We start from the raw sequence: 55,920 nt of genomic DNA on the forward strand, positions 1-55,920 counted from the left end.
GTGGACCGTCCCCGGTGGGCCGTTCGCGGCGAGCCGTGCGCTCGACGGCGGGACGGCGGCGACGGCGGACGGTCCGAGTGCGGCGGTGGTCGCCGGCACGAACAGGGCGGCGGCGGCGCCCGTGAGCATGGCGCGTCGCGAGAACCCGCCCTCGGCGGGTCGGTGTGCGGTGTCAGTCATTGAGCTCCCCCGGCTTGGCAGACACCTCGGTCGCGCACCCCGTCGGTAGGTTCCCCCGACGACGACGTGCGATGGCGCGCGTCGCTGCGACTACCGAGGCTCTGAGGCATTCACCAAAACACCCCGACCGTAGAGCCACTTCTGATGAACGTCAAGCAAAAGCAGGTCATCGGATGTCAATGGTGGGTGTTCTGTTGTTCCGTCAAGTGGCGCTTCTGCGTACTCGGCGATCAAAGGGGGTTGCCGATTTTCGTATTTGGTTGTTGACTCTCCGTCGGGGGTGCCCCGACAGCGATGTCGTCAACGGGGCAGAAGTGCCGATGAGGTCAACAGTCACGCGCTCGAGGTGCGCTGCCGGTGAGGTACCGGCAGCGCCAGGCCCGTCTCCGCGGAGCCAGACGAGTCCACGGTGCCACTCCCACCGTCCACCGCCCAGCGCACCGGTCGCCGCTGCGTCCTGCCCGGGTATCTCGTCTCAGCACTAGGAGAAAACGATGCGAAAGAGACTGACCAGCGTCCTGATCGGAGGACTGGCGCTCGCGGGTTTCGGGGCGATCGGCCCCGCACAGGCCGCCCTGACCACCCACTGCGTGGGTGAGGCCGCCGGCGTGACCGTGCCCGGTGACCTCCTCGTCCCGGCAGGGAAGGCGTGCTCCCTGGACGACGTCGTCGTCACCGGCAACGTGCGCGTCGCCGCCGGAGCGGACCTCGTCGCGAGCGGGCTGACCGTCAACGGCAACGTCGCCGTCCAGAGCGAGGGCTACCTCGACCTCGTGGAGTCCACCGTCGCCGGGAACGTCGTCAACCGTGGCGCCTTCGGCGTCTACCTCGACTACACCGACGTCAACGCCTACACCGCCACTGCCGACGTCAACCCCGAGACGTTCCTGTGGACCGAGGGGGCGACGTTCAACGGGCGCGTCGCGGCAACCGGTGGCTCCGTGCTGTTCGACAGCACGGTCGCGCAGCGGTTCGTGCAGACGACCGACACGCTCTACACCGACGTCGTCGACTCGGTCGTCGCCGGGACCCTGACCGTCACCGGCGCCGAGTTCGGCGCGACGGTGTGCGGCAGCGAGGTCGACGGGCACGCGACCTTCGCGAGCAACGGCGTCGGCGTCCAGCTCGGGGCCGGCGGCGCGCTCTCGGAGTGCGAGTACGGCACGAGCGTCTGGGGCGGCAACGTCCTGATCTCCGGGACCACCGGCCTCGCCGAGGTGTCGGACAACATCATCCGCGGCAACCTCGCGGGGACCGGCAACGAGTCCGTCGCCGTCGGCGAGAACCGGGTGCGCGGCGAGCTCCAGGGGCAGTTCGCCGAGCAGGCCGAGCAGCGCATGATGCGGATGCTCGAGGCGCAGCCGGACGGTGAGGCGGACGCCGAGCGCGACGTGCTCGAGCAGCTGCGCACCGAGCGGCTCGGCAAGGCGGAGCAGTCCGCGGAGGTCGCGGGTCCCGCGAACCTCTGACCGCTGCTGCGTGGCTCGGGGCCGACCGGCTCCGTGCGCGAGTGATGGAACGGGGCTCTGCGCCTGGGTGCAGAGCCCCGTTCGGCCGCGGGCACCGTGAGAATCTTGCGGACCGCGCGAGGGTTTCGGGTGCTACGCGAGGGTTTCGGGTGCCGCGCGACGGTCGTGTGAACCGCGACGGTCTCGCGCGCCGCATGAGGGTCTCGGATGCCGCGGTGGAGCGAGCCTGCTCGCCGACGCTCAGCGGGCAGCCTCGGCTCGGGGCGGTAGCCGCCACCTCTGTGGTTCCAGGCGTCCGAACCCGGTGAGGAGCTCGACGACGACGAGGTCCTCGGCCGACTCGCGCGAGACGATGAGACTGGTGAGGAAGAGCGGGACGAGTGCTCCGGGGCTCGAGCCGAGGATGGCGTCGAACCCGTTCGCGAGCATGCCGGTGAGGTGCGGCGCTCCCTCGGCCAGTGTCCGGCGGCCCGCGTCGGCGGCCGCGGGCGTTGGCCCCGTCGCCGCAGCGGCCGCGGAGGTGATCGCCAGCGCCTGGCTCAACGGGTGCATCTCCGTCCGGTCGGCCGGCGGGGTGAAGGCCTCGAGGAGGTTCGCAACGAGCAGTCCGCCGTCCACCGAGTGCGACGGGGAGAGCAGCCGGGTGCTCAGCCGGAGGTCTGTCCATCTCACCAGGCCCGATGAGTCCGTGATGCACCGAAGCTGTGCGTCCCCCGTCCGGCCGGTGATCGTGAAGCCACGGAGGGTGGCGTCCTCGCGGAACGGTTCGGGTGGCAGCTCCGCCGTGGTCGTGCCGAACGCGCGCAGCGCGTCGGCCAGGCCGACGTGCTGCTCGATCCCGTTGGCTCTGGCCCATGCGAAGGACGGCACCATCGCGAACCGTGCCACCCGGAGGAACTCCTCCTCGGTGATGGTCCAGTACCCAGGATGCGTGATGTCGTGGTCCCGCGCCGCCTTGATCCCGAGGGTGTTGTTCTCCTCGCACAGCAGCGACCGACCGCCCCAGGGGTCGATGAAGCCGACGCGGCCGTCGTAGGAGAACAGAGCGCTGACGACGTGCCCGCCACGACCCGTGTCCACGCCCAGCGACAGGGCGGCCGGACGGCTCTTGCCGTCGATGAAACCTCCGCCGGCGCGAAGGACCGTCCGCACCGCCTCGAGCAGCTGCGGCGGGGCAAGGGACTGCCGGTAGGGGATGCGGGTGACGTCCTCCAGTGCGTCGGCGTTGAGCAGGCACATCCACGGCGTCATCGTCTGGTCGAAGAGCTGACGCCAGAGGACCTCGACCGGAAGTCCGGGCGGTGCCGCATACTCGAGGATTCTCGGGTCGTAGATGTTCCACGGCATCGCCTCCTGTGGCGCGCGTGGTTTCTCCCTGCCGTAGTCGTCGGGTGCGACCGCACGCGGGAGTACGGCGGCGACGAGAATCGTCGCCAGGTCGCCCAGCGTGGTCGACCGGCCGCGGCCGTCCGGCTCGGCGGACTCGGCGGAGTCGTCGAGGTCGATGCGACCGGTCGCGTCGTCCACGGCCACGTGCCTTGCCACCATCGGCCCAGTGTTCGCGCGAAGCAGGAGAAGGGGTCTGGCGGGATGCCTGCCGACATCGGTTCGCGTCAGCCACTGGAGGATCTGCACCGCGGTCCACAGCTCGACGGTGCGATCCCCCATGCGCGCGCGACCGGTGGCGTCGTCGGCGACGAGCACCGCGGCCGCGGCCCCCGTCTCGCGCTCCCACTCCATGACGAGGTCGGCCAGCGTGCGGCCGCCCGGGCCGCACGGTCCCGAGCCCAGGTCCACGATCACGTCCACAGGAGCACCCCCCACAGTGCGGTGCTGGCGGCCGTTGCGGCCAGCAGCAACCCGGTCGCCACGGTGACCCGACGTTGGGTGCGCAGCAGGTAGCTCCGGCGGGAGTCGGCGTAGCCCGCCTCGTCGGGGGAGTCGAGCGTCGGCCGCAGGCTCCAGACGTAGGCGGTTGCTGCCAGCACGAGCAGCAGTGGTGGCAGCAGAGCGATCCAGCGGAACTCCGGCGCGAGCCCTTCCGGGTCGAGGTACTCCAGGACGGTGTAGTACACCGCAATGCCACCGGTGCTGACGGTCAGCATCGTGGTGGAGAAGGTGCGGAGGGTGGCGATGGAGTTCTGACGGACGGTCGTGAGCTCCTCGACGAGCCACGAGCGATCCGCCGGTGGGCGGTCCGCAGGTGTTCGGTCCGCCGGTGGGCGATCTGCCGTGGGGCTGCCGGGCCCCTGGTCGACGTCCCTCACCTCCTGCGCTGACCCAAGTGCGCGGACAGTCGCGGTGAGCCCGACCAGGCGCTCGCCGGCCTCGACGGGGACGCGGAGGGCAACCTTCCCCTCTTCCCCCGTGTCCGGGCAGCGGAGTTGCGCGGACCAGAGCGCAGCGGACGATGCGCCGCTGCCGCCGAACAGGAGCGGCTGTGGCTCCACGGATATCGACGCGTCGGCCACGTGCCTGCCGCCGCACCGCGGGCACTCGAACTCGATGCTTAGGTCGCGCTGCCGGACGGCTTCGCCCACCGGCTCCACCTCCCCCACGGAGTCGCACCTGCGCTGCCGTGCGAGCCCACGACGGTGCGGGCGAGGCGAGCATGCGCTCGCGTGCAGTTTAGCGTCGCGGTCCTCGGCGTGGGAGGGGCGCTGACCCGTCGACGGACACAATCCCGCTGTCGGCGGTGGGGAGGTTGGCCCGTGGGCGGACACAAGTCCGCTGTCGGCGGTGGGGAGGTTGGCCCGTGGGCGGACACAAGTCCGCTGTCGGCGTTGGGTGGGGTGAGCCCGTGGGCGGACACAACTCCGCTGTCGGCGTTGGGTGGGGTGGGCCCGGGGTGGGGTGGGCGCGCGGTCGGTGGGCCCGTGGTCGGGGGAGTCACCGGCCGGCGGCGTAGCCCTGCATGCCTCGCGGGTTGGCGGCGGCACCGAGCAGGCCGGACGCGGGGTCCCGGGTGACGGCCGAGAGTCGCCCGAGCGACCAGTCCCCGGCGCGAGTGACACGGTGGCCACGGCGTTCGAGGTCGGTGATGACCTCCTCGCCCAACCGGTCCTCGACGACCGCCCGGGCGGGGTCCCAGGTGCGCGGCCAGAAGGAGTCGGGCATCGAGCGGGTGTGGAAGGTCGGGGCGTCGATCGCCTGCTGTGGCGTGTAGCCGCCGACGATGGTGCGGAGCAGGTAGAGCAGCTGCCACTGGTCCTGCTGGTCACCTCCCGGTGAGCCGAGCGCCGTCACGGCCTGGCCGTCGCGGAGCACGAGGGTGGGTGTCAGCGTGGTCCGTGGTCGCCGGCCCGGCTCGAGCGACGACGACGCCCCCTCTTCCAGCCACATCATCTGCAGCCGGGTGCCCAGGCAGAAGCCGAGCTCGGGGATGGTGGGGGAGGACTGCAGCCAGCCGCCCGAGGGCGTCGCCGAGATCATGTTGCCCCACCGGTCGACGACGTCGACGTGGCAGGTGTCCCCGCGCTGCGTCCCGGTGGGGGAGACGGTCGGCTCGCCGACACCCGCGGTGGCCGCAGCCGTGTAGGTCTCGCGCAGTGGAGGGGCGAAGGGCTGTCGTCCCGGGACGCGGCCGGGACGGAGCTCGGCGCTCGCGGTCTCGCCGATGAGGGCGCGCCGCTCCATCGCGTACCCCGGGGAGAGGAGATGGTCGAGCGCGGCCCGGGCTGCGTCGTCGTCGCCGTAGTAGGCGTCGCGGTCGGCGAGGGCGAGCTTGAGGACCTCGAGGACGGTGTGCGCGCCGACGGCGGTCGACGGGTCGAGGCGTGCGTCGTCGAGCCCGTCGAGAACGGTGAGCATCTGCAGCAGTGCCGGGCCCTGCCCCCACGGGCCGGTCTTGGCGACGGTGTAGCCGCGGAACTCGGCCGTGACGGCTGGCTCGTACCCGGCGGTGAAGGCGGCGAAGTCCCTGGCTGTGATGACGCCGGCGTAGGTGCCGCCGTCGGAGTGCCGGTGCGGCTGCGCGGCGAACGCTGCGGCAGCCTCGGCGACGAAACCCTCCCGCCAGGCGGTGCGGGCGGCCTCGATGCGGGTGACGCGGTCCCCGGAGCCGGCCTCGGCGAGCCGCTCCAGGGTGCGCGCATAGGACTCGTTGCGGACGAGCTCACCGGGCTGGGGCAGCCGCCCGTCCGGGAGCCACTGGGCGGCGGAGGTGGGCCAGTGCTCGGCGAAGAGGTCGCGGACCTGGCCGATCGTGCGACAGACGGCCGGGAGGATCGGGTGGCCGTCGCGGGCGTAGCCGATGGCGGGGGCGAGGACGTCGGTGAGGTCCCACGTGCCGTGGTCGCGCAGCAGGAGGAGCCAGGCGTCGACGGCGCCGGGTACCGCTGCGGCGAGTGCGCCGGCGCCGGGGACGAGGTCGAGCCCGAGCCTGCGGTAGTGCTCCCGGGTGGCGCCTGCAGGCGCGGGACCCTGGCCCATGAGCACGACCGGGTCGCCGGGGGCGTCGGCGGTCACGAAGATCGCCGGCATGTCACCGCCCGGGCCGTTGAGGTGCGGCTCGACGACGTGCAGCACGAAGCCCGCCGCCGTGGCGGCGTCGAACGCGTTGCCGCCGCGCTCGAGCACGGACTGGGCGGTGGCGGTCGCGATCCAGTGGGTCGAGGCGGACATCCCGAAGGTGCCCTGGAGCGTGGGCCGTGTGGTGAAGCTGGGCGGCGGGGTGAACGCGGTCGGCATCGCCTCAGGGTATCGAGGGCTTGGTGGGCAGACCTGTCCCCTGGTCGGTCTAGGCAGGTTCGTCGTCGTGCCGACCGGTGATGAGGTGCCCGTGGCGGTCGTAGAAGTACCATCGGCCCTTGCACCGGACGATCGTGATCGAGTTGGCGTGGATCCAGTCGTGGTGGTGCCAGCAGACGAGGAGCCCGTGCTCGACGCACGTCGGCCCGGTGTCGCGGTACCACTGGAGCGAGTGGTGGATCTCGCCGAAGCCCGGTGGTTCGTCGCAGTCGGGGACCTGGCAGTGCTTGTCCCGGGCGATGATGGCCTTGACCATGTGTGCCGGGAAGATCCGCTGCTCGCGTCCCACGTCCAGAACGGTGGAGTCGGGCCCGAACACCACTCGGGACAGTGCGGAGCCGCAGGCGAGGCGGGCCAGCAGGGCCGGAGGGATCGGGGTGCCGTCCTCGAGAGTGGCCGGCTCGACGCCGATCATGGCCCTGGGGTCGATCGCCGCCGAGATGACGTGGTCGTCGCCGGGCTTCCACTCCTCGAACCACCGCCGGGCCTCGGGCGAGAGCTCGAACAGGTCCTCCTGGCGTCCCGGGTCCCTGGGGCCGCCGACCTGGGTGAAGGTGGAGTCGGTGTAGAAGCCGAAGGCGGCTCCCGGGACGTGTGGGGCGCCGTCGGAGCGCTCCGGGACTACGGGCGAGCCGGTCGCCGCGGCGAGCGCGCGGAGCGTCTCGAGCGACGTCGTCACGGTGAGGTGCGGACGGATTCGCGAGTGTGCTCCCTGGTCTCCGGCGTCCAGGGACTGCCGGGCGAGGGACGTGAGGGCCGCCGCTCGCCGCTGAGCGGGGGTGCGCTGGTCGTCCTTGGCCTTGCGGCCCATGTGGGCACGAAGGGCGGTGGCGACCGTCTGCCCGGAGACCTCGTCGAGCCAGCCGGCCAGGTGGTAGCCGTCGAGCGTGCGGGAGAGCGTGAACTGCTCCTTGGTCCCGGCGTCCCGCCAGGCGCGGTCGGCGGCCTCCGGGTCGGCGGCGATCGCCCAGCTCCTCACCAGCTTCCCGAACGTGCCGGCGTCCATCGAGTGCGCCTGCTCCACGAGGAAGGCCTCGCCGAGGTCCTCGTCCGCGAGCTGCGCGCGGAGCCGGTCCGTGGCGAGCGCCTCACGGACGAGGATCGCCACGTGCTCGGCGCTGATCCTGCCTGCGTCGAGTGCCTCCCGGGCCAGCGGGAGGTGGTCGCGCAGCGCCCTCGCGTGCCTCACCTGGCGGGACGCGGCACCCGCGGTGGTGTCCGTCTGCACCCTCACCCACGCCTGGACCGTGCGCTGACCACCGAGTGCCCACAGTCCGTTGGCCTCGATGGTGCTCAGGACCGTCGAGCGCAGGCCGGACAGCCGCCGGTCCAGCTGCTCGAGCACGCCCAACGCCTCGTGGACCCGGTGGCCGTTGACCTCGTGCCAGCTCCTCCCTGACAGGCTCGCGACCGCCTCGAGGATCGCGTTGAGCTCGTCGACCGGGTCCGCGACAGTCAGGTGGTTGGGGGAGGACGCGCCCCCGTCGACGATCTCCGCGGCCACTGCCCTCACCCCCTTCGAAGCTCTGATGTGCTTCTGGTCACATCCTCTCAGTGACCACTGACATCGGGCAGATGACGGCGATTGACGCGGTTGAGTGCGGTTGTGGACCGTTGGTGTCGCGTACCGTGCCACCCGTGTCGGTCGACCGAGTCCGTGAGGCGTACTCCGCGCGTGCCGACGACTACCGGGACGCCGTCGGGAGCATCGAGCACGCTGCCCGGCACGACCGGGACCACCTGCTCGCGTGGGCGCGCGGTGTCGAGGGCCCGGTCCTCGACGTCGGCTGCGGCCCGGGCCAGTGGACGAGCTTCCTCCACCACGAGGGCATCGACGTCGAGGGCCTCGACCCCGTGGACGCCTTCATCGCGGACGCGCGCACCCGCTACCCGTCCGCCCGCTACCGCACCGGGTACGCGGAGGACCTCGGTGTGGCGGACGGAAGCGTCGGCGGGATCCTCGCCTGGTTCTCCCTCATCCACACCGAGCCGCGCCTCCTCGGTGTCCCGCTCGCGGAGTTCGCCCGTTGCCTGCGCGCGGGAGGGACACTCGTGCTCGGCTTCTTCGTCGGCCCCGACCACGAGCCCTTCGACCACGCCATCACGACGGCGTACACCTGGTCCGTCGACGGGCTCGGGCAGCGTGTGGGCGAGGTTGGGCTCACGGTCGTCGAGGTCCGGACGCGCACCGACCCGGGCGCGCGCCCCGTCGGAGTGCTCGTCGCCGAGCGTCGCGCTACCGCCAGCCCAGCGCCGGGGCGACGTGGGTGAGGACGCTCTCGATGACGTGGGCGTTGTAGTCGACGCCGAGCATGTTCGGGACGGTGAGGAGGACGGTGTCCGCGGCGGCGACGGCCTCGTCCCCTGCCAGCTCCTCGGCCAGCTTGTCCGGCTCACCCGCGTAGGACTTGCCGAAACGGGCCAGCCCTCCCTCGAGGTGACCCACCTGGTCGGTGGACTGGGTGTCGCGCCAGAAGAGTTGCCGGTCGAGGTCGGTGACGAGCGGGAAGATCGACCGGCTCACCGAGACCCGCGGCTCCCAGTCGTGCCCGGCGTCGCGCCACGCGTCGCGGTAGCGCTGGATCTGCTCGGCCTGGAGCTGATGGAAGGGGACGCCGGTGTCCTCGGTGAGCAGCGTGGAGCTCATGAGGTTCATGCCCTGCTGGGCCGTCCACTCGGCGGTGGCACGCGATCCGGCGCCCCACCAGATCCGACGGCGCAGGCCGGGGGAGTGGGGCTCGATGCGCAGCAGCCCGGGCGGGTTGGGGAACATCGGTCGCGGGTTGGGCTCGGCGAAGCCCTCACCCTCGAGCACCTCGAGGAGGCGCTGCGTGTGGTCGCGGGCCATGTCGGCGTCGGACTGGCCGTCGGCGGGGACGTGCCCGAAGTACTCGTACCCACGGATCACCTGCTCCGGTGAGCCGCGGCTGATCCCGAGCTGGAGCCGGCCGCCCGCGATGAGGTCCGCGGACCCCGCATCTTCCGCCATGTACAGCGGGTTCTCGTAGCGCATGTCGATGACGCCGGTGCCGATCTCGATGCGGCTCGTGCGCGCACCGACCGCTGCCAGCAGCGGGAACGGTGAGGCGAGCTGCCGGGCGAAGTGGTGGACGCGGAAGTACGCGCCGTCGGCTCCCAGCTCCTCCGCGGCGACGGCGAGGTCGATGGACTGGAGCAGCGCGTCCGACGCGGACTTCACCCGCGACTGCGGCGAGGCGGCCCAGTGGCCGAAGGACAGGAAGCCGATGTTCTTCATGGCCGGGTCAACGTCGGCCGCGCGCCGGTATTCCGCGCTCCTCAAGAGTGGCGGGGTCCTTCCGCGCGCCACCCGCAAGGAGCAGACTGGGGCGATGACCCCAGCGGGTGAGCGGACAGTTCTCCTCACGGGTGCCTCGACGGGGATCGGTCGTGCCACCGTCACACGCCTCGTGCGTGCGGGGTTCCGGGTCTGGGCGACGACGCGCCGGGACGGGGACGCCCAGCGGCTGCGGGAGGAGCACCCCGGGAAGGTCCGGACCGTGCACCTGGACCTCCTCGACGACGACTCCGTGCGTGCCATGGGCGCGGAGGTGTGCCGGGCCGGTGCGCTGCACGCCGTCGTCAACAACGCGGGAGTCGCGCTGCCCGGACCGCTCGAGCTGGTCCCCGTCGACGTGCTCAGACGCCAGCTCGACGTCAACCTCGTGGGGCAGCTCGCCGTGACGCAGGCGGTGATGCCCGCCCTCTGGCAGGCGCGCGACCAGGGCGACCGGCCGCGCATCGTCATGGTGGGCTCGATCGGTGGGCGCATCGCCGGGCCGGTGCTGGGGCCGTACCACGCGGCCAAGTTCGGCCTCGTGGGTCTCACGGGTGCGCTCCGGGCCGAGCTCGCGCCCTTCGGTGTCCGCGTCGTCCTCGTCGAGCCCGGCATCATCGCCACCCCGATCTGGGAGCGAGGGCTCACCTCGGGGGACGACCTCACGGCGGGCCTGCCCGACGGCGTCGGACGCTACGCCCGACAGGTCGAGCGCGCTCGCCTCTCGGCAGCTCGCAACGCCACGCACGGTGCGCCCGCTGATCTCGTGGCCCGGGCGATCACCGCAGCCGTGACGGCCCGCCGGCCCAGCGCCCGGGTGCTCGTGGGGCGCGACGCCAGGATCACGGCCGCGCTCACGCGGGTGCTGCCCGAGCGGGCGCTCTATTGGATCACCGCGGCCCGATCCTGACCCTGGCGCCACGCCGGCCCGGGACGGCCGGCCCGACGACCCCCCGGCCACTCACCGCCCGTACAGCTCGCCGAGCTCCGCCCCCAGACGCGCGAGCTCGGCACGTACCGCCTCGGGCTCCACCACCTCCACCCCCGCCCCGAAACCCGCCAGCTGCTCGGCCACCGACAGTGCCATGTGCGCCGACACGCGCGCCCGCACCCGACCGTCGTCGTCGGTCCCGACCACGCTGAAGTACCGCCCGAAGTGCCTGCTCAGGATCGGGACCAGACGCTCGGTGACCAGCACGGTGGCGGAGATGCCCGAGCGGCGCTGCTCCACGTCGTCGACCACGCGCTCCCACTCGCGAGAGAGGTCGAGGTCGGCGGGCCGGTCGGCGTCGAGGTCGGTGACGGTGACCTCGCTGATCCGGTCGACGCGGAAGGTCCGCCGTCCTGCGGTGGTCCCGGCGACGAGGTACCAGACGTCGTCCTTGTCGATGAGGCCCCACGGGTCGACGAGGCGTTCGGTGCGTTGACGCGCCCGGTTCTCGTACCGCAGCGAGACCTTCCGTCGACGGACGACGGCGCCTTGGAGCGTGTCCACGAGCACCGGGCGGGTCCGCTCCCGCTCGCCCCACCGCGCCGGATCGACGACGACGGCGTCCGCCGCGGCTTCGGCCTCGGCCCGGAAGGTGGCCGGGAGAGCGAGCATGAGCTTGCGCAGCGCGGACCTGACCGGCGGGGCGAGGGTCGCCGCGGGGCCGGCGAGGAGGAAGAGAGCACGGGCCTCGTCCGCGGTGAGGCCGGTGAGGTCGGTGCGGGCACCGCCGACGAGCGACCACCCGCCACCGCGACCCGGCCGGGAGTAGACCGGGACGCCCGCTGTCGAGAGCGCTTCGAGGTCACGGCGGGCGGTCGCAACGGACACCTCCAGCACAGCGGCCACCTCGGCGGCCGTCACCCGACCGCGCGCCTGCATGAGCAGGAGCGTGGACACCAACCGGTCCGCGCGCATGCCACGAAGACTGCCAGAAAAAGTGCTCAGAAGATGAGCACTTCACCCGCGCATCATGGTTCTGCCGCGGCGGAGATGCCGCCGCGGAGCCCGAAGGAGGAGCCATGTTCCGAGGATTCGCCACGATCAGCTACTACGCCGACGACCTCGCCGCTGCGCGCGAGTGGTACACCGAGCTGCTCGGCGTCGAGCCGTACTTCGCATTCCCCGAGCCGCCCGCGCCGCCGGCCTACCTGGAGTTCCGGATCGGCGACGACCAGGACGAGCTCGGCCTCATCGACCGCAGGTACGCACCGCCCGGAGCGTCGAACGCCGCCGGGGGCGCGGTGACGTTCTGGCACGTCGACGACCTCGCCGGCACCGTCGAGCGGCTGCTCGCCATGGGCGCCACCGAGTACGAGCCGGTGACCCCGCGGTCCGCAGGGTTCGTCACGGCGTCCGTCGTCGACCCCTTCGGCAACGTCATCGGGGTCATGCACAACCCGCACTATCTGGAGATGGTGGAGGCGCGCGCGACGACCTCGGCGTGACCCGTGCCCGATGACCTTTGCCGTCGGCGCTGGTCGACCCATGTACCGGACGTGAGGACCGCGCGCCCTCGCCGCGGCCCGACCGCGGCTCCGACACCAGGCAAGGAGAGTGCACACGTGAGTTCCGTGGTGGTGCAGGCGTTCACGACCCTCGACGGCGTCGTCCAGGCGGGCGGCGGCCCGGCCGAGGATCCCGAGGGCGACTTCGGGCACGCCGGCTGGGCTGCCGACTACGACGCCGAGCACGGTGCCGATGAGATCAACGCGGTCGTCGCAGAGTGGGAGACCCGGACCGAGGCGCTGCTCCTGGGCCGCAAGACCTACGACATCTGGGCGGGCGCCTGGGGCGTGTGGGACGAGGGCGCCGGCGGCCTGGACGGGGAGCTGACCAGGCGCTACAACCGGGTCCCGAAGTACGTCGCGTCGCGCACGCTCACCGAGCTCCCCTGGCGCAACTCCCACCTCCTCGGTCCCGACGTGCCCGCTGACGTGCGGAGGCTCCGGGCACAGCGGGGCGGGGAGATCCGGGTGTGGGGGAGCACCGTCCTGATCAGGACGCTGGCCGAGCACGACCTCGTCGACGAGTACCGGTTGGCGGTCTATCCGCTCGTGCTCGGCACGGGCAAGAAGCTCTTCTCCGACGGTTTCCAGCCCTCGAGGTTCGCACTGGTGCAGACGCGTGCGTTGACGTCCGGGGTGGTGGTCAGCAGCTACCGGCGCACCGGTCGGTGACCGGTGACAGCGCGGCACGAGCGCGCACGTCCGCGGCGGTGCGGGGAGGACTCGCTGGAGGCCGGCTCAGGCCTCCGCCATCGCCGCCTCGCTGGCGAGGAACTCGTTCATCGTCCGCAGCTTGTGCGCCCGCGCCGCCTGCTCGATCTGGTCGGCCGAACCACCGTCGTTCATCAGCGCGAGCAGCGCGTCGTGCTCGGCGATCGACGTCGCGGGCCGGGAGGGGAGCCGGTTGAAGCTCGTGCGCCGGATCATCGACATCCGCTGCCACTCGCGGTGGACGAGGTCGAGCAGGTGGTCGTTGGGGCACGCGCCGCACAGGATGCGGTGGAACCGTTCGTTGAGTGCGGTGAAACGCACCGGGTCGAAGTCGCCCTGGTGCAGGGCGCGCATCTCGTCGTTGGTCGCCGCGGCCTCGGCCAGGTCGTTCGCGGACAGGTGGGGGACGGCCAGCGCCGTCGCGGCACCCTCGAGGTAGGCGAGGGTCTGCATCGCGTTGGCGTAGTCGCGCGCGTTGACCCCGGTGACCTCCGCTCCGACGTTCCGGGTGAACGTCACCAGGCCCTCGGCCTCCAGCCGCCGCACGGCCTCGCGCACCGGCACCGGGCTGACGTCGAGGTCACGGGCGATCTTGTCGAGCACGAGCCGATAGCCGGCGCCGTACCGTCCGGTGATGATCTGCTCGTGCAGGCGCCGGTAGACCATCTCCGACTTCGAGATGCGCGTGGCCTCGGTCATGGTCTCTTCTTCCTGTTGCGGCTCCGCTGGCGCTGACACACGGCACAATCGATCACGCGGCACGTCCTGGCGTCATCATATATGATCATCGCGCAATGCGGCTCGAAGCTGGACCACGGCGAGCCGCCGGCTCGACACCGATGACGAGGTTGCCACCATGACGACAGCGCAGACCACCCACCCGGTCCTGCAGACCACCCCCACCCAGCTGCTCATCGGTGGGCAGTGGCGCGACGCGTCGGGTGGGGGTGTCTTCGACGTCCATGACCCGGCCACGGGTGGGGTCATCGCGCGGGTCGCCGATGCCACGGAGCGGGACGGTGCGGCCGCGATGGACGCCGCTGCCGGTGCGCAGGAGTCCTGGGGTGCCACCCCGGCTCGTGAGCGCGCGGAGATCTTGCGCCGGGCCTGGGAGCTGAGCATCGAGCGTGCCGAGGATCTCGCTGCGCTCATGAGCCTGGAGATGGGAAAGCCGCTGGCCGAGGCGCGCGGTGAGGTCACCTACGGCTCGGAGTTCCTCCGCTGGTTCTCCGAGGAGGCCGCCCATGTCAACGGCCGCTACCAGACGGCGCCCGAGGGCACGTTGCGGATCCTGGCCACCAAGCGCCCGGTGGGGCCGTGCCTGTTCATCACGCCGTGGAACTTCCCGCTGGCGATGGCCACCCGCAAGATCGCCCCGGCGCTGGCCGCCGGGTGCACGGTGATCCTCAAGCCGGCGACGCTCACCCCGCTCACCGCGCTGGCCTTCGGGCAGATCCTCATCGACGCCGGCGTGCCCGAGGGAGTCGTCAGCATCGTCCCGACGTCCAAGGCGCGCCCGGTCACCGGCCCGCTCATCCAGGACCGCCGCCTGCGCAAGCTCTCGTTCACCGGTTCCACCGAGGTGGGCCGCGCGCTGCTCAAGGAGGCCGCCGACAACGTGCTGCGCACGTCGATGGAGCTGGGCGGCTGCGCCCCGTTCATCGTCTTCGAGGACGCCGACCTCGACGCCGCACTCCTGGGTGCCCGCCAGGCCAAGCTGCGGAACATGGGGGAGGCGTGCACCGCCGCCAACAGCTTCCTCGTCCACGAGTCGGTCGCCGAGGAGTTCTCCCGCCGGCTGGCCGAGGAGTTCTCCGGCCTCCGGCTCGGCCACGGCCTGCAGGAGGGCACCGACATCGGCCCGCTCGTCTCCGCCGACCAGCGCGCCACCGTCCACGAGCTCGTCACCGCCGCGTGCGACCGCGGTGCGCGGGTCCTTACCGGCGGCCGGCCCGCGGAGGGCCCGGGCTTCTTCTACGCCCCCACCGTGCTGACGGACGTCGCGACCGACAGCCCGATCATGACGAACGAGATCTTCGGCCCCGTCGCGCCGGTCGCCACGTTCTCCACCGAGGAGGAGGCACTGGCCGCGGCCAACGCCAGCGAGGTCGGCCTGGCCGGGTACGTCTTCACCAGGGACATGTCCCGCATCCTGCGCCTCGCGGACAGGCTCGAGGTCGGCATGATCGGCGTCAACACCGGCCTGATCTCCAACGCCGCCGCCCCGTTCGGCGGGGTCAAGCACTCCGGCCTGGGCCGCGAGGGCGGCGTCGAGGGCATCGAGGAGTTCCTCGAGACGGTGTACGTGGGCATCCCGGTCGACTGACGGGGGAGAGGGGCTGCGCGTGCCGGGACGTCAGACTGACTCGCCAGGCGAGTCATCCTGACGTCCCGGCAACGCGATGTCCCCCGCAGCGCCGACGACGACGGCGGACCAGCCGGTCGCCGTCGTCGTCCGGTACCAGCCCGGTCGCCTCAGGAGACGAGGTCGGCGAGCTCCCGGAAGAACTGGCCGATGCCCGTCGCCCCGTTCCACGGCAGGTCACCGTCGCCGGCGACCTCCACGATCCGGCGCGGCAGCTCCATGGCCTGCGTGTCGGCCAGCGCGAGGAGCGTCGCCGCGCTCTGCTGCGCGGTCGGCCGGGCAGCGTCGTCGACGGCGGTGCCGGTCGACACGAGCCGCAGCAGCCGGAGGGTGACCGGCTCGCCGAGGATCCAGTAGCGCGGGTCGTACGGGGTGCGCACGTCGTGGTGAGCGAGGTGGTCGGCGAAGTCCGCCAGGTAGAACGCGAGCCCGCTGACCGTGTCCCCGGCGCGGTGGCGGCGAGGGCTCTGCGGGAGGATGCGGATGCACAGCGGGAAGTCCGCCAGCGCGCGCAAGGTCGTCGCGACCTGGCGAGGAGTGGGGGCGGCCTGGTCGCCCAGGAGGTGTCGGGCGACGTCGTCGTGGTGCAGCGCCGAGAGGAGGCGCTCGGCGTGGTCCTGGGTGGCGACGTGGGTCTCGTGGAGGATGGGCGCTGCGGTCACGGTGGGGCTCCGGGGAGAGTGGGGGTTACACCCCATATATACGCTCGCCGGGCCCGCCGGATAAGGGGTCCAAAGGCCCCGTTCCGTGCGATGTTGGACACACCTCCGTACGGCTACTAGACCAGCCCCGCGTCGTGCGCCAGAAGCGCGACCTGGGTGCGGTTCCCGACGTCGAGCGCGGCGAGCACGTGGGAGACCTGAGCCTTGACGGTGGCGACCGACACGTGGAGCTCCGCGGCGATCTCCGCGTTGGTCCGCCCGCGGCCGATGGCGGCGACGACGTCCCGTTCCCGGTTGGTCAACGAGGCGAGACGGGACCGGGCGCCGTCGGCCACGTCGGCGCGGTCGACGGCGTGCTCCACCAGGCGCCGGGTGACCGCCGAGGACAGCGTCGCCTCCCCGGCCGCGGCCCGGCGCACCGCCTCGGCGATCCGCGGTGGCGGGGTGTCCTTGAGGAGGTAGCCCGAGGCGCCGGCGCGCAGCGCCCCGAGGATCTCCTCGTCGGTGTCGAACGTCGTGAGAACCAGCACCTCGGGCGCGCCGGGGCGGGCGCGGAGCCGGGCGGTGGCCGTGACGCCGTCGACCCGCGGCATGCGCAGGTCCATGAGCACGACGTCGACGGGGTGGCGGTCCAGCACCGCGGGCACCTCCGCACCGTCCGCGGCCTCGGCGACGACGGCGATGCCCTCCGCGCCGTCGAGCATCATCACGAGGGCGGACCGGACCAGCGCGTCGTCGTCGACGACGAGGACCCGGATGCTCACGGCGGCCATGGTAGCCACGCGGACAGGCGGAACTCGGCGCCGTCGGGGCCGTGCTCGAGGCGACCGCCCACGATCCGCACCCGCTCCGTGAGCCCGACCAGCCCAGTGCCGGACCCGGGGATGCCGGTCCGCACCGGCCGCAGGGGGTTGGTCACGGTGACCTCGACGCCGGCCCCGGGCCGGCCGCCGACCCGCACCCGCACGGGCTCGGTCGGCGCGTGCTTGCGGGCGTTCGTCAGGCCTTCCTGGACGAGGCGGTAGACCGTGCGACCGACCATCCCGGGCGGGTCGCCGTCGAGCTCCACGACGACGTCGACGTCGCCACCCGCCGCTCGTGCCTCAGCGACGAGGCCGTCCAGCTGGCCGAGGTCCGGCGACGGAGGTGGCACGCCGTCCGCGGCCGGATCGTCGCGCAGCACGCCGACGACGTCGCGTACCTCCTCGAGTGCCTGGTGGACGCCTGCCCGCACCACCCCCGCGGCCTGCGCCAACCGCTCGGGCGACGCGTCCGGCCGGTACTCGAGCGCGCCCGCGTAGGTGGCGAGGAGGGAGAGCCGGTGCGCGAGGACGTCGTGCATCTCGCGCGCGATCCGCGTCCGCTCGGCCGCGACCGCCTCGGCGACCTGCCGGTCGCGGTCCGCCTCGGCGTTCCTGGCCCGCTCGGCCAGCCCGACGAGCAGCGCGCCACGGGCCTGGGCCAGTGCCCCCGCGGCGAGCAGCGCGGCGTGGGCCACGAGCACGAGCACCGTCCACCACCCGAACGACAGCCCGTGCACCGGACGCCACAGCCCACTCACCACGTGCGCCGCGAAACCGACGACGGCGACGACGGCGGCCGTGGGGAGGCGACGGGTGCGGCCGACGACGTAGGTCCCGGCAGTCGACGGCGGGGTGGCTGTCGGTGCGACGGCGGCCAGTGCGGCGAGGACGACGGCGGCGGCCACAGGGCGCCGGAACAGGAACGGGACGAGCGCCACGGCGGCCAGGCCGACCGCGACGTCGAGGGCAAGCGGCGGCGTCGTGGTGCCCGGTGAGTTGTGCTCACCGACCAGCGTCCACGCGCTCAGCACGGCCATCGCCCCCATGGTGGCGCCGACCGTCCAGCCCGAGAGACGCCACCTCCGCATGAGCACGGTGCGCGGGTCGGCCGACATCCCACCGAGCGTACGGAGGCCACGGTCGGGGCGGAACCGCCGAAGGTCGATCCGTCAGGTCCGGGTGGCTAGCACCCGTGGCCGGGCGGCCGATGACGGCGGGGCCGAGCCGACGGGAGCGTGGTGACACCCGACCAGGAGGAGGAACCATGACCACCACAGCCAGCACCGCACCGTCCACCGCCCCGCGCGTCCGTGCCCGTCCGCAACGGGCCGCAGCCGTCGGCGGCGCCGTCGCGGCCGGTCTCGCGACCTGGGTCGTCGCCGTCCCCGTGCTGGGCGTCGAGCTGACGGCCCGGAGCGGGGGCGGGGAGCTCGTCGTCGGGCCGCCGTCCGTCGTGCTCGCGGGACTCGTCGCCGGCCTCGGCGGCTGGGGTCTGCTGGCGCTGCTCGAACGGTTCGCCGGGCGGCCGCGCGTCGCGTGGACCGTCACCGCCGTCACCGTGCTCGTGCTCTCGCTCGCCGGGCCGCTCGCCCAGGCGACCACGGTCTCCGCGGCGGCCGTCCTCGTCGCCATGCACATCGCCGTCGGCACGGTCGTGGTCGTGGTGCTCGGCCGGACCGCACGGAAGGGGGCGGGGCGTATGGCCTAGCAGCACAGCGGTTCGCCGCGCCGCAGGACCGGGATGGCTACCCGTACCGGCGCCGCGGCCCGCGCGCACCCGAGGGAGGGGACGGAGGGGCCCCTCCCTCACGCGTGCCGTCGCGCAGGCGTGCAGCTACGTGCGTGAGGACGAACCGCTGTGCTCCACTATGGGGCGATGACCATCCCTTCTCCGCGAGACACCGCGCCCCGCGTCCTCGTCGTCGACGACGAGGCGCCGCTGGCACGGCTGGTCGCGAGCTACCTCGAGCGGGAGGGCTTCGCGGTCGAGGTGACGGGTGACGGCCAGGACGCGATCGAGCGGGCCAGGAGCTGGCGGCCCGGCGTCATCGTGCTCGACCTCGGTCTGCCGAACGTCGACGGCGTCGAGGTGTGCCGCACCGTGCGGACGTTCTCCGACTGCTACGTCATCATGCTCACCGCCCGCGTGGAGGAGGTCGACAAGATCGTCGGGCTCTCGGTGGGTGCGGACGACTACCTCACCAAGCCGTTCAGCCCGCGCGAGCTCGTGGCGCGGGTCCGCGCGATGCTGCGGCGCCCCCGCCAGGACCCCGATGGCAGCCATCAGCCCGGCGTGAGGTTCGGGCCGCTCACGGTCGACGTCGTCGGCCGGGACGTGACGCTCGACGGCGAGGCGGTCGAGCTCACCCGGACCGAGTTCGACGTGCTCGCCGCCCTGGCGGCCCGTCCGCACGTGGCGTTCTCGCGCCGCCAGCTCATCGAGGCGGTGTGGGGGCCCGGCTGGGTGGGGGACGAGCACCTCGTCGACGTCCACGTCGCGCACCTGCGCCGCAAGCTCGGCGACGACGCGTCCGCACCGCGGTTCATCCGAACGGTGCGCGGCGTGGGGTACCGGATGGGGCCGGGAAAGTGAGCGTCCGGGCCCGGCGCCGTCGAGGTCTCGGCGCCCGGCTGCTCGCGGCCATCGTCGCCGTGGTCCTCGTCGCCGGTGCGACCGCGTGGATCGTCGCCTCGGTGGTCGGACCGGCGATCTTCCACGACCACATCCTCATGGCCCAGCCCGCGACCTCGGACGTCGTCGCCCACGCCGAGGAGGCGTTCACCGCCGCGTGGACGCTGTCCCTGGCGCTCGCCCTGCTCGCCGGCCTGGCGACGTCGGTGGTCATGAGCGTCGTGCTCGCCCGACGCATCACGCGCCTGCTGCACCGGTTGCGGCAGGCGGCCACGAGGGTCGCGAGCGGGGACTACGCGGCCCGCGTCCCCGAGGTCCACATGGGCTCGGAGTTCGACGACCTCGCCGGCGCGTTCAACACCATGGCCGCCGAGCTCGGCGAGATCGAGGGGGCACGCACCCGCATGCTCGCTGACCTCGCCCACGAGATGCGCACCCCCGTGGCCACCCTGGACGGTTACCTCGAGGGCATGTCCGACGGCGTGGTGCGGGCGGACGAGCGGACCGTGGGGATGCTCCGGGAGCAGGTCGGTCGGCTGGCGCGCCTGGCGGAGGACATCGGGCTCGTGACCGCGGCCGGCGAGGGCCGGCTGAGCATGCACCTCCGGCCGGTACGGGTGGGGGAGGTCCTCGACGGCGCGCTCGCCGAGGCCGGCAGCAGGTTCGCCGACACGGGCGTCGACCTCCGGCTCGTCGCACCGGGCCAGGTGCGGCGAGCCGTGCTGACCGCGGACCGCGACCGTCTCGGGCAGGTGCTGACGAACCTCCTCGACAACGCGCTGCGGCACACCCCGCGCGGCGGTCGGGTGGAGGTGGGTGCGCACCTGGAGCAGGACAGGGTCTACCTGCGGGTCGAGGACACCGGTTCCGGGATCGCCCAGGAGCACCTCACGCACGTCTTCGAACGCTTCTACCGGGCCGACGCCGCGCGGGACCGTGCGCACGGCGGCTCCGGGATCGGTCTGGCCATCGTCCGGTCCATCGTCCACGCGCACGGCGGCACCGTCACGGCGGCGAGCCCCGGCGTCGGCGAAGGAGCCGTCTTCACCGTCGTGCTGCCGGTCTCCCAGGAGCGGGACCCGGCCTGACCGGCCCGTTCCCCTCCCGCTCGCCGGCGGCACGAACCTTCATCGTTTCTTCAGCGAAGGGTGATCGTTCGGCCGGGTGGGGCGGCCGATGCTCTGGGTGGTGACCAGACACCGGACCGGGAGAAGAACGTGACCACACAGAGCACCACGACCGTCGTGACCGTCGTCCAGGCGCCGGCCTGCCACTTCTGCGAGGATGCGGCGCAGGTGCTCGCGGACCTCGCCGGACGGTTCGCCCTGGAGGTGCGGACGCTCGGGCGCGACACCATCGAGGGACGGCGTCTCATCATCCGCCACCGGGCCACCATGGCCCCGCTCGTCCTCGTGGACGGCGAGTACTTCAGCAGCGGACGCCTCCACCGGCGTCGCCTCGAGAAGCTCCTCCACCTCCGCGCGGCACCGGCCATGGTCGGTCACTGATGGGCAACGAGCTGCTCACCACCGGCAGCGTCCTGGCGGCCTTCTTCGCCGGTGGGGTCGCGCTGTTCGCGCCCTGCTGCATCGTCTTCCTCGCGCCGAGCTACCTGGCCGGTGCGGTGAAGAACCGCCGGTGGCGGATCCTGCCCCTGACCTTCGTCTTCGCCGCCGGCCTGGCACTTGTCCTGGTGCCGATCACGCTGGGCGTCAGCATGGTCTCGGGAGCGGTCAACCAGTACCACGGCGTGCTGTACTGGGCCGGAGGGCTGCTCATGATCGCCCTCGCGGGGCTCTCGCTGTCGGGGACGATGTGGTCCCTGCCGCGGTTCCTGCGGGCGCCCGACACCATGCGCGGTGACAGCGGCAGCTTCTTCGCCCTGGGGGTGTTCTCCGGCGTCGCGTCCAGCTGCTGCGCCCCGGTCCTCGCCGGGGTCATGACCCTGTCCGTGCTCTCCGGCTCCGCCGTCGGCGGTGTCGCGCTGGGGCTCGCCTACGTCTTCGGGATGGTCTTCCCCCTGTTCGTCATGGCCCTCGTGTGGGACAGGGCGCGACTGGGCGAACGACGGCTCTTCCGCGCCAGGCTCGTCAAGGTCCGGCTCGGCTCGCGGACCCTGGTGACCAACACCGTCAACGTCGCTGTCGCCGTCGCGTTCGCGGTCATGGGCGTGTGGGTCATCACCCTCGCCGGGAGCCCCGACATGACCGGAGGCACACAGGTCCAGACGGCGGTGGGGGACTGGCTGGCGACGACCCTCGGCCGGCTCCAGGGCTGGCTCAGCCCCGTGCCCGAGCCGGCGCTGGGCGTGGGCCTGCTCGCCCTGGCCGCCGTGTTCGTCGTCGGGACGCTGCGTGACCGCCGCGTGCCCGACGGGGCACCGGAGGCCGCCGACGCGCCGCAGGCCTGCCACGACACGCACGAGACGGATGGAGCAGCCCGATGACCACGGTCCAGGTCAGCGCCAAGGAAGCAGTCCGCCAGAAGCACGCGGCGGAGAAGGCCGAGGCGGAAGCCGCCGCACGCCGGGCACGCCGCCACCGGTCCGTCGGAATCGCCGGCCTCCTCGTGGTGGTCGTCGCCGTGGCCTACGCGCTCCTCACCTCCGGGACGAGCAGCTCCGAGGACGTGCGGGTCGCACCGGACTTCACCCTGCCGACCACGGACGGTGGGTCGGTGACGCTGTCCGACCTGCGCGGCAGCCCGGTCATCCTCTACTTCAACGAGGGCGCCGGCTGCGCGTCGTGCACCGTCCAGCAGGCCGCGATCGAGAAGGAGCCGGGCTTCGCGGACGCCGGGATCACCGTCCTGCCCATCGTCATGAACACCGCCGAGCAGATCCTGCCGGACATGCAGCGGTACGGGGCCACCACCCCCTACCTGCTCGACGACGGGACGGTGTCCGAGGCCTACGGCACCCTGGACACCGGCATGCACGCGGGCCTGCCCGGCCACGGGTTCGTCCTCATCGACGCGGACGGCAGGCAGCTCTGGCAGGGCGCCTACCCCTCGATGTGGCTCGAGCCGAAGGAGCTGCTCGACGAGGCGCTCTCCCGGCTGGGGTGATCGGGCGGGGCCGCGGACCGGGCGGGCCGCGGCCGCGGCAGGGCGGCGGAGGGGGCGGTCGGCGGGTGGACGACGGTCCACCCGCCGGCCTCCGCGTCACTGGCCCTCGAGCAGCCCCTCCATCTCCGCGATCTCCGCCTCCTGGTCCGCGATGATCTTCTCGGCGAGCTCGAGCGCCTCGGCGTTCTCGCCGGCGTCGAGCTCGCTCTGCGCCATCTCCACGGCACCGCGGTGGTGCGCGATCATGAGCTCGAGGAAGGTCCGGTCGAAGTCGGAGCCGGACTGGGCGCCCAGGTGCTCCATCGCCTCCTCCTGGCTCATCCCGTCCATGTCCATGCCGCCGTGGTCCATCCCGCCGTGGTCCATCGGGGCCGTCTCCTCACCCCAGCCCTCCAGCCACGAGGTCATCTGCTCGATCTCCGGCCCCTGCGCCGCTGAGATGCGCTCGGCGAGGGCGCGCACCTCGTCGGTCTCCGCCATCTCGACGGCAGCGTCCGCCATCTCGATCGCTCCCTCGTGGTGGACGATCATCATCTGGGCGAACTGGGTGTCGGCGTCGTTGTGCGCCCCCTCGGCCTGTGCCGCAGGGGTGGTCGTGCTCTCGGTGGTCATCGTCTCGCCCGGCTGGGGAGGCGGCGTGTCCTCGGCGTCGCCGCACGCCGCGAGCGTCAGCGCGAGGACGAGGCCACCACCTACGGCCGTGAGTCGGGTCTTGAGCGTCATGGCGTGTCTCCAAGGTGGGTGTGCTGTGTGATCGGCGATGGCGCCGGTGGACACGTGGAGAGTAGGCACCCCGGCTGCGTGAGGCCGGGCGGGAGGGGTGCCCGGGGGGAATCTTCATCGACTCTTCATGGGGCCGCCGTCAGGGCCCGGCACCTCGCTCCGTGCCGGTGGACCGGCCGATGAGTTCTGCCGCGGTCGCCGGTCCATAGGCAGGTCAGTCACGAACCCGAAAGGACCAACCCATGAGGCTCACCGTCCACACCTTCGTCACGCTCGACGGCGTCATGCAGGGCCCCGGCGGCCCAGACGAGGACACCACGGGCGGGTTCGACCGTGGAGGCTGGGTCGTCCCGTTCGCCGACGAGGTGTTCGGCCGCATCGTCGACGGCTGGTTCGAGCGGACGACCGAGCTGCTCTACGGCCGCACCACCTACGAGGTCATGGCCGCGTACTGGCCCGAGGTCACCGACCCGGAGGACGCCGTCGCCGCCACCCTCAACGCCTGCCCCAAGCACATCGTCTCCACCACGCTCACCGACCCGCAGTGGCACAACACCGCCAGCATCATCGCCCACGACGTCGTCCCCGCCGTCCGCGCCCTCAAGGACAAGCCCGGGGACGAGCTCCAGGTCCACGGCTCGTGGCAGCTGGTCCAGACTCTGCACAACGCCGGGCTGGTCGACGAGTACCGGGTGATCGAGTTCCCGGTCGTCGTCGGCACCGGCAAGCGGCTCTTCCACGAGGGCGCCGCGCCGAGCGGCTTCGAGGTCGTCGAGACAGAGGTGACCGGCACGGGCGCGGTGTACCGGGTACTGCGCCCGACGCCGTTCACGGCCGGCACCCACACCGTGGAGGAGGGCCGCGACACCGCCCGTGTCAGTGCCTGATGAGAACCTTCCGGCCCCGGCTACTCATCGAGGGGAGGGATAGACCAACCTTCGCTTCGCGTCTCGGTCCGGACACCTAGACCTGACGACCCAGCTCCCGGCGAGCGATGGCCTCCTCGCCGGGAGCTGGCCCATGTCCGGCCCCGACGGACAGGGTGGCGCAAGCCACACAAATGGCGTGGGCCGAGAACCGCGAACCGTCAAGCATCCTGAAGAGGGCGACGAGCCCTCGTCGTCGCTGTAGCGGAATCGTTCGTTATCTGGAGTCTGGTCAGACGTGGCCGTGACGTCCAGCACAAGACTCAGCGGATCGGAGGTCTTCCTTGTGGACGTGGTTATCTGGGGTCGTCCTTCAAGCTGCTCGGCCCCAGTCACCGCTCCGGGTTCGACGCCCGTAGTCGCCCGAGGGCGTGTTCCAGTTGTTTCCGGAGTCGCTGGTTCTCGGCGGTGAGGTCGCGGGCGCGCGCGTTGGCAACTTCGAGGCGGCGTATCAGGGATGCATCGGTGGAACGTTGAGACGCGGGCAGTGGTGCGCCGACGGCACCCTGCTGGAGGCCGCGGAGCCGGCGGACCTCGGCGCAGATGTCGTCCTGGGTGTAGAGCCAGGACCGCGAGACGTGTGCCTTCTGCGCGACGATCTGGAAGGTGACTGCTCCTCCCTCGCGGTCGAGGTCGCGAAGAGCCTGGGTGGCTTTGGCACGGGCGGTCTCGTGGCGCCGCTGGGCGGCGGCGATCAAGTGGTGGCTGTTATCGGCATGCATCAGGTACTTGCCTCGTCGTCCTGGTCGTCCTCCAACGAGGTGATGATCTGATCGAGGTTTCCCAGGACCTGCTGGTTCATCTCGATCAGTCGTTGCTGGCCGCGGGCTTCGGCAGCGGTGATGATCTGCACGACCTGTTGACGATGCTGGCGGTGCTCGGGCAGGAACTCGGAGGTGGTGATGAACATTGGGCAGCTCAGGCACGCGTTCGCGTGCGGGCAGGATTGCTGGACCGGCAGTCCGCAGAAGCCGTTGGGCAGGGCCTGGGTGGCCCGCCCGACGCGCTGCTTGGCCCAGGCCGCCTCGGCCAAGGGGCCGTCCGGGTCGAGGGTGACGGTCTCGCCCTTGATGTTGACCTTCCGTGCAGCTTCCCAGTGCCGGCGGATCGTGGTGTCACTGAGCCGGGCATAGTGGGCGGTCATGACGTGGGAGTCGTGGTCGAGAATCCGCCGGACCACTTCTTGGGGGACGTCTCGGTTGATCAGTCTCGTACCCAGGGTGTGCCGGAAACTGTGCGGGACGACGCGAACGGGCTGGCCGTGCTCATCACGGACGTCGCAGCGCTTGAGCCAGCTGTGCAGCGCCTTGCGGTAGACCCCGTCCCCGACCGACTCGCGGCCGTCGTCGTTGTCCGTGACTCGCGGGAAGAGCACCGGCTCCCCGCCCGGCCACCGCTCGTGCACACGGCGACGCTGCGCAGTGATGGCTTCGGCGAGGTCGGCGTCGATGGGCACCAGGGCTTCGCGTTTCATCTTGTGGTTGAGGTAGCGCAGGTAGGGCGCTCCCTCGCCGTCGTAGACGATGCAGTCGGTCGGCAGACGGACGGTGTCGGTGATGCGCAGCCCGCAGCCCATCAGGATCAGCGTGATCAGCTCATAGGCGGCGTTGTTCCACTTGGCGAGGTTGTCCGGGTTCTCCAGCTGAGCCATCACGGTTTCGCTCAGCGCGCGCGGTTGCCGGATGGCCTCCTTGGGGAAGTCCTCGCTGAAGAACATCACCGTCGAAGGCAGGGAATCGTCCCAGCCGTGCTGCCGGATGGTGGTGAAGAACAGGTTCAGCTGGCCGATCAACATGCGGTGCTTCACGGTGCCCGAGAACCGGGCGTGCAGGTGCGCGAGGTAGCGCTCCAGCAGGTCCCGGTCCAGGTCTGCCAGCCCCTGGACGGAGGGTGCCACGTCCGCGAGGAACTGCCCGAAGTGCGCGATCGCCCGCGTGCCCGAGGAGACGCTGACCACCCCGAGGCCCGTGGCCAGGCGCCAGCGGGCCCAGCGTTGGGCCAAGGCTTTGAGCCAGGGCTGCGGGATGTCCTCGAAGGTGATCCGGGCCAGCCGTCTGTCCTTGATGCCAAGTTCACGCAGCCGCCAGACGTCCTTGCCGTACTCAGCATCCCAGCTGTTGGTCTGAAGGGACGTTCGGCGCCGCTCACGCCCGGCCCTTGATGGCTGTTCGGGCGCCAGCGGGCTCGGCGCACTCACAGTCGCACCTCTCGGCCGGTGAACCAACCCGCTTCCTCCAGCGCCTTGCGAGCGTCCTCGGCGCTCAGGTGCCCGTAGACGGCGGCGGTGGTGGTGATGTCGGCGTGGCCGAGGAGCTTGGAGACCACCTCGATCGGCACACCGTCGCGCAGCATCCGGGTCGCGGCGGTGTGGCGGTACCAGTGCGGGTCGAAGTCGATCCCGGTGCGCCGCCGCAGACGCTTGACCAGGTCGTAGACGGCCGTGTAGGTCAGCGGGTGACCGTGGGGTCGGCCCCAGAGGTTGACGAAGACGTAGTCGGAGTCTAGATCGTCGTACTCCAGGTGAAGGTAGTCGGCGTAGAGCCGGACCAGCTCCGCGCTGACCGGCACCGTCCGCGGTGCGCATGACTTGGAGCGGGCACCGTTGTCATTGACCCGGCGCTGGACCGTGATCTGGGACTCGGCAGCGGCAATGTCCTCATGCCGCAGCCCCAGCGCCTCACCGATCCGCATCCCGGTGTCGAACAGCACCGCGAACAAGAACCGGTCCCGCAGATGGTCACAGGCATCGAGGATCGTCTGCACCTCGGCGGCGGAGAGCACGCGCGGGAGCTTGCTCTGCGCGCTCAGCACGATGGCCCGCCGAGCCTGCGGTTTGCCCTTGCTGATGTGGTGCAAGAACGGCTTCCACCCCGAGCCACGACCTCCGGCCGGCTGCCACGTCCTGAGCAACTCCCCGAGGTCGACGCCGTGGCGCGCCGCGTGCTGGTAGAAAGCGCTGAGCGCGGAGAGTTTCCGGTTGACCGTGGACTCAGTGCAGTGATGCTCCACCGACGGCAGGATCGGGACCGTCCCGTCGCGCAGCTGCGGCGGTCGGCGTAGCCAGGCGACGAACTCGGCGACGTTCTCCAATCGCACCTCACGCCAGTCCAGGTTCTGGGCACCGAGGAACACGAACCAGTCCTTCAGGTCGTGGGCGTAGGCTTTGACCGTGTTCGGAGACCGCTCGATCTGAGTCAAGTACGCGAGGTACCGCTCGATCGGAGTCACCGGGGCACCGTAACCGTCCAGCACCGTCCATGACTCCACGGCATCGACCGGCGATAGCACCCGCTGGACAAATAGGTCTCTCATGTGACGCTGGAAACGCTCCGCTGGCCTCGCTTCGCTGCGCCACGGATGTGGCGGGAGCATGCGCGGCGATTGTTGGCGTTGCTGGCGTCCAGGAACGGGCGGCCACAGTGACTGATGCTGCACGCCTTGACCCGGTGCCATCCTCCGAACTGGACGAGGAGATAGAGGAGGTGGCGAATCTCCTCGTCTGCGAGGGGTTCGTTCCAGCCGGTGCGCCATCCACGGGTGGGCGTCGTGGGACAGCGCGCGAGGTCATTCCATAGGAGCTCCAGAGCTGTTACACCGTCGGGCAGCAACGTGATGTAGCGCCGGAGGATGCCTGGACTCTTTTCAGCGTGCGTTGCGAGGATTGCTGCCAGACGCGTGATCTCGCCGGTGCGAGCGTCGAGGCCCCTGCCCGCCCGTCCTGGACGTGGTGGCGTGGTCATCTCGTGCGTTCCGTTCTGGACTGCGCGCGGTTCGCGATGGCACGGAGTCGCGGATCGTCCGCCTCAGTGTGGCGGGAGAGGACCACCTGAGCTGTCGGAGTGCGCAGTTCGTACAGGGCCATGGCCGCCGAGAGGCGAACCTCTTCGTCGGTGTCCTGCAGCGCCTGGGCCAGGGCATCGGTGGCACCTTCGGCACCCGTGCCGATGAAGCCGAGGACTTCGGCGGCGTGGCGCCGCACTGGTGCCTCGTCGCTGGTCAGTGACGTGACGAGGAATGGCACAGCCGTTCCGCCGAAGGATGCGAGGTCGCGGGTGAGTCCGTTTTGACTGGTGCTGTCGCCGGTTCCCAGATGCGCTGCCAGGGTCGGGATGGCTCGGGGGTCGCCGATGCGGGTGAGTGCCCACCTGGCCTTGGCCGCCACGCCGGGGTCGTCGTCGGTTACCAGCGGCACGATGGTGTTTGTGGTCGCTGGGTCCGCGATCTTGCTGAGGACGTGCAGCGCTTGCACGCGCGAAGCAGTATCGGCCCCGGCCAGGGCGTCCAGCAGAAGGGGTGTGGCTGCCTCCGCGACGCGGGTGACCGCCCAAGAGAGCGTGTCGCGGACGAAGAAGTCCTGCTCGGACCACAACCGTGCCACAAGCACCGGAGCGGCAGCAGGGTCGGCCAACGTGCCGAGGTCGAGGGCCGCGGTCTGACGCACATCCCGGTCGGGGTTCGTGAGCCCGTGGAGAGCATCGTCGACCTGTGGGTTGCCGGTGGGCTCAATCGGCTCGCCCAGGCCTGCGGCAGCGGCGAACTCTGGCCACATCTCCGTGATGGCCGCAAGGATCTTCGCCTGGGAGTCGGACAGCCACGTGATGGTCGCGGACTCACTGGGGCCGCCTTCGTAGCCCGCGAGGTCCACGGCGCGTCCCTCGACCCATGTCCGGCGCACGCGGGCGGTGTCAGCGATGACGTCGAGGGGATTGCCGTCCACGAGCACGAGGTCTGCCCTCTTGCCTGGGCTCAGGGTTCCGCGGTCGTGCAGGCCGAATAGGCGCGCCGGCACGGAGGTTGCGGCGCGCAAGGCGTCGGCGGGACCGAGGCCGGCTGCTGTAGCCAGGTGGTGAATCTCCCGGTGGAGGCTGGCGCCGTAGATCAGGCCGGGGTTCGGGACGTCCGTTCCGGCGAGGATCGCACAGCCGCGCCGTGCCAGTTCACGGACGTTGGTAGAGGCCGCACCCAGGTTCGGTCCGGTGGGTGGCATCCACCGCCGGGCTTGGGTGTCGAGCATCTCGCGCCAGGCCGGTGTCAGCTGGGTATCGAGCGGGACGTCCTCGCGCAGCGGCATGATCCCTGCGCGCACGGGGAAGCCGTCCGAGATCGTCAAGGTCGCGATGACAGCGAGGCCGGCCGTGGCCACCTCGTCCAGCTGCGTCTGGCTCATGGGGACGAACGGCACGTGCGCGAGCATGTCCACCCCGCACCGGGCGACCAGTGCTGCTCCCTCGCCCGTCGAGACGTGAGCGACGACCGGCAGCCCGGCGGTATGCGCGCTCTGGACAAGGGCGAGGATCGTCGCCTCGTCTAGGGCCGGGATGTCCAGCATCGCCCCAGACCCGTCGTCGTAGATTACCTTCAGGTGCGTTGCGCCCTCGGCCACCCGGCCAGCCACGAAGGGCTCTGCATCGCCCGGGCCCGTGACATAGGGAAAGGGCGAGTACGCCATTGTGGGGTGTCCTCCCGGGGCGGTTGCGCCGATGCTCGAGGTCACGAAGTCCGCGCGCGCAGGTCCGTCGCCGCGGCGAGAGGTGAGCACCGCCGTGCGTTCAGCCGCGATGAGGTCCGGCTTGGAGAACTGGTCGACGAGAGTCGTCACGCCGAACTGAGCGGCGAGCACGGTGCACTCCGGCGCCAGATGCACGTGCGCGTCAATGAGACCGGGCAGCAGCGTCCCGCCCTCGCCGTCGATGACCACATCTCCCGCTCGAATGATCTCCTGCTCGCCGACCGCGTCGACCAGACCCCGATCAACACGCACGTGCGTTCCAGTAAGAACTGCCGTCCCATCGAAGATGCGGTCTGCCTTGATGACGAAGGGTTGTGCTGCACTCATACAGGCGACGTTAGAAGTTGCCGTAGCGAGAGGGTCAAGCCGCTACCGTTGGGTTGTGCAGTACTCGATCAGCCAAGTCGCCAAGATGGCCGGCGTCTCAGCCCGGACCCTGCGGCACTACGACGAGATCGGTCTGCTCGCCCCGGCAGCGGTTTCCTCCAACGGCTACCGCTGGTACGGCCGGAGCCAGCTGCGCCGGTTACAGCGCATCTTGCTGCTGCGCGATCTCGACGTCTCGCTTCCGCAGATCAACGCCATTCTCGCGGGAGATGACGGCGAAGCCTCCGCGCTGCGTCGCCACCTGATGCTCGTTACCGCTGAGCGAGACCGCCTCGACCGGATCGCTGCCACGATCGTCCGTACCCTGGACGACCTCGAAGGCGAGGACCGCCTGCCTGATGAGGAGTTCTTCCGGGGACTGGACGAGGAACGAGCACAACTTGCCGCCACCCTTCAGGAACGATTCGGAGACGCTGCCGCCAGCACCCTGCAGATCGCGGCCGCTCGCACGGCACATTGGACCAGGAGCGACTACGACCAGGCAGCGGCCGACGGCCGGGAGCTCTACGGCCGCCTATCCCGCACACGTCAGTCCGGCGTCGACCCCGCCTCACCACAAGCGCTCGACATCGTTGCGGAGCACTACGAAGCCGTCCATGCCATGTGGCCCGTCGATCCCGCGGCCTACCACGCTCTCGCTGACCTGATCGAGAGCGACCCCCAGCAGCGAGGCGTCGTGGGGGCCGAAGATCGCCACCTTGCCCCATGGCTGGCAGCCGCCATCCGCGCCTACGCCATCCACCGCCTCGACTACCGTCGCCCCTCAGACTGAGACGGGACATTCGTGCGCTACTGGCGCCAGGCTTCTGGTGTGGACACGTCCAGGACATGAAGCGCCAGGCCAGACCCCGCTTCCCACCCGCGGACTCTAGATAACGAACGTTTGCGTACAGCAGACTGCCAGTGGTGCGCCGTGGCTGCCAAGAATGGAATGCGGCAATCAGAGCCGCACTGTCAACGTGATGCGGGACTCCATCCAGGGCTCCCGCCGCAGCTGACCGTGGAAGGCCGGCACGGGGATCCGATGGCAGCGGACTGGCATCGACGTAGCCCGTAGATGCCCGGGATAGGTGGGCGGCTTAGTGTGGCGCGGACAGTGCTAGACGACGTCACCGCGCTGCTAGCGCAAGCGCGTGCGGACGTAACCGCGCAGTCCACCGCCACCGTCGCCCAGCGGGTAGCGACCACGTTGTTGCGCCTGGCCGGGAAGTTCGGGCAGGACAGTGCCTGTGGTGGCACCTTGATCCAGCTGCCGCTGTCTCGCACCGACCTGGCCGGCATGGCCGGTTCGACACCGGAGTCCGTCTCCCGGGTGATGAGCCAGCTCCGCAAGGACGGCATCATCGACTCCGGACGCAGATGGACCGCCATCCTGGACCGCGGCCGTCTGCTCGCCACCGTGGCGGCCAGTGCCTGAGGGCCGAGGACTTGCTGATGTCTGTTGCGGTTGATTGACGTAGATCATGGTTCGGTTCCTGCCCCCGCCCGTAACGTCGTAGCCAGCACCCAAGAAGGGTGAGACCTCGTCAGAAATGGAAGGGACACACTATGAGCACCACCGCTCCCACCACCACCCACACCATCCTGCGCGCCGAGGGCTTCTCCTGCCCCTCCTGCGTGGCGAAGATCGAGAAGCGTGTCGGGCGCCTGGACGGCGTCAGCGCCGTGAAGGTCCAGTTCGCCTCCGCGCGCATCGAGGTCGACCACGACCCGGCGAAGGCCAGCGTCGAGGACCTGATCGCCGCCGTTGCCAAGGCCGGGTACGTCGCCAAGCCCGCCGCATTCTGACGCCCGCCGCGCCAAGGAGAAGGACAGTGAGCGTGATGGCGCAGGCGGCGCACCTGCAGTTGCGCCTGGGGGAGTTGTTCTGCCCCTCGTGCGCCACCGACATCAACCGGCACCTGAAGCGTCTTGCGGGTGTGCAAGCCGTGCACGTCGATCTCGGCTCCCGCCGGGTCGACGTCGACTACGACCCTCAACGCTTGGACGTCGAGGACATCCTGGTGACCGTCGGCGGTGCCGGCGTTACCGCAAGCGTTGTCTCGGAGGACAGGTAGAACCGCCTCCACTGGGACAAGCGGGGACGTCGACCCGTGCCCAGACCGCAAGCGAGAGCCCAAACTGGCCGGACGGCCCCCGCCGCCAATCGGTGCCCGAACCGGTCACGGGCTCCATCAATGAATCAGGGGGAGCCTGCCCGCTGCTTTGTGGAGTTCGAGCCGCTGGTATTCCCCCGTCCGAAACTCAGGAGGTCGCTATGATCGTCAAGCTTCACCATGTCCCGCCGCGCCTGGCGAGCGGGGCCTTCATCTTGAACACCGGAATCACGAAGCGGTCATTGGACCTCGAAGGGGCAACGGGGTTGCGGGACCAAGCCGCCAACGCGTTCCCGTTCTTGAAGAAGATGGACCCGGTCCGCTTCGGGAAGGCGTTGTCGACCTTCGAGATCGCTCTGGGCACGGCGCTGCTAGCCCCGGTGGTACCCACCCGGGTGGCCGCGGCCGGCCTGAGTGGTTTCTCGGCCGCATTGATGGCCGTGTACCTCAAGACGCCAGGCTTCACCCGTGATGACGGAATCCGTCCAGCGCCGGCTGGCATGGGGATTGCTCGGGACGTCTTCATGCTCGGTAGCGGTCTGGGCCTGATGGTGGAGGAACTGGCAACCAGGCGAACCTGACGGAGCCGTCCCGCCATGCGTATGACACCCGGCCCCACGGGTCCCGTGGAGTGGGGTGTGGTCATGGGCGCCCGCGGGCCAAGGCTACGTGGCTCGTCCGGCCGCATTCTGAGCCAGACCAGCTGAGCGTCGCGCCAGCACGCTGGAGCAGTCCCGGCGGCGGTACACGGACGGGTCTGCGGTTGATTGACGCCGGTCATGGTTGCCCGGTGCCGATCTTCGTAACGTCGTTGTCAGCACCTCGAACTGGGGTTGGACAGTTATAGGAAGGTCGAACAGCAATGAACAAGCTGCAGCAGTGGTGGTACGGCAGGTGGACGATCCCGGTCCTCTCGGGCACGTTGATCCTCATCTCCTTCTTTGTGGCCCGCGTCCTGGGGTCCGATGCCTGGAGCAACTCCTTCATGGTGGCCGCCGCCGTGGTCGCAGGTACCCCGATCGTGACCAAGGCCGCCCGCGCGCTGATGGCCCGGGTCATCGGCATCGACCTGCTGGTCTCCGTCGCCGCGATCGGTGCGGTCATCATCGGGGAGTACTGGGAGGCCGCCGCGGTGACCTTCCTCTTCGCCATCGGCCACGCCCTTGAGTCAGCCACACTCAACAAGACCCGCTCGGCGCTAGCCGAGCTGGTCGCCGTCGCCCCCGACGTCGCCGTGGTCATGCGTGACGGTGAGCAGGTCGAAGTCCCTGCCGCCTCGGTGGCCATGGGCGAGATCGTCCTGGTCAAGAACGGCGCCAAGGTCCCCGTCGACGGCGAGGTCGTCGCCGGCACCGGCGCCCTGGACGAGGCCTCCATCACCGGAGAGTCCATCCCCGTGGAGAAGTCCAAGGGCGACCACGTCTTCGCCGGCACCGTCGCCAAGGGCGGGTTTCTCCAGGTGCTGGCCACCGGAATCGGCGCCGACACCACCCTGGCCCGCATCATCCACCGCGTGGAGGACGCCCAGGACGCCAAGGCCAAGACCGCCCAGTTCATGGACCGGTTCTCCGCCTGGTACACCCCGGCCATCATGGTCCTGGCCCTCGTGGTGGGCCTGCTCACCGGTGACGTCGTCCTCGGGCTGACCCTGCTGGTTATCGGCTGCCCCGGCGCGCTGGTCATCTCCATCCCCGTCTCCATCGTCGCCGGCATCGGCCGGGCCGCCAAGGACGGCATCCTGATCAAGGGCGGGGAGTACCTGGAAACCTCCGGCAAGATCACCGCCGTCGCAGTCGACAAGACCGGCACCCTGACCAAAGGCCGCCCCCACCTGACCGACGTCGTCGTCCTGGACCCGACCATGGACCGCAGTCAGGTGCTGACCTGGGCCGCCCGGGCCGAGGCCGGCTCCGAACACCCCCTCGCCCGTCCCATCCTGGACGCCGCAGCCGCAGAGGGGGTGGCCACCCCGGGCCTGCCCGAGGTCACCGAGCCCGTGCCCGGCAAGGGCATCACCGCCACCACCGGCGGACACCGGGTCCTGATCGGCAACCTGGCCCTGCTCGAGCAGTACGGCATCGCCGACACCGTCGGCGCCGGGCAGGTGGCTGATGAGCTCGCGGCCGCCGGGCGCACCGCGATGATCGTGGCGCTCGACGAGACGGTGGCCGGTGTGGTCGCCGTCGCCGATGAGGTGCGCGCCGACGCCGCGGAGATGGTCGCCCGCCTGCACGAGGCCGGGGTGAAGAAGGTGGTCATGCTCACCGGCGATGCCCCGCTCGTGGCCGACGCCGTCGGCCGGGCGATCGGGGTCGATGAGATCCGGGCGGGTCTGCTGCCCGAGGACAAGCTCGACGCGGTGGCCGACCTGCAGCGTCAGGGTCACGTCGTGGCCATGGTCGGTGACGGCGTCAACGACGCCCCGGCCCTGGCCACCGCCGATATCGGCGTAGCCATGGGTGCGGCCGGCTCGGCCGTGGCCGTAGAGACCGCCGACATCGCCCTCATGGGCGACAACCTGCTCAAGCTCCCCGAAGCGATCGGCCTGGCCCGGCGCACCGTGAACAACATGCGCCAGAACATCACCATCGCCCTGATCACCGTGGCCGTGCTGTTGGCCGGAGTGCTGCTCGGCGGAGTGACCATGTCCATCGGGATGCTCGTCCACGAAGCCTCGGTCCTGGTCGTGATCGTCAACGCCATGCGCTTGCTGCGCCGCCACCAGGACACCACCAGCACCACGGCGACACCTTCCGCGCCAGTTACCGCCGCACCGATCCCAGCTGCGGTCCGGTCCTGACCCTCTACCCCGGCCGGGACGCCTCATCCACCGTCCCGGCCAGGCGCGGATGTATCACCGCCGGGTAAGCCCGGCACAACCACAACAGGAGGAATCATGAGTAACGAAGAACACTTCACCATCGAGGGCAACGTCGAGCACTTCACCATCGCGCGGGTCGCCCAGGACAATCCCGACTTCCGCCGGGTGCTGTGGACCGGCCAGCACGCCCAGATCGTCATCATGACGATCCCCGCCGGTGGCGAGATCGGTGAGGAGGTCCACGAGCACACCGACCAGATCCTGACCTTCGTCAGCGGGGCCGGTCAGGCCGACCTCAACGGCCATACCCACCCGATCGAGGCCGGTGACCAGTGCGCCGTCCCCGCCGGCGCCCGGCACAACTTCCGCAACACCGGTGACGAGCCGCTCGTGCTCTACACCATCTACTCCCCGCCCGAGCACGCGGCCGACGGCGCCTACCCCACCAAGGAAGAAGCCGACGCCGCCGAGGCCGCTGGCCAGGACGAACCTCCCACCGCCGCCTGACCGGCCATCCCCGCGCAGCGAACTCAGCGGCTGTTGGCCGCACCTGTCTCACCCGCTTCGAACACACAGCAGAAGGAGAAGAACCCCATGTCCAAGGTGTACGTATTCACCGACTTCGGCGGCCCCGAGACCCAGGCACTCATCGACCGTCCAGCGCCGCAGCCCGGCCCCGGTGAGCTCGCCGTCCGGGTCCGCGCCGCCGGTGTCAACCCCGTCGACTACAAGACCCGCGCCGGCCGCTACCGTCGGGACCAGCCGTTGCCGGCCCCCATGGGTCAGGAGGTCTCCGGTGTCGTCACCGCCCTCGGTGAGGGAGTCGAAAGCTTCGCCGTGGGCGACGAGATCCTCGGCCCTGTGGTCCCGGACTACGGCGCCTTCGCCGAGGACACCCTCGTGCGCGCTACCGATGCCGTGGCCAAGCCGGACGAGATCGCCTTCGCCGACGCGGCCACCATCCCCGTCGCCGGGGCCACCGCCTACGACGCCACCCACCAGATCGAGCTCGAGCCCGGCCAGCAGCTCCTCATCCTCGGGGCCGGCGGCGGTGTCGGACTCATGGCCGCCCAGATCGGCAAGGTCCACCAGTTCACCGTCATCGGCATCGCCTCGCAGGCCAAGCGCGAGATCGTTCAAGCCACCGGAGCAACGTTCATCCCCTCCGGTGCAAATGTCGCCGACCAGGTGCGCCAGATCGCCCCCGAGGGGGTAGACCTGATCCTGGACCTCGTCGGTGGCGATGCCCTGCGTCAGGTCGCCGGACTCGTCACCGACCCGGCCAGGATCATCTCCGCCGCCGACCCCGACACCGTCACCGAGCTCGGCGGCAGTCCCCTGAAGCGCACCACCGAGGCACTGGAGAAGATCACCGGCGTCATCGAATACAACCTCGTCGACCCCAACGTCTCGGCCCTCTACCCGCTGGAGGACGCGGGCGAAGCCATTGCTGCGGTCGAGAGCGGCCACGCCACCGGCAAGATCGTCATCCAGCCTCACAACGCCTGACGCGGGTTGACCGGTTGCGTATGTGAAGCACCTGGGCCGGGCCCGGTAGCACCGCGAGCACCCTCGCCATCGGCGTCAGCTGACCCGGCCGCCACACAACTCCGATAGAACCCCGCCATATAACGACGCAAGCCACAACAGGGTGCAACAACTCCGCTCTCGGCGAGAGAGAGGGGGGTCTCGGCGAGAGACGGGGGGGGGCTCTCCCGCTGGTCAGCTGCGGCGGTCGGCTTGCCACGCCTCGTACTTCGCTCGCCACTGGGCGTTCATCGGGAAGAGGCCGTCGACGGACTCGCCCTTGCCGACCATCTCGAAGACGAAGGCGTCCTCCTCCTCGTGGGCCTCGGCGGCCTCGAGGACCTCGCGGACGAGAGCCGGCGGGATGACGATCGCACCGTCGTCGTCGGCGACGACGACGTCACCGGGCTGGACCGTGGCGCCGCCGCAGGAGATGGTCACGTCAGTCTCCCACGGCACGTGGCGGCGGCCGAGCACGGCGGGGTGCTTGCCGGAGGAGTAGACGGGCAGGCCGAGCTCGGCGACCGGGACGGCGTCGCGGACCGCGCCGTCGGTGATGATGCCCGCTGCGCCGCGGACCTGGGCACGCAGCGCGAGGATGTCCCCGAGGGTGCCGGCGGTGGAGTCGCCGCGGGCCTCCATGACGATGACGTCGCCCTCGGTGACCGACTCGACGGCCTGCTTCTGGGCGTTGAACCCACCGCCGTGCGCGGCGAAGAGGTCCTTGCGGTAGGGCACGTAGCGCAGCGTGCGGGCGGTGCCGACCATGCCGCGGCCAGGCACGAGCGGGCGCACGCCGTCGATGGAGACGGTGTCGAAGCCGCGCTTGCGCAGCTGGACCGACAGCGTGGCGACCGCGACCTTGGCCAGCCGCTCACGCAGCTCGGCGGTCAGCTCGAAGGGCTGCTCAGCAGGCTCGGGGGCATGGCCCCACGCGTCGGCGCGCTGCGCGTCGTCGACCTTGGGCGGGTTGCCCCACCCGGCCAGGGCGGGACCCTCGACGACGACGGTCTCCAGCCGTCCCGTCGTCACGGCGGGGTCGTCCAGGGCGGAGACCTCGACGGCGACCCGCTGGCCGGGCAGCGCGACGGACGCACCGGCCGGGGTGCCGGTGAGGATGACGTCGCCGCGCTCGAGGGTCATGACGCGGGAGAGGTCGGCGATGATGAGCGCGAAGGGGAAGAGCAGGCCCTCGGTGGTGTCGTCCTGGACGAGCTCGTCGTCGAGCCAGGTTCGGACGGCGAGGCGGGCCGGGTCGACGTCGGCGGCCGGGATGAGCCGCGGGCCGACCGGGGTGAAGCCGTCGCCGCCCTTGGAGCGGACGTTGGAGCCCTTGTCGGCGTAGCGCAGGTCGTGCAGGCCGAGGTCGTTGGCGGCCGTCACCCAGCCGACGTGCGACCACGCGTCGTCGGGGGAGACGTTGCGGGCGGGCGTGCCGATGACGACGGCGACCTCACCCTCGAACCCGAGCAGCTCGGTCCCGGCGGGGCGGGCGACGTCGCCCGAGCCGGTGAGGGAGGAGGAGGTCTTGAGGAAGTAGGAGGGGTGCTTCGGGGTGCGGCCGCGCTGGGCGGCGCGCGAGGCGTAGCTCAGGTGGACGGCGATGACCTTGCCCGGACGATGGCCCAGCTCGGTGGTGATCGGGTCGGAGGTCACGGCGTCCTTGCTCCTCAGCGTTGCGGGCGAAGTCGTATACGATCCCGAGTCTGTCCGGGCGGTCCTCCGGTGTCAAGGCTGTCCGCTTCGAGCCAGCGCCTCGATCAGTAGTTCTCTCGCTGAGCGAGTCATAACGTGATCGCCTCGGCCAGGATCCGCTCCTTGAGCTCCGGCCGGAGCGTGCTGTCGGGGACTGCGTCGACTTCGACTTCCAGGACGGCGGTCAGTCGCTGTTCCAGGCGGCCTAGTTCGAGGAGGCTCAGGGGCCGGCCCATCGTGAAGACGAGGTCAACATCTGAGTTCGGTCGGTCATCTCCCGTGGCGACTGACCCGAACACGCGGACGTTGCTTCCCCCGTACTCGGCCACGATCCGCCGAACGTCCGCCGAGTGGCGGCGAAGGCGCCGTGCCAGTGGTGACGTTCCGTGAAAACGGAGGAGGCGCGACACCTCCGGCTGGCTGCGGCCGATCTGCTCCGCAATCTGTGCCTGGGTCATTCCCGAGGCGGCGGCACGACGGACTGCGGAAACCAGTTCCGCGCGGGCACGCGCGGTCGCCTCGTCGGTTTGGCGCGCAACATCGGCCAGATTCATTCCGGAATTATAGCAAGTGCTATAGCACGTTTCGGTTCCGCTGACGACCGAGAGCGCGGGCGTACGGCTCCGCCCCGACCTGCTCCCGCAAAGACGTATTTGTCTTCGACATGTGCGGCGGAGATCAGAACACTGCACCCATGACGCGTCACCGCCGAGCCGCCGTACCGACAGCACTCGTCCTCCTCGCCACCTCCGGCGTCGTCGCGTGCAGCAGCGACCCCGGCCCCGAGATCGACCGGACCGCCGAGCAGCTCGCTGCCACGCTGGAGAGCGGGGGGACCGAGAACCTCTGGACGAACGCGGACCTCAGCGTGCCCCTGACCAACCTCGCCGGGCTGCCGAGGCAGGTGAGCGTCGTCGAGGTCGGTGAGCCGCGGATGATCGCCGCCGACGGGCCCCGCGCCGCCGACGTCTCCCTCCGCTGGGACTGGGACCTCGACGAGGACGGCACCGAGGACTGGACCTACACCACCGAGGCCCGCATCACCGAGGACAGCGACGGGAACTGGGCGGCCGCGTACGAGGAGACCGTGCTCGCCCCAGGGCTGGGTGACGGTGCCACCCTGCGCCTCAGCCGCCCGGCGGCCGGGCGGGGCGAGGTCCTCGGGGGAGACGGCACCGCCGTCGTCACCGACCGCCCCGTCCGCCGCGTCGGCGTCGACAAGACCCGGTTCCCCGACGGTGCCACGGACGAGGAGATCCACGCGGCGGCGATCGCCGTCGCGGAGGCCATCGGGTTCGACGACCCTGTCGCCTACGCGGAACGCGTCATGGCCGCCGGGCCGCGTGCCTTCGTCGAGGCCATCACCGTGCGTGAGGGCTCCGAGGACGTCGCGGTCGCCGAGCTCGACGACGTCCCGGGGGCGGTGGCCCTGCCCGACGAGCTGCCGCTGGCACCGACGACGACGTGGGCGCGCCCGTTGCTCGGACGCGCCGGTGAGGCGACGGCCGAGATCATCGAGGAGTCCGACGGCGAGATCGGGCCGGGCGACGTCGTCGGGCTCTCGGGCCTCCAGCGCACCTACGACGCGCACCTGCGCGGCACCCCCGGCCTCGCGGTCACCCTCGATTACGGCGGCGACAGCCACGTCGTCTTCGAGGAGCCACCCGTCGACGGTGAGGACCTCCAGCTCTCGCTCGACGCCGCCGTGCAGACCGCCGCCGAGCAGGCGCTCGAGGGTGTCGAGGCGCCGGCCGGGCTCCTCGCGCTGCGGCCCTCGACCGGTGAGGTCCTCGCCGTGGCCAACAGCGCGGGCACCGAGGGGCAGAACATCGCCATGCTCGCCACCCTCGCGCCCGGCTCGAGCTTCAAGGTGGTCACCGCGCTCGCCCTGCTCCGGGCGGGCGTGGGCCCCGACGACGTCGTCTCGTGCACGCCGGAGGCGACCGTCTCCGGGTACAGCATCGCGAACTACCCGGACTACCCGCCGTCCTACCTCGGCGACATCACCATGACCGACGCCATCGCACAGTCGTGCAACTCCGCGCTCATCCACGCCCGCGACCGCCTCACCCCGCAGGACCTCGCCGACGCCGCCGCGAGCCTGGGCATCGGGCAGCCGCTCCGCGTCGACTGGGGAGGCTTCACCGGCTCGGTCCCGACCGAGATGACCGACACCGAGCTCGCCGCCTCGCTCATCGGGCAGGGCGACGTCCTCGCCTCGCCGCTCGCGATGGCCACGGTCGCGGCGTCCGTCCGGGCGGGCGAGGTCGTCACCCCGCGCCTCGTGCTCGCCCCGGACGAGCTCGCCGACGCCCCGCACGCAGCCGCGGACGACCCGCCGCACCCACTCACCCCGGAGGAGGCGGACGTGCTGACCAGGTACATGCGCGCCGTCGTCGACGAGGGCACGGGCGTCCTGCTGTCCGACGTCCCCGGTGAGCCCGTCCACGCCAAGACGGGCTCGGCCGAGGTGGGGGAGGGGGACAGCTACCGGGTGGACTCCTGGATGATCGCCCACCGGGGCGACCTCGCCGTCGCCGCCCTCGTCCACGGCGGTGGCCACGGTGCCGGCGCCGCCGGTGACGCCGTCGAGCGCTTCCTGCGGAACGTCAGCCGATGACGCAGCCCGGGGTCGCGGACCCGGTTCCCCCGCCGCCGAGCGCGGCCGCGGCCGTGCGCACCGTCGTCGCGCTCCTCCTCCTGGCCGCGTGGTTCGCCTGGCCGGTGCTCGGGTACGTCGCACTCATCACCGTCGCGCCGTTCTTCGGTGAGCTCCCCACGGAGGCGGACCAGGCGCAGGCGACCCGGCTCGTCGTGCTCGGCGCCGGCGTGGGACTTCTCGCGCCGATGGTTGCCTACGTGCTTGCCCGTGGCAGCACCGCGATCCGGGGGGTCGCGGTGGTCCAGGTGGTGGTCACGCTCGTCGCGGTCGCGCTGTTCCTCGCGTCGGCGCTGCGCTGAGGCGCGTCAGCCCCGCCGCTGCCACCGCGCCCCGAGCTCGGCGCCGGTGGGCGCGTCGCCGGGCAGCGGTGCCGTCGCGGCGGCCGGCCGCAGGGCGTCGAGGTGGAGCGCGAGGTAGCGACGGCGCAGGTCTCGGGTGCGATCCGGTCCCGCGAGGCGCACGGCCGAGAGCTGCTCGAGGAGCATCGCGAGGTCGTTGAGCTCGACGTCGGGGCGCACCACGCCCGCGTCCTGCGCGGCACCGAGAAGTGCCACCTGCTTGCGCTCGGCCTCCTGGGAGAGCCGGGCGAGCTCGTCGTCGGGGTCGAAGGTGCCGGCGAGACGCACGGTGAGGGAGTGGACGTCCGCGTCGACGACCCCGCCGAGGAACCGGGTGAACGCCTCCCAGGGATCGTCGAGTGCGAGCGCCTCGTCGGCGACGGCAATGAACTGGCGCAGCCCGTCGGCGCAGATCCGCTGGAGCAGCTGCTCCTTGCCGGCGAAGCGCCGGTAGATGGCACTCATGCCGACGTCCGCCTCCCGTGCGACGGCCGAGACCGGCGCTGCCGGGTCGCGCAGGAAGACCCGGCGCGCGGCGTCGAGGATCGCTTCGTCGTTCCGTGCCGCCTGGCCCCGGCGGCCGCTCAGAGGGGAGGACATGTCGCCACCATACCTCTTGAACGGAACGTTCCGCTCCGCTACTGTGGGATGTTGCGGAACGAACCATTCCGTTCCGTCGCAGCACCAGCCCGCACGAGAAGGAGCACCCCCATGGACGCGACCATCCGCCCCACCCGCATCGACATCCCGCAGGCGGACCTCGACGACCTCGCCGACCGCCTCGCGCGCACCCGGTGGACCGACGAGATCGACGGCGCCGGCTCCGCGTACGGGGTGAGCGTCGAGCAGGTCAGGGCGTGGCACGAGCACTGGACCACCCGGTTCGACTGGCGCGCGCTCGAGGCACGGCTCAACGTCTACCCGCAGTTCCTCACCGAGATCGACGGCCAGCAGATCCACTTCTTCCACGTGCGCTCGGGCCGGGAGGACGCGCTGCCGCTGCTCCTCACCCACGGCTGGCCGGGCAGCGTCGTGGAGTACCTCGACGTCATCGACCCGCTCGTCGAGGCGGGCTTCGACGTCGTCCTCCCCTCGATCCCGGGCTTCGGGTTCTCGGGCCCGACGACGGAGCGGGGCTGGGGAGTGCAGCGCACCGCTCGCGCGTGGGTCGAGCTCATGCGGCGACTCGACTACGGCCGCTACGGGGCCGTGGGCAACGACGGCGGGTCGATGATCTCGCCGGAGGTCGGGCGGCTGGACCCCGAGCACGTCGTCGGCGTGCACGTCACCCAGCTCTTCAGCTTCCCGTCGGGGGACCCCGCGGAGATGGAGGACCTCACCCCCGACGAGCAGGCGGGCCTCGAGCGGCTCAGCTGGTTCTGGGAGAACCTCGGTGCGTTCAACGTGCTGCAGTCCCAGGCACCCCAGACGCTGGCGCACGCGCTCGCGGACTCACCCACGGGTCTGCTCGGCTGGAACGGCCAGCTGCTCGTCGGTACGGACGAAGAGTTCGTCGTCTCCAACGTCGCGGTCTACTGGCTCACCAGGACCGCGGGGTCGGCCGTGCGCTTCTACTACGAGATGGCCAAGGCCGACGAGCGTCCCGACGGCCCGACGACGGTGCCGACCGCGCTCGCCGCGTCCACGAACGACTTCCTGTCGATCCGGCGCTTCGCCGAGCGGGACCACGGCAACATCGTGCGGTGGAACGTCTACGACACCCCGGGGCACTACACGGCGCACCAGGCCCCGGACGTGCTCGTCCGGGACGTCACCGAGTTCTACGCCTCGCTGCCGGTCCGGGTGTGAGCGGGCGGCGGATGGTTCGCGGTCGGACGCGTCACGGATGGCCGCGTCTGACGAGGCCGCTCTCGTAGGCACGGATGACGATGTGGACGCGATCGCGGAGATCGAGCTTGGCCAGGATCCGCCCGACGTAGGTCTTGACCGTCGGTTCGGCCAGGTAGAGCCGGGCGGCGATCTCCGCGTTCGTCTCACCATGGGCGATGTGGACCATGATGTCCCGCTCGCGGTCGGTGAGTGCGGCGAGTGGATCGTCCCCCGTGGACGTCGGCAGTTCGGCGGCGATGTGCTGGAGCAGCCGCCGGGTGGTGGAGGGGGCGATGACCGCGTCCCCCGCGTGCACGGTGCGGATCGCGGCGAGGACGTCCTCGGCGGGTGCGTCCTTGAGGAGGAACCCGCTCGCCCCGGCCTGCAGCGCGGCGAAGGCGTGCTCGTCGAGGTCGAAGGTGGTGAGCACGAGGATCCGCGGGCCGTCCGGGTGGCGTGCGAGGAGCTGCCGGGTCGCCGCGACGCCGTCGAGCCGCGGCATGCGGACGTCCATCAGCACGACGTCGCACCGGGTGGCAGCGACCACGTCGAGCGCCTCGCGGCCATCGGCAGCCTGTGCCACGACCCGCATGTCGTCCTGGGCGTCGATGATCATGGCGAGCCCGGTGCGCACGAGAGCCTGGTCGTCGACGAGCACGACGCGGATGTCATCGGTCATGACGGCGCCCGATCGTCCGTCACCGGAAGCTCGGCCTCGACGGCGAACCCCGCGTCCCCGGTGGGGCCCGCGCGAAGGCGTCCACCGGCCAGCTGGACGCGTTCCCGCATTCCGAGCAGGCCGCCGCCGGGTGAGTCCTGGGCGGGCGGGAGCGCCGCAGATCCGGTGTCGCTGACCCGCAGCCGCAGCCAGCGGCCGCTCCACGACAGGGTGACCTCCGCCTGAGCTCCCGCGCCGGCGTGCTTGACCACGTTGGTGAGCGCCTCCTGGACGAGGCGGTAGGCGGCGAGGTGGGCTGCCCGGTCCAGCGGCCGTGGTCGACCGTCGACGTGCAGACCGACCGGCAGACCCGAGGCCCGAACCCGGTCGAGCAGATCAGGGAGGTCGTCGAGGGTGGGCTGCGGGCCCGTGGGGGACCCGCCCTCGGGGCGGAGGACGCCGAGCAGCGCACGCATGTCGGTCAGGGCCTCGCGGCCGATGTCGGCGATGGTAGCCAGCGCGGTCGCGGCCGCGGCCGGGTCCTTCCGGGAGACGTACCGGCCGGCCTCCGCCTGGCGGACCATGACCGAGACCGAGTGGGCAACGACGTCGTGGAGCTCCCGCGCAATGCGAGCACGCTCGTCGGCTGCGGCTTGCCTGTCGCGCTGCTCCCGATCGGCCTCCGCGGCCCTGGCGCGCGCGGCGAGAGCGGCAACCTGATCGGTGCGCAACCGCCGGAAGCGGCCCAACGCCCACGCGGCCACGACGGCGGCCAGGAACGCGGAGGGGAGCGACAGCAGCTCGCTCGGTGGCCCCGACCCGTCGCCCGCCGCGCCGGTCGAGGCGATCCGGACGGTGGCGACAGCCGCGCCCACGAGGCCGACGAGCAGCGACACCAGCGGCCACGGCCGTTCCGTCCGGGCACTGACGGTGTACGCGCCGACGAGGTAGGACAGGCTGGACGGCAGCAGGACCGCGGAGAACGAGCCTCCCTGCGGGTCCGCAAGGCCCGGCGCCACCGCAAGGACGAGCTCGGCAGCCGCAACGGTCACGAACACCGCCCGTGGTGCGCGGCGGCGGAACACCACCGCCGCGTGCAGCACGACGACGGCGGCGATGAGGACGTCGGTCCAGCCGGAGCCGAGCCCGCCCTCGCGGATGAGCCTGATGGAGCCGGGCGCGAACAGGACCGCGAGGGCGACCGCGAGCACCGGGTCGGCGAGCCAGGATCGCCGACCGACCCAGGCGTCGACCCGGTCCAGTCCGCTCCGTCGCTCGTCACCGGCCACGGGACTGACCGTACGAGGCCGCTCCCGACGGCGCACCCGTCCGTGGTCGCGCCGTCGTCATCCCACGGTCGCACCTCGCCGATCCGACGGTCCGATGCCTCGCGCACCGTGCGACGTCGATCCTCATGGCGCCGGACCACCCGGCTCACGCACTCGAGGAAGGACACCACCATGACCCGACCGACCACGCGTCGAACCGCCGACGACGCGGCGCTCGCCGACCTCTTCGACGAGCTCTGCGCGGCATGGGGCTCGGGCGACGCCCGCCGGTATGCGGCGCTGTTCACCCGGGACAGCACCTACGTCTCCTTCGACGGCACGCTCGCCCTCGGTCGAGACGCGATGGCCGCCAACCACGACACCCTCTTCCGCGGGGTGCTGGCCGGCTCGACGCTCGTCGGAGAGGTGGAGTCGACCACCTACCTCGGTGACGACGTCGCCATCGTTCATGCCACCGGGTCGGTCCTCATGCCGTGGCGCGACCGGCTCCCGCGGCGGCGGCTGTCGCGCCAGACGATCGTGGCGGTCCGGAACGATGAGGGGTGGCGGATCGCCGCCCTGCACAACGGGCGGGTCCGCCCGGTGGCACTTCCGGATCCGCACGCCCTGCCCTCGCGTGCCTCGCACGCGCTCGCCCGGACGGCCACCGCGCTGGGCGTCGGCTGGCGGGCGCGGAGCACCACCGCGATCGACAGGGCTCGGGCGTGAGCGGTGAGCTGGTGCTGGGCATCACCGCGCCAACGACGTCGCCGCGCCCCCCGAGTACGAGGACCGGCATCGCTCGAGCGCGCCACGACGTCGTCACGCCGTACGCCCTTGTCGAGTCCCCGGTATCGCGACCGTCATCCCGGGGGTGCGGGCTGTCGATCCCGCAGCACGATTCCAGCCGGATGTGACAGCGCAACTCTCATGGCATGGACACCGACGACATGAACACCGGGATCGACGAGCGATCGGCCTCAGCGGTCCGCTCGAGCAAGGATGCATCGACGCCGCCGGCACGGCAGCCGCGTGGCACCGTGACGGCGGCACGCGGGGGGACCGTCCGTCGCCGCGACGGGTCGCTGACGGCACTTGCCGTGCTCTGGTCCGCACTGTGCGCCGGCCTGGGCCTGTGGTGGGTGCTCGCTCCGGAGGCCTACCCACTCTATGAAGCGGACGCGCCGATGGGGCTGATGGAGAGCGTCCCGCCCGGCGTGGCCGCCCGGACCGTCCTCGTCCTCGGCCTGGCAGGGACGGGTCTGGCGACCCTCCTCGGCCGCACGGACGTCCACACACCCGGCCGGCGGGCGTTGCTCCTCGCGGGGGCGGGGTACGCCGCCGTCTTCGGCCTGCTCGTACCCGACGTGCAGCTCCTCGCGTTCCTCGGCTACGCGACGGCCCTCATCGGGCCGATCGTCGTCGTGGTCATGCTCGCCGTCGGGGCACGGCGGCACCCACGCAACCTGCTGCTCCTCGCCCTGATCGGTGGCGCCGTCGCCCTCGGGGTGGTGACCGGCGAGATCGGCGGACCGACGCTCGACATGCTCCGCGAGATCCGTGACGGCGTCCGCCGGGTCGGGGTGCGACCTGCGGTCCTGGTCGTCATGGCCGCCGGGGGCGTGCTGTTCGCCGCCCTCACCGTCGCTGCCGCACGTCGCGGCAGCAGCCAGCACCTGACACCCGAGGCGCGGGCGCGGCTGGACCGCTGGGGCCGGGCAGCCACCTGGGTCGCGGCGGCCAGCCCGATGCCGTACGCGCTGATCCGCCTGACCTGGCTCACCCCGTGGCCCCAGGGCGCCCCGGGTGGGCCGGACGCCATCGGTCCCGGCGTGCGGGTCTTCGGGATCCTCCTCGGACTCGCCGCTCTTGGCGGCGCCGCCCTCACCCTCGGCCTCATCTACCGCTGGGGTGAGGTGTTCCCCGCGTGGCTCCCCGCTCTCCGGGGACGCCCCGTCCCGGTGTGGGCGGCCGTCGTGCCCGCCTCGATCGTCGCGGTCGTGCTCTGCGCCTCCGCCGTCAGCCTGGTGCTGATGTCGACCCGAGACGGCGCGAGCTGGCTCGCCGCCGCCATCCCGGCTCCGGTGTGGGGACCCGCGCTCGCCCTGGCGACGTACGCCTACTACCGGCGGCGTACCGATCGAGGAGCACTCCGATGAGGTCACCGGCCGTCGAAGGCGTGGCCACCACCAGGGGACGGTCCATCCCCGTGGCGGGACTCGTGTGGCTCGGGCGCATCGCCCTCCTGGTCGGCGGCGTGACCGTCGCCGTGCTGGCCGGGATCGTCGCACTGCTCACGCTGGCCGCCGTGACGCCCACACCGGCCCTGTTCATGGCCGCCGGCGTCACCACCGCGCTCGCCGGCTGGATCGTCATCCAGCGGACCGTCGTCAGGCGCTCGGAGACGCTTCGTCCCTGGCCGGTGGCCGCTCTCGGGGCGGTGCTCGTGGTCGCCGCGTTCGGGGCGATGCTCGTCCCGCTGGGTGACGAGCCCGTGCCGCCCGTGGTTCCGCCGGGCGCGGGCTCGTGGCGCCTGCCGGACGGTGGGACGGTGGCCTTCGGGGTCGTCCGCGCCGCCGACGAGGCCGCCGACGCCGCTCCCGTCATCGTGCTGCACGGCGGGCCCGGCGTCCCCGACACCGCCGGCCTGCTCGACGCGTTCGGGCACCTCGCCGAGGCGGGGCACGACGTGTGGGCCTACGACCAGCGGGGCGCCGGTCGCTCGTCACGGCTGACCGACCCCAGTGGCTACACCCACAGCCTGGCGCTCGCCGATCTCGAGCGGGTGATCGAGCGCATCGGCTCCGACCGCGTGATCCTCGTCGGGCACTCCAACGGCGCCTCCCTCGCTGCCGGCTACATCGCCGAGCACCCGGGCCGGGTCGAGCGGGCGGTGTTCCTGTCCCCGGGTGGACTCGACGACGGGGGCGGCAGCCCCCAGGACCGGCTCACCACCGCCGAGCAGCTGCGGGTCTATCGGCTGATGGTCTCGCCACGGGCCCTCATCACGTACGCCCTCGTCATGGTCGACCCGGCCGCGGCGCACGCCCTGGCGGACGACCCGGAGGTCGATGCCCGCCAGGACCGGGTCTACGCCCGCACCCTGCCCGCGCTGCACTGCCCGGGCCGCACCGGTCCGGCCCTGCACGGGCTGGGCTTCTACGCCAACGCGGTGCCCTGGAACCACGCCTCCGGCGCCAGCCTTGCCGCCCAGCTCGGACACCCCCGCGTCCCGATCCTCGTCATCAAGGGTCAGTGCGACTACCTCGACTGGGCATCCGCCACCGACTACCTGGAGGCGTTCCCCGATCATCGGCTGCTCTACCTCCCTGGCGCCGGGCACGACGTCCACGTCGACAAGCCGCGGGAGGTGGGTGACGCCGTCGCGACCTTCGTGGACGGCCGCACCGTCCCCGGCACCCTGGCCGACCCGATGAGCCCGCCGGCCGGCTTCCAGCCCTGAGACACGTCCGCCTGTGTGGCTTCCGTTCTCCGGCTCAGCCGGCCCGCACCCCGAGGACGACCTGCGCGATGGTCCGCACCGCCTCGATGAGCTGGCTGAACGACTCCTCGTACACCTCGTCGGACCGGCGGTAGGGGTCCACGATGTCGTCCAGCTCGGCCGGCACCTGCTCCCGCTCCCGTGAGGCGAGCGGGAGGAGCGCCGCGAGGCGCTCCGCGGGACGTGCGTCGGGGCCGGCGGCGGCGTCGAGCTCGGCCGGGTCGACGGCGGAGGCGAGCCGCGCGAACTCGCGCACCGTGAAGGTCCGGCGGACGGCCGCCGGGACGTCGTCGACGACGTCGGCGCGGTGCTGGCGCGTGGCGGTGAGGATGAGGTCGGCACCGGCGACGATCGGCTCGGTGACGCGCCGCGCGGCGAAGCCGTCCGCCGGGACGCCGTACTGCTCGAGGAGGCGGACCATCGGCGGCTGGATCGGCTCGCCGACCAGGGCCCCGGTGCCGGCGGAGTGCACGGTGATCCCGCTGCCCTCGACGAAGGCGGAGCGGAAGAGGCGCTCGATCGCGGGGGAGCGGCAGATGTTGCCGGTGCACACGATGAGGAGCGTGAAGTCCTCGCCCGAGCGGTACGCCATGGCCGTCCCCTTCCGTGGTGGGCGTGGTCTTCGAGCCTACCCGTGCGCAGGCCGCCGCTCCGACGTCTTGGGACGTTGGTCCTGTGGCGGGTGGGACGAATCGGGCGCAGAATCGTCAGGGACAACGGCTCGCGCGGGCGGCGTATCGGAGCCACGACGACGGCGCGTGGGGAGCAGACGATGACGCTCATCGACCCGACAGGCACCAGGCAGGTCTACGACGTCCTTCGTGGCGGGTACGAGCTACCCGTCCTGCACACCATCGGGCAGGTCGTCGAGCTCTGCGGGACCCGGACCGACCTCTACGTGCGGTTCAGCTACACCCCGGACGACCGGGACGTGGCGGCACGGCGTGAGCGCGAGAGCGGCAACCTGCTCCCGGGGGTGCCGGCGTGGCCGCTGTGCCCGGAGTCGTGGTGGGGCGCCGGGGCTCGGGTGTGGATCGCCCGCCAGCTCGCCCGTCGCGCACACCTCGCGCACGCGGGCGCCGAGCCGTGGCTTGTTGCAGGTGAGGTCCGCGGCCGTGGACCGGACTGCGAGCCGCTCATCGCGCAGATCAACCCGCTGGCGCGCATCAACCAGCGGGTGCTCGCCGAGGCGGAGGAGGACTACGCGGCGTGGCAGACGCGAGGCTTCCGCGCGCTCGCCGGGTAACGCCGGTTGTCGCCGGGTCGCCGGTCAGACGAGTGCCGGACTGGGCTCCAGCACCACCCGCCCGATCGCCTCGACCGCCGCGACGATCTGGGCGAAGGACTGTTGGTACACCTCGTCGCTCTGCAGGTAGGGATCGACGATCTCGTCGAGCTCGATCGGGATCCCCGCGCGTCGCGCAGCGGCGAGCGGGACGAGTGCGGCGAGCCGCTCTGCGGTGCCGGCGTCCGGGCCTGCGGCGTCGTCGAGGTCCGACGGCGTGACCTGCCCGGCGAGCCTGGCGAACTCCCGCACGGTGAAGGTGCGGCGGACGACGGAGGGCACGATCTCGACGACGTCGCCGCGCAGCTCACGGGTGGCGGTGAGCACGAGGTCGGCGCCCGTGAGCATCGGTGCGGTGATCCCGCGGGCCGTGAACCCGGCGACGTCGGCACCCTGCTGCCCGAGCAGACGGGCCATCGGGGCCGCTGCCGGCTGGCCCACGAGTGCCCGGGTGCCCGCGCTGTGCACGGCGACGCCGCTGTCGCCGTGCAGCGCGGACCGGAGGAGGTGCTCGACCGCGGGGGACCGGCACACGTTGCCGATACACACGACGAGGATCGTGAACTGCTCTCCTGAGCGGTAGGCCATCGTGGTCCCCTTTGTCCGTCTTTCCGGGTCGGACGCTAATCGCGGTCTCCCGCCACGCGGCGGTCCCCGGAGGACGATTAGGGGTGGAGAGCGGCGAGTGCCGCCCGATCACTCCGGGTGACTGCGCGGGGTGACGGGCACCGAGACGGGGCCCTGGAGGCGGCGCTCGCCGCGACGCGTGCAGGAGAACCACCCCCACCGACAGCTCGAATCACCCTCCAATCCGTCCCGCTCGGCGGCGCCGAACCGGTAGTTTCAGGCAATCCTCGGGCGGACATGACGACGGCAATGGAGGCTTGGATGTCAGCCCTGACTCGTTCGGCGCTCTCTCATCGCTCGGAGCGTGACCGGCCCGGACGGAGGCGCCGTCGCCGCTCGGTATGGACGGCCCTGGCCACGTTCATGGTGGTGGCGCTGCTGCCGCAGCTCCCCGCCCTCGGGCACGCGGCCGACCTCGACCTGTGGGTGAGTGGGAGCGCCGACCGGAGCGGCTCGATCGGGCTGAGTGGCGCCGCCATCGACGGGAACGCCTACATCTACCTCCCCACCGACCCCGCCATCGCGAAGGTCGAGTTCTGGCTCGACAACCCCGACATGAGCGGCTCACCGCGCCAGGTGGAGCGCGAGGGGCCGTACGACTTCGCCGGTGGCTCGGTGACGAAGGCCAACGCGTTCAACACGGCCACCGTGGCGGACGGGCCGCACTCGATCGCCGCCCGCATCACCGCGACGGACGGCCACGTGGAGGTCCTCGAGGTGAACTTCACCGTCGGGGAGCCGGCCGCGCCCCCGCCGGACGAGGAGCCGCCGGTCGAGGAGCCCCCCGGTGAGGAACCGCCGGCGGAGGGCGCCACCCTGCGCATCAACGCCGGTGGCCCCGCGGTGACGACCGGAGGTGTCACGTGGCAGGCCGACACCTACTTCTCGGGCGGGAAGTCCTACTCCAACTCGAAGGTCTCGGCGATCAGCGGCACCACCGATGACGTCCTGTACCTGACGGAGCGCAGCGCGACGAAGAACCTCGGCGGGTTCTCCTACGCGATCCCCGCCCCCGCGGACGGGGAGTACACCGTCCGGCTGCACTTCGCCGAGATCTACTTCGGCGCTACCGGCGGCGGAGCGGGCGGGTCGGGCAAGCGCGTCTTCGACGTCAACATCGAGGGCGGTGCGGTGGAGGTCGACAACTACGACATCTACGCCGCCGTCGGCGCCATGGCCGCCGAGGTGAAGACCTTCACGACGACGGTCACCGACGGCTCCCTCGACCTCGCCTTCACCGCGTCGGTCAACCAGCCGAAGATCTCCGCCATCGAGGTCGTATCGCCCGGATCCACCCCGGACCCCGACCCGGAGCCCACGCCCGACCCCGACCCGGAGCCCACGCCCGACCCGGACCCGACCGACCCGCCCGCTGACGGCACCACGCTGCGGATCAACGCCGGCGGACCGGCGGTCACGACCGGAGGCGTCGCCTGGCAGGCGGACAGCTACGTCGTCGGCGGCAAGTCCTGGTCGACGTCGTCCTCCACCGCGATCAGCGGGACGACCGACGACGTCCTCTACCGCACCGAGCGGAGCGCCACCGCCGACCTCACCGGCTTCTCCTACGCCATCCCGGCGCCGGATGCCGGCACGTACACCGTGCGGCTGCACTTCGCCGAGATTTACTTCACGGCCAACGGGAAGCGGATCTTCGACGTCAACATCGAGGGCGGCCCCGTCGAGGTCGACGACTACGACATCCACGCCGCCGTCGGCGCGAACGCCGCCGTGGTGCGGTCCTTCACCCCGACCGTCACCGACGGCACGCTCGACCTCACCTTCACCGCCTCGGTCAACCAGCCGAAGGTCTCCGCGATCGAGGTCGTCTTCCCCGACGGCAGCACCCCACCGCCGGACGAGGAGGAGCCGCCGCCACCGGACGAGGAGGAGCCGCCGACCTCACCGCAGGACCCCTCGCTGTTCTCCTGGGACAGCAAGGCCGACTCGCCCATCGGCCGCTCGGAGGCCCAGGGCACCGCCGTCGGCACGAAGGTGTACGCCTTCGGTGGCTTCCAGACCGGCACCAAGACGACGGCCCGCAGCGACGTCTACGACACCGTGACCAACTCGTGGTCGCGCCTGCCCGACATGCCGCAGCAGCTGACGCACTCCCCGGCCGTCGCGGACGGCAAGACGATCTGGCTCGTCGGCGGGTACGACGGCAACCACCCCGGTGGGTCGACGCGCAACGTGTGGAAGTTCGACACGGAGACCCTGACGTGGTCCGCCGGCCCGCCGCTGCCCGAGGCACGCGGCGCCGGTGCGGCGACCATCGTCGGGCGCACCCTCCACTTCTTCGGAGGGACCAGCCGGGTGGCCGGCTCCACCGCCGACCCCGACGAGCCCGACCACTGGGTCCTCAACCTCGACGGCGGGACGACGTGGCAGGCCCGGGCGCCCATGCCCAACCCCCGCAACCACCTCGTCGGTGCGACGCTCGGTGGCAAGGTCTACGCCATCGGCGGTCAGCACAACGAGAACGAGAACACCGGCCTGCAGTCGGACGTCCACCGCTACGACCCGGCCACCAACGCGTGGACGAAGGTGGCGAGCCTGCCGGTCGCCCGGAGCCACGCCGCCGTCGTCGTCCGCAACGGCTCCATCGTCGTCCTCGGCGGGACGAACCCGGGCAACATCGCCAGCCGCTACGTCACGGCGTACCACCCCAGGGAGGACGTCTGGACGAACCTGCCCCAGCTGCCCGGTGGCCGGAAGACGCCGGTGGCCGCGATGGTCGGGGACGTCCTCTACCTGACCACCGGAAGCCACGCGGTGACGAACTGGGCGGGCCGGTTCGCCGACCGGTGGGAGTCCAGCCCGTCGATGCCGGTGTCGATCGGGGAGGTCGCCGGCGGGATCATCGGCAAGAGCATGTACATGATCGGTGAGAGCAACAGCTCGACCGTGGCGTTCGACGTCTCGACCGGCAGCTGGAAGTCCGGCCTCGCGATGCGGCCGTACCGCGGCCACCACCACGCCGCGGAGGTGGTGGGGGACCGGCTGTTCCTCATCGGCGGGCTGGGCGGCGGCTCGGCCGGGAAGGTGCAGATCTACAACCCGGCGACGAACGCCTGGACACTGGGTGCGGACATGCCGTTCGCGGCAGGGTCGATCTCGACGGCAGTGATCAACGGCAAGATCTACGCCGCCGGCGGGATCATCGGCTCGACGACGACCACGCGCAGTGCCGTCTACAACCCGGCGACGAACTCGTGGACCGAGATCGCGCCCATGCCGCAGGGGCGCAACCACGCGGCGTCGACCACGGACGGCTCCAAGCTCTACGTGGCGGGCGGTCGCGGCCCGGGCAGCGGTGACGCGAACGTCGTCGCCAACGGGTTCGACACCCTCCAGGTGTACGACCCCGCGACGAACACGTGGCGCTCGAGCGCGTCGTCCGGCTCCGGGCTCGCTCCGCTCCCGCAGGCGCGGGGCGGGATGGGCAAGGCGGTCTGGTACGACGGCGAGATGTACGTCATCGGTGGCGAGACGCAGAACGGTGCCGGGGCCACGGCGAACCGCGTCTACAACCGCGTCGACATCTACAACCCGGCCACGAACTCGTGGCGGCTGGGGACGCCGATGCCGACGGCGCGGCACGGGATCTTCCCGCTCCTGGTGGGGAACCGGATCGTCGTCGCCGGGGGAGGGGTGACGGCCGGGTTCTCGCACTCGACGGTGGTGGAGACCTACAACCCGCGCTGAGCACGGGCAGGCGGCCCGCGCGACGTCCGTCGTGCGGGCCGCCGCTCCACGTCCCCAGGCACACGTGATGAAATGGCCCCGTGACGGACACCCTTCCTGGTTGGCTCGAGGACGACGGTCCTGCACCCCGTAGCGACGACGACGGCGCCCGCTCGCGTCGTCGCCGCCAGCAGCGCCGCCGTCGGACTGTGCTTGCGCTCGTCGTCACCGTCATCCTGCTGGCGCTCGTCACGCTGGTCGTCGTCTTCGCGCTCCAGGCCCGCGCGGCCCAGACCGAGCTGCGTGCCGCGATGCCGCTGGTCACCGACCTCCGGCAGCAGGTGCTCAACGGTGAGAGCGACACCGCGGCGGCGACGGCCGCGCAGCTCCACGACCACACGGGCGAGGCGCGCGAGTCGCTCTCCGGGCCGCACTGGTCGGTCGCCGCCAACGTGCCGTACATCGGCCCGAACGTCGCTGCGGCGCGTACAGCGACCGAGGTGGTGGACGACCTCGCCGTCGAGGTCCTGCCCGACCTCGTGGCCGCCACCGAGATCGTCGACCCGGCCCGCCTCGCCCCGCAGGACGGTCGCATCGACCTCGCCCCCTTCGAGGAGGCCGCACCTCGCGTGATTGCGGCGGACGAGGCCATCGGCCGCGCCCAGGAGCGGCTGGCGGACATCAACCTGGACCAGATCTTCGAGGTGCTGCGTGGTCCGCTCACCGACCTCGAGGCCCAGCTCGACGACGTCGCCGGAGTCACGGCCACCGCCTCCCGTGCGGTGCAGCTCATCCCGCCGATGCTCGGCGCCGAGGAGCCGCGCGAGTACGTCCTCATGGTGCAGAACAACTCCGAGCCGCGGGCCACCGGCGGCCTCACCGGCGCGTTCCTCCACCTGCGGGCGGAGGACGGCGCGATCGAGCTCGACTCCGTGCGGTCCGCCGGCAGCGTGGGCTACTTCCCCCAGCACGCTGTGGAGCTCACCGACACCGAGGTCGCCCTCTTCGGCACCCAGCTCGCCCGCTACCCCGGCAACGTCACCGCCACACCGCACTTCCCGCGGAGCGCCGAGATCATCACGGCGATGTGGGAGCAGGAGATGGGCGGGCAGGTCGACGGCGTGTTCTCACTCGACCCGGTGGCCCTGGGCTCGCTGCTCGAGGCCACGGGACCGATCGAGATCTCCCAGGAGGAGCTGTGGGCGGTGGGTGCGCCGAGCGACCTACTCGGTAACGGCTCCCAGCTCACCGCCGACAACGCCGCGGACGTCATGCTCAACGGTGTCTACCGGCAGATCGCGGACCCCGAGGACCAGGACGACTTCTTCCAGCTCGCCGCGGCCGAGATCTTCTCCCGCGTGATGAACGGTGGAGCCGAGCCGACGGCCACGGTGGCTGCGCTGGCGCAGGCCGCGGACGAGGGCCGGCTGCTCGCGTGGTCTGCCCACGCGGGTGAGCAGGAGCTGCTCAGCGGGACGGTCCTCAGCGGTGAGCTCCGCGGGGACAACGGTGACGGTGCCCCCGTCGTCGGCGTCTACGTCAACGACCTCAGCGCCGCGAAGATCGCCTACTACCAGCACATGGACGTCACCCTCGAGTCCACGCAGTGCCACGCGAACGGGGCACAGGACCTCACCGTGACCGTCACGCTCTCCTCCGACGTGCCGGAGGGCGCCGCTACGCTTCCGGAGTCTCTTGTGGGTGGCGGTGGTGCGGTGCCCAAGGGGTCAATGCGCTCCAACCTCCTCGTCTACGCGCCGACGGGAGGGCGCATCACTGACGTGCGTGACCCCGAGGGCGAGGTCGAGGCGTTCCCGCAGGTGCACGAAGGACAGGTGGTCGCAGGACGTCGTGTGGTGCTGGCCGAGGGCGAGTCGGTGACGACGGTGATCGACATCACGACTGGTCCGGGATACGCTCACGATCCGATACTTCGCATGACGCCCGGTCC

53 protein-coding genes (2 of these 53 running past the window's edge) are annotated in these 55,920 nt (G+C 71.5%); 30 read left to right on the forward strand and 23 right to left on the reverse strand.

Going from position 1 to position 55,920, the window contains the following annotated elements; all coding sequences use genetic code 11:
- Positions 1 to 180, reverse strand: partial view of a multicopper oxidase domain-containing protein gene (locus VR894_RS03660; RefSeq protein WP_324649952.1) — the 5' portion only. 846 nt of this gene lie to the left of the window's left edge; the window shows 180 of its 1,026 coding nt (coding positions 1-180); the start codon lies at positions 178 to 180; its stop codon lies off the left edge, out of view.
- Positions 181 to 674: 494 nt separating this feature from the next.
- Here VR894_RS03660 and VR894_RS03665 point away from each other — a divergent pair, with 494 nt between their 5' ends.
- A complete protein-coding gene (locus VR894_RS03665; protein ID WP_324649953.1) occupies positions 675 to 1,649 on the forward strand; it encodes a hypothetical protein in 975 nt (324 codons plus the stop codon).
- 240 nt (positions 1,650 to 1,889) lie between these two features.
- Here the strand turns inward: VR894_RS03665 and VR894_RS03670 are convergent, their stop codons facing one another.
- The 4 genes from VR894_RS03670 to VR894_RS03685 all read right to left on the reverse strand — a co-directional run bounded on the left by VR894_RS03670 (position 1,890) and on the right by VR894_RS03685 (position 7,911).
- Positions 1,890 to 3,458, reverse strand: coding sequence for a hypothetical protein (locus VR894_RS03670; RefSeq protein WP_324649954.1), 1,569 nt, complete (start codon positions 3,456 to 3,458; stop codon positions 1,890 to 1,892).
- Positions 3,449 to 3,916, reverse strand: a complete 468-nt coding sequence (locus VR894_RS03675) for a hypothetical protein (RefSeq protein ID WP_324649956.1) — start codon at positions 3,914 to 3,916, stop codon at positions 3,449 to 3,451. Before VR894_RS03675 ends, VR894_RS03670 begins: the two co-directional genes overlap by 10 nt.
- Positions 3,917 to 4,538: 622 nt before the next feature.
- Entirely contained in the window at positions 4,539 to 6,338 is a 1,800-nt protein-coding gene (locus VR894_RS03680; protein WP_324649957.1) for a gamma-glutamyltransferase family protein, read from the reverse strand.
- A gap of 49 nt (positions 6,339 to 6,387) precedes the next feature.
- Complete coding sequence (locus VR894_RS03685) at positions 6,388 to 7,911, reverse strand: HNH endonuclease signature motif containing protein (RefSeq protein WP_324649958.1); 1,524 nt, start codon at positions 7,909 to 7,911, stop codon at positions 6,388 to 6,390.
- 125 nt (positions 7,912 to 8,036) lie between these two features.
- Here VR894_RS03685 and VR894_RS03690 point away from each other — a divergent pair, with 125 nt between their 5' ends.
- A complete protein-coding gene (locus tag VR894_RS03690) occupies positions 8,037 to 8,669 on the forward strand; it encodes a class I SAM-dependent methyltransferase (protein WP_324649959.1) in 633 nt (210 codons plus the stop codon).
- On the opposite strand, the gene VR894_RS03695 is transcribed toward VR894_RS03690, so the two are convergent.
- Positions 8,635 to 9,654, reverse strand: a complete 1,020-nt coding sequence (locus VR894_RS03695; protein WP_324650055.1) for an LLM class flavin-dependent oxidoreductase — start codon at positions 9,652 to 9,654, stop codon at positions 8,635 to 8,637. The two genes, VR894_RS03690 and VR894_RS03695, sit on opposite strands and share 35 nt — an antisense overlap.
- A 94-nt stretch (positions 9,655 to 9,748) precedes the next feature.
- On the opposite strand from VR894_RS03695, the gene VR894_RS03700 reads away from it, so the two are divergent.
- Positions 9,749 to 10,603 (forward strand): SDR family NAD(P)-dependent oxidoreductase, encoded by an 855-nt coding sequence (locus VR894_RS03700; RefSeq protein WP_324649960.1) that lies wholly within the window; start codon positions 9,749 to 9,751, stop codon positions 10,601 to 10,603.
- A 51-nt stretch (positions 10,604 to 10,654) separates the two neighbouring features.
- Here the strand turns inward: VR894_RS03700 and VR894_RS03705 are convergent, their stop codons facing one another.
- Entirely contained in the window at positions 10,655 to 11,581 is a 927-nt protein-coding gene (locus VR894_RS03705) for a helix-turn-helix transcriptional regulator (RefSeq protein ID WP_324649961.1), read from the reverse strand.
- A gap of 122 nt (positions 11,582 to 11,703) precedes the next feature.
- Here VR894_RS03705 and VR894_RS03710 point away from each other — a divergent pair, with 122 nt between their 5' ends.
- Together VR894_RS03710 and VR894_RS03715 are read left to right on the forward strand one after the other, a co-directional pair.
- Entirely contained in the window at positions 11,704 to 12,129 is a 426-nt protein-coding gene (locus VR894_RS03710) for a VOC family protein (protein WP_324649962.1), read from the forward strand.
- A gap of 117 nt (positions 12,130 to 12,246) precedes the next feature.
- On the forward strand, positions 12,247 to 12,861 hold the full coding sequence (locus tag VR894_RS03715) for a dihydrofolate reductase family protein (RefSeq protein ID WP_324649963.1): 615 nt from the start codon (positions 12,247 to 12,249) through the stop codon (positions 12,859 to 12,861).
- A gap of 66 nt (positions 12,862 to 12,927) precedes the next feature.
- Here the strand turns inward: VR894_RS03715 and VR894_RS03720 are convergent, their stop codons facing one another.
- Positions 12,928 to 13,599: a GntR family transcriptional regulator gene (locus VR894_RS03720; protein ID WP_324649964.1), complete on the reverse strand. Its 672-nt coding sequence runs from the start codon at positions 13,597 to 13,599 to the stop codon at positions 12,928 to 12,930.
- A 157-nt stretch (positions 13,600 to 13,756) separates the two neighbouring features.
- Between VR894_RS03720 and VR894_RS03725 the strand changes: the two genes are divergently transcribed.
- Positions 13,757 to 15,226 (forward strand): NAD-dependent succinate-semialdehyde dehydrogenase, encoded by a 1,470-nt coding sequence (locus VR894_RS03725; protein ID WP_324649965.1) that lies wholly within the window; start codon positions 13,757 to 13,759, stop codon positions 15,224 to 15,226.
- Between the two features lie 149 nt (positions 15,227 to 15,375).
- On the opposite strand, the gene VR894_RS03730 is transcribed toward VR894_RS03725, so the two are convergent.
- The 3 genes from VR894_RS03730 to VR894_RS03740 all read right to left on the reverse strand — a co-directional run bounded on the left by VR894_RS03730 (position 15,376) and on the right by VR894_RS03740 (position 17,845).
- Entirely contained in the window at positions 15,376 to 15,927 is a 552-nt protein-coding gene (locus VR894_RS03730) for a hypothetical protein (protein ID WP_324649966.1), read from the reverse strand.
- Between the two features lie 116 nt (positions 15,928 to 16,043).
- Complete coding sequence (locus VR894_RS03735; RefSeq protein WP_324650056.1) at positions 16,044 to 16,700, reverse strand: response regulator transcription factor; 657 nt, start codon at positions 16,698 to 16,700, stop codon at positions 16,044 to 16,046.
- A complete protein-coding gene (locus VR894_RS03740; protein WP_324649968.1) occupies positions 16,688 to 17,845 on the reverse strand; it encodes a sensor histidine kinase in 1,158 nt (385 codons plus the stop codon). The genes VR894_RS03735 and VR894_RS03740 overlap by 13 nt, the downstream gene beginning before the upstream one ends.
- Before the next feature lie 149 nt (positions 17,846 to 17,994).
- On the opposite strand from VR894_RS03740, the gene VR894_RS03745 reads away from it, so the two are divergent.
- The 6 genes from VR894_RS03745 to VR894_RS03770 all read left to right on the forward strand — a co-directional run bounded on the left by VR894_RS03745 (position 17,995) and on the right by VR894_RS03770 (position 22,428).
- A complete protein-coding gene (locus VR894_RS03745) occupies positions 17,995 to 18,438 on the forward strand; it encodes a DUF6069 family protein (protein ID WP_324649969.1) in 444 nt (147 codons plus the stop codon).
- Positions 18,439 to 18,606: 168 nt separating this feature from the next.
- The gene (locus VR894_RS03750; RefSeq protein ID WP_324649970.1) at positions 18,607 to 19,323 is read left to right on the forward strand and encodes a response regulator transcription factor; all 717 of its coding nucleotides are present in this window, start codon (positions 18,607 to 18,609) and stop codon (positions 19,321 to 19,323) included.
- Positions 19,320 to 20,450 carry a HAMP domain-containing sensor histidine kinase gene (locus VR894_RS03755; protein WP_324649971.1) on the forward strand — a complete coding sequence of 377 codons (1,131 nt, stop codon included), beginning with the start codon at positions 19,320 to 19,322 and terminating at the stop codon, positions 20,448 to 20,450. Before VR894_RS03750 ends, VR894_RS03755 begins: the two co-directional genes overlap by 4 nt.
- Positions 20,451 to 20,579: 129 nt before the next feature.
- Positions 20,580 to 20,870 (forward strand): glutaredoxin, encoded by a 291-nt coding sequence (locus tag VR894_RS03760; protein WP_324649972.1) that lies wholly within the window; start codon positions 20,580 to 20,582, stop codon positions 20,868 to 20,870.
- Complete coding sequence (locus VR894_RS03765) at positions 20,870 to 21,808, forward strand: cytochrome c biogenesis CcdA family protein (RefSeq protein ID WP_324649973.1); 939 nt, start codon at positions 20,870 to 20,872, stop codon at positions 21,806 to 21,808. The genes VR894_RS03760 and VR894_RS03765 overlap by 1 nt, the downstream gene beginning before the upstream one ends.
- Positions 21,805 to 22,428 (forward strand): peroxiredoxin family protein, encoded by a 624-nt coding sequence (locus tag VR894_RS03770; RefSeq protein ID WP_324649974.1) that lies wholly within the window; start codon positions 21,805 to 21,807, stop codon positions 22,426 to 22,428. The genes VR894_RS03765 and VR894_RS03770 overlap by 4 nt, the downstream gene beginning before the upstream one ends.
- Positions 22,429 to 22,524: 96 nt before the next feature.
- Here the strand turns inward: VR894_RS03770 and VR894_RS03775 are convergent, their stop codons facing one another.
- Positions 22,525 to 23,151 carry a DUF305 domain-containing protein gene (locus VR894_RS03775; protein ID WP_324649975.1) on the reverse strand — a complete coding sequence of 209 codons (627 nt, stop codon included), beginning with the start codon at positions 23,149 to 23,151 and terminating at the stop codon, positions 22,525 to 22,527.
- A 242-nt stretch (positions 23,152 to 23,393) separates the two neighbouring features.
- Between VR894_RS03775 and VR894_RS03780 the strand changes: the two genes are divergently transcribed.
- Positions 23,394 to 24,038 carry a dihydrofolate reductase family protein gene (locus VR894_RS03780; protein ID WP_324649976.1) on the forward strand — a complete coding sequence of 215 codons (645 nt, stop codon included), beginning with the start codon at positions 23,394 to 23,396 and terminating at the stop codon, positions 24,036 to 24,038.
- A 371-nt stretch (positions 24,039 to 24,409) separates the two neighbouring features.
- On the opposite strand, the gene VR894_RS03785 is transcribed toward VR894_RS03780, so the two are convergent.
- The 4 genes from VR894_RS03785 to VR894_RS03800 form a co-directional block, all read right to left on the reverse strand.
- Positions 24,410 to 24,799 (reverse strand): DUF6262 family protein, encoded by a 390-nt coding sequence (locus VR894_RS03785; RefSeq protein WP_324649977.1) that lies wholly within the window; start codon positions 24,797 to 24,799, stop codon positions 24,410 to 24,412.
- Positions 24,799 to 26,274 (reverse strand): site-specific integrase, encoded by a 1,476-nt coding sequence (locus tag VR894_RS03790; RefSeq protein WP_324649978.1) that lies wholly within the window; start codon positions 26,272 to 26,274, stop codon positions 24,799 to 24,801. The genes VR894_RS03785 and VR894_RS03790 overlap by 1 nt, the downstream gene beginning before the upstream one ends.
- Entirely contained in the window at positions 26,271 to 27,449 is a 1,179-nt protein-coding gene (locus VR894_RS03795) for a site-specific integrase (RefSeq protein WP_324649980.1), read from the reverse strand. The genes VR894_RS03790 and VR894_RS03795 overlap by 4 nt, the downstream gene beginning before the upstream one ends.
- Positions 27,450 to 27,813: 364 nt before the next feature.
- Positions 27,814 to 29,913, reverse strand: coding sequence for a HEAT repeat domain-containing protein (locus tag VR894_RS03800; RefSeq protein ID WP_324649981.1), 2,100 nt, complete (start codon positions 29,911 to 29,913; stop codon positions 27,814 to 27,816).
- Between the two features lie 55 nt (positions 29,914 to 29,968).
- On the opposite strand from VR894_RS03800, the gene VR894_RS03805 reads away from it, so the two are divergent.
- From VR894_RS03805 to VR894_RS03840, 8 genes are all read left to right on the forward strand, one after another.
- Positions 29,969 to 30,745 carry a MerR family transcriptional regulator gene (locus tag VR894_RS03805; protein ID WP_185951642.1) on the forward strand — a complete coding sequence of 259 codons (777 nt, stop codon included), beginning with the start codon at positions 29,969 to 29,971 and terminating at the stop codon, positions 30,743 to 30,745.
- Between the two features lie 324 nt (positions 30,746 to 31,069).
- Complete coding sequence (locus tag VR894_RS03810) at positions 31,070 to 31,390, forward strand: Crp/Fnr family transcriptional regulator (protein WP_324649982.1); 321 nt, start codon at positions 31,070 to 31,072, stop codon at positions 31,388 to 31,390.
- Positions 31,391 to 31,521: 131 nt separating this feature from the next.
- Entirely contained in the window at positions 31,522 to 31,761 is a 240-nt protein-coding gene (locus tag VR894_RS03815; RefSeq protein WP_324649983.1) for a heavy-metal-associated domain-containing protein, read from the forward strand.
- Between the two features lie 35 nt (positions 31,762 to 31,796).
- Entirely contained in the window at positions 31,797 to 32,030 is a 234-nt protein-coding gene (locus VR894_RS03820) for a heavy metal-associated domain-containing protein (RefSeq protein ID WP_324650057.1), read from the forward strand.
- Between the two features lie 200 nt (positions 32,031 to 32,230).
- The gene (locus tag VR894_RS03825; RefSeq protein ID WP_324649984.1) at positions 32,231 to 32,650 is read left to right on the forward strand and encodes a hypothetical protein; all 420 of its coding nucleotides are present in this window, start codon (positions 32,231 to 32,233) and stop codon (positions 32,648 to 32,650) included.
- A gap of 281 nt (positions 32,651 to 32,931) precedes the next feature.
- Positions 32,932 to 34,869 carry a heavy metal translocating P-type ATPase gene (locus tag VR894_RS03830; protein WP_154795781.1) on the forward strand — a complete coding sequence of 646 codons (1,938 nt, stop codon included), beginning with the start codon at positions 32,932 to 32,934 and terminating at the stop codon, positions 34,867 to 34,869.
- A 96-nt stretch (positions 34,870 to 34,965) separates the two neighbouring features.
- The gene (locus VR894_RS03835) at positions 34,966 to 35,397 is read left to right on the forward strand and encodes a cupin domain-containing protein (RefSeq protein WP_154795780.1); all 432 of its coding nucleotides are present in this window, start codon (positions 34,966 to 34,968) and stop codon (positions 35,395 to 35,397) included.
- An 87-nt stretch (positions 35,398 to 35,484) separates the two neighbouring features.
- A complete protein-coding gene (locus tag VR894_RS03840) occupies positions 35,485 to 36,399 on the forward strand; it encodes an NADP-dependent oxidoreductase (protein WP_324649985.1) in 915 nt (304 codons plus the stop codon).
- 213 nt (positions 36,400 to 36,612) lie between these two features.
- Here VR894_RS03840 and VR894_RS03845 read toward each other — a convergent pair whose 3' ends face one another.
- Complete coding sequence (locus tag VR894_RS03845; RefSeq protein WP_324649986.1) at positions 36,613 to 38,073, reverse strand: fumarylacetoacetate hydrolase family protein; 1,461 nt, start codon at positions 38,071 to 38,073, stop codon at positions 36,613 to 36,615.
- 128 nt (positions 38,074 to 38,201) lie between these two features.
- Positions 38,202 to 38,666 (reverse strand): nucleotidyltransferase domain-containing protein, encoded by a 465-nt coding sequence (locus tag VR894_RS03850; RefSeq protein ID WP_324649987.1) that lies wholly within the window; start codon positions 38,664 to 38,666, stop codon positions 38,202 to 38,204.
- Between the two features lie 140 nt (positions 38,667 to 38,806).
- On the opposite strand from VR894_RS03850, the gene VR894_RS03855 reads away from it, so the two are divergent.
- Both VR894_RS03855 and VR894_RS03860 read left to right on the forward strand, forming a co-directional pair.
- A complete protein-coding gene (locus tag VR894_RS03855) occupies positions 38,807 to 40,732 on the forward strand; it encodes a penicillin-binding transpeptidase domain-containing protein (RefSeq protein WP_324649988.1) in 1,926 nt (641 codons plus the stop codon).
- Entirely contained in the window at positions 40,729 to 41,073 is a 345-nt protein-coding gene (locus tag VR894_RS03860; RefSeq protein WP_324649989.1) for a hypothetical protein, read from the forward strand. The genes VR894_RS03855 and VR894_RS03860 overlap by 4 nt, the downstream gene beginning before the upstream one ends.
- A gap of 6 nt (positions 41,074 to 41,079) precedes the next feature.
- On the opposite strand, the gene VR894_RS03865 is transcribed toward VR894_RS03860, so the two are convergent.
- Positions 41,080 to 41,712, reverse strand: coding sequence for a helix-turn-helix domain-containing protein (locus tag VR894_RS03865; RefSeq protein WP_324649990.1), 633 nt, complete (start codon positions 41,710 to 41,712; stop codon positions 41,080 to 41,082).
- Between the two features lie 111 nt (positions 41,713 to 41,823).
- On the opposite strand from VR894_RS03865, the gene VR894_RS03870 reads away from it, so the two are divergent.
- Entirely contained in the window at positions 41,824 to 42,921 is a 1,098-nt protein-coding gene (locus tag VR894_RS03870) for an epoxide hydrolase (RefSeq protein ID WP_324649991.1), read from the forward strand.
- Positions 42,922 to 42,952: 31 nt separating this feature from the next.
- On the opposite strand, the gene VR894_RS03875 is transcribed toward VR894_RS03870, so the two are convergent.
- Together VR894_RS03875 and VR894_RS03880 are read right to left on the reverse strand one after the other, a co-directional pair.
- The gene (locus VR894_RS03875; RefSeq protein ID WP_324649992.1) at positions 42,953 to 43,621 is read right to left on the reverse strand and encodes a response regulator transcription factor; all 669 of its coding nucleotides are present in this window, start codon (positions 43,619 to 43,621) and stop codon (positions 42,953 to 42,955) included.
- Positions 43,618 to 44,889, reverse strand: a complete 1,272-nt coding sequence (locus VR894_RS03880; RefSeq protein ID WP_324649993.1) for a sensor histidine kinase — start codon at positions 44,887 to 44,889, stop codon at positions 43,618 to 43,620. The genes VR894_RS03875 and VR894_RS03880 overlap by 4 nt, the downstream gene beginning before the upstream one ends.
- A gap of 171 nt (positions 44,890 to 45,060) precedes the next feature.
- On the opposite strand from VR894_RS03880, the gene VR894_RS03885 reads away from it, so the two are divergent.
- From VR894_RS03885 to VR894_RS03895, 3 genes are all read left to right on the forward strand, one after another.
- Positions 45,061 to 45,597, forward strand: coding sequence for an SgcJ/EcaC family oxidoreductase (locus VR894_RS03885; protein WP_324649994.1), 537 nt, complete (start codon positions 45,061 to 45,063; stop codon positions 45,595 to 45,597).
- 206 nt (positions 45,598 to 45,803) lie between these two features.
- Positions 45,804 to 47,027: a hypothetical protein gene (locus VR894_RS03890; RefSeq protein ID WP_324649995.1), complete on the forward strand. Its 1,224-nt coding sequence runs from the start codon at positions 45,804 to 45,806 to the stop codon at positions 47,025 to 47,027.
- Complete coding sequence (locus tag VR894_RS03895; RefSeq protein WP_324649996.1) at positions 47,024 to 48,331, forward strand: alpha/beta hydrolase; 1,308 nt, start codon at positions 47,024 to 47,026, stop codon at positions 48,329 to 48,331. The genes VR894_RS03890 and VR894_RS03895 overlap by 4 nt, the downstream gene beginning before the upstream one ends.
- 34 nt (positions 48,332 to 48,365) lie before the next feature.
- On the opposite strand, the gene VR894_RS03900 is transcribed toward VR894_RS03895, so the two are convergent.
- Complete coding sequence (locus VR894_RS03900) at positions 48,366 to 48,962, reverse strand: low molecular weight phosphatase family protein (RefSeq protein WP_324649997.1); 597 nt, start codon at positions 48,960 to 48,962, stop codon at positions 48,366 to 48,368.
- 180 nt (positions 48,963 to 49,142) lie between these two features.
- Here VR894_RS03900 and VR894_RS03905 point away from each other — a divergent pair, with 180 nt between their 5' ends.
- Positions 49,143 to 49,616 (forward strand): DUF6098 family protein, encoded by a 474-nt coding sequence (locus VR894_RS03905; RefSeq protein WP_324649998.1) that lies wholly within the window; start codon positions 49,143 to 49,145, stop codon positions 49,614 to 49,616.
- Positions 49,617 to 49,640: 24 nt separating this feature from the next.
- On the opposite strand, the gene VR894_RS03910 is transcribed toward VR894_RS03905, so the two are convergent.
- On the reverse strand, positions 49,641 to 50,243 hold the full coding sequence (locus VR894_RS03910; protein WP_324649999.1) for a low molecular weight phosphatase family protein: 603 nt from the start codon (positions 50,241 to 50,243) through the stop codon (positions 49,641 to 49,643).
- Positions 50,244 to 50,543: 300 nt separating this feature from the next.
- Here VR894_RS03910 and VR894_RS03915 point away from each other — a divergent pair, with 300 nt between their 5' ends.
- Together VR894_RS03915 and VR894_RS03920 are read left to right on the forward strand one after the other, a co-directional pair.
- Entirely contained in the window at positions 50,544 to 53,990 is a 3,447-nt protein-coding gene (locus VR894_RS03915; RefSeq protein WP_324650000.1) for a malectin domain-containing carbohydrate-binding protein, read from the forward strand.
- A gap of 80 nt (positions 53,991 to 54,070) precedes the next feature.
- Positions 54,071 to 55,920 carry the 5' portion of a DUF4012 domain-containing protein gene (locus VR894_RS03920; RefSeq protein WP_324650001.1) on the forward strand. The gene runs 46 nt beyond the window's last position, so only the first 1,850 of its 1,896 coding nucleotides appear in the window; the start codon lies at positions 54,071 to 54,073; the stop codon falls past the right edge of the window.

The sequence above is a fragment of the Georgenia sp. H159 genome (assembly GCF_035607575.1).
GTDB lineage: Bacteria > Actinomycetota > Actinomycetes > Actinomycetales > Actinomycetaceae > Oceanitalea.

What these genes read in the sequence shown, in the direction of transcription:
- VR894_RS03835 (WP_154795780.1), top strand. Translation starts at nt 34,966, where the DNA reads ATGAGTAACGAAGAACACTTCACCATCGAGGGCAACGTCGAGCACTTC.
- VR894_RS03710 (WP_324649962.1), top strand. Translation starts at nt 11,704, where the DNA reads ATGTTCCGAGGATTCGCCACGATCAGCTACTACGCCGACGACCTCGCC.
- VR894_RS03885 (WP_324649994.1), top strand. Translation starts at nt 45,061, where the DNA reads ATGACCCGACCGACCACGCGTCGAACCGCCGACGACGCGGCGCTCGCC.
- VR894_RS03725 (WP_324649965.1), top strand. Translation starts at nt 13,757, where the DNA reads ATGACGACAGCGCAGACCACCCACCCGGTCCTGCAGACCACCCCCACC.
- VR894_RS03825 (WP_324649984.1), top strand. Translation starts at nt 32,231, where the DNA reads ATGATCGTCAAGCTTCACCATGTCCCGCCGCGCCTGGCGAGCGGGGCC.
- VR894_RS03740 (WP_324649968.1), bottom strand. Translation starts at nt 17,845, where the DNA reads ATGTCGGCCGACCCGCGCACCGTGCTCATGCGGAGGTGGCGTCTCTCG.
- VR894_RS03860 (WP_324649989.1), top strand. Translation starts at nt 40,729, where the DNA reads ATGACGCAGCCCGGGGTCGCGGACCCGGTTCCCCCGCCGCCGAGCGCG.
- VR894_RS03780 (WP_324649976.1), top strand. Translation starts at nt 23,394, where the DNA reads ATGAGGCTCACCGTCCACACCTTCGTCACGCTCGACGGCGTCATGCAG.
- VR894_RS03900 (WP_324649997.1), bottom strand. Translation starts at nt 48,962, where the DNA reads ATGGCGTACCGCTCGGGCGAGGACTTCACGCTCCTCATCGTGTGCACC.
- VR894_RS03770 (WP_324649974.1), top strand. Translation starts at nt 21,805, where the DNA reads ATGACCACGGTCCAGGTCAGCGCCAAGGAAGCAGTCCGCCAGAAGCAC.
- VR894_RS03700 (WP_324649960.1), top strand. Translation starts at nt 9,749, where the DNA reads ATGACCCCAGCGGGTGAGCGGACAGTTCTCCTCACGGGTGCCTCGACG.
- VR894_RS03890 (WP_324649995.1), top strand. Translation starts at nt 45,804, where the DNA reads ATGGACACCGACGACATGAACACCGGGATCGACGAGCGATCGGCCTCA.
- VR894_RS03840 (WP_324649985.1), top strand. Translation starts at nt 35,485, where the DNA reads ATGTCCAAGGTGTACGTATTCACCGACTTCGGCGGCCCCGAGACCCAG.
- VR894_RS03870 (WP_324649991.1), top strand. Translation starts at nt 41,824, where the DNA reads ATGGACGCGACCATCCGCCCCACCCGCATCGACATCCCGCAGGCGGAC.
- VR894_RS03795 (WP_324649980.1), bottom strand. Translation starts at nt 27,449, where the DNA reads ATGCTCCCGCCACATCCGTGGCGCAGCGAAGCGAGGCCAGCGGAGCGT.
- VR894_RS03665 (WP_324649953.1), top strand. Translation starts at nt 675, where the DNA reads ATGCGAAAGAGACTGACCAGCGTCCTGATCGGAGGACTGGCGCTCGCG.
- VR894_RS03735 (WP_324650056.1), bottom strand. Translation starts at nt 16,700, where the DNA reads ATGGCCGCCGTGAGCATCCGGGTCCTCGTCGTCGACGACGACGCGCTG.
- VR894_RS03775 (WP_324649975.1), bottom strand. Translation starts at nt 23,151, where the DNA reads ATGACGCTCAAGACCCGACTCACGGCCGTAGGTGGTGGCCTCGTCCTC.
- VR894_RS03910 (WP_324649999.1), bottom strand. Translation starts at nt 50,243, where the DNA reads ATGGCCTACCGCTCAGGAGAGCAGTTCACGATCCTCGTCGTGTGTATC.
- VR894_RS03895 (WP_324649996.1), top strand. Translation starts at nt 47,024, where the DNA reads ATGAGGTCACCGGCCGTCGAAGGCGTGGCCACCACCAGGGGACGGTCC.
- VR894_RS03865 (WP_324649990.1), bottom strand. Translation starts at nt 41,712, where the DNA reads ATGTCCTCCCCTCTGAGCGGCCGCCGGGGCCAGGCGGCACGGAACGAC.
- VR894_RS03915 (WP_324650000.1), top strand. Translation starts at nt 50,544, where the DNA reads ATGTCAGCCCTGACTCGTTCGGCGCTCTCTCATCGCTCGGAGCGTGAC.
- VR894_RS03750 (WP_324649970.1), top strand. Translation starts at nt 18,607, where the DNA reads ATGACCATCCCTTCTCCGCGAGACACCGCGCCCCGCGTCCTCGTCGTC.
- VR894_RS03905 (WP_324649998.1), top strand. Translation starts at nt 49,143, where the DNA reads ATGACGCTCATCGACCCGACAGGCACCAGGCAGGTCTACGACGTCCTT.
- VR894_RS03855 (WP_324649988.1), top strand. Translation starts at nt 38,807, where the DNA reads ATGACGCGTCACCGCCGAGCCGCCGTACCGACAGCACTCGTCCTCCTC.
- VR894_RS03820 (WP_324650057.1), top strand. Translation starts at nt 31,797, where the DNA reads ATGGCGCAGGCGGCGCACCTGCAGTTGCGCCTGGGGGAGTTGTTCTGC.
- VR894_RS03745 (WP_324649969.1), top strand. Translation starts at nt 17,995, where the DNA reads ATGACCACCACAGCCAGCACCGCACCGTCCACCGCCCCGCGCGTCCGT.
- VR894_RS03800 (WP_324649981.1), bottom strand. Translation starts at nt 29,913, where the DNA reads ATGAGTGCAGCACAACCCTTCGTCATCAAGGCAGACCGCATCTTCGAT.
- VR894_RS03695 (WP_324650055.1), bottom strand. Translation starts at nt 9,654, where the DNA reads ATGAAGAACATCGGCTTCCTGTCCTTCGGCCACTGGGCCGCCTCGCCG.
- VR894_RS03875 (WP_324649992.1), bottom strand. Translation starts at nt 43,621, where the DNA reads ATGACCGATGACATCCGCGTCGTGCTCGTCGACGACCAGGCTCTCGTG.
- VR894_RS03720 (WP_324649964.1), bottom strand. Translation starts at nt 13,599, where the DNA reads ATGACCGAGGCCACGCGCATCTCGAAGTCGGAGATGGTCTACCGGCGC.
- VR894_RS03815 (WP_324649983.1), top strand. Translation starts at nt 31,522, where the DNA reads ATGAGCACCACCGCTCCCACCACCACCCACACCATCCTGCGCGCCGAG.
- VR894_RS03830 (WP_154795781.1), top strand. Translation starts at nt 32,932, where the DNA reads ATGAACAAGCTGCAGCAGTGGTGGTACGGCAGGTGGACGATCCCGGTC.
- VR894_RS03765 (WP_324649973.1), top strand. Translation starts at nt 20,870, where the DNA reads ATGGGCAACGAGCTGCTCACCACCGGCAGCGTCCTGGCGGCCTTCTTC.
- VR894_RS03785 (WP_324649977.1), bottom strand. Translation starts at nt 24,799, where the DNA reads ATGCATGCCGATAACAGCCACCACTTGATCGCCGCCGCCCAGCGGCGC.
- VR894_RS03850 (WP_324649987.1), bottom strand. Translation starts at nt 38,666, where the DNA reads ATGAATCTGGCCGATGTTGCGCGCCAAACCGACGAGGCGACCGCGCGT.
- VR894_RS03680 (WP_324649957.1), bottom strand. Translation starts at nt 6,338, where the DNA reads ATGCCGACCGCGTTCACCCCGCCGCCCAGCTTCACCACACGGCCCACG.